The sequence below is a fragment of the Pseudomonas beijingensis genome (assembly GCF_030687295.1).
GTDB lineage: Bacteria > Pseudomonadota > Gammaproteobacteria > Pseudomonadales > Pseudomonadaceae > Aquipseudomonas > Aquipseudomonas beijingensis.
The window spans coordinates 3,703,089-3,760,759 of sequence record NZ_CP117425.1 but is presented as its reverse complement, the minus strand read 5'-3'; the positions used below and the strand labels follow the sequence as shown (position 1 = coordinate 3,760,759).

45 protein-coding genes and 5 pseudogenes (2 of these 50 cut by a window edge) are annotated in these 57,671 nt (G+C 62.4%); 18 read left to right on the top strand and 32 right to left on the bottom strand.

Going from position 1 to position 57,671, the window contains the following annotated elements:
- The 5 genes from PSH84_RS17020 to PSH84_RS17000 form a co-directional block, all read right to left on the bottom strand.
- Window positions 1–1,150 carry the 5' portion of a mannitol dehydrogenase family protein gene (locus PSH84_RS17020; protein ID WP_305481418.1) on the bottom strand. 308 nt of this gene lie to the left of the window's left edge, so only the first 1,150 of its 1,458 coding nucleotides appear in the window; it begins with the start codon at window positions 1,148–1,150; the stop codon falls past the left edge of the window.
- A gap of 17 nt (window positions 1,151–1,167) precedes the next feature.
- Window positions 1,168–2,460 (bottom strand): MFS transporter, encoded by a 1,293-nt coding sequence (locus tag PSH84_RS17015; RefSeq protein WP_305481417.1) that lies wholly within the window; start codon window positions 2,458–2,460, stop codon window positions 1,168–1,170.
- Between the two features lie 78 nt (window positions 2,461–2,538).
- Window positions 2,539–3,570, bottom strand: coding sequence for a Zn-dependent oxidoreductase (locus PSH84_RS17010; protein ID WP_305481416.1), 1,032 nt, complete (start codon window positions 3,568–3,570; stop codon window positions 2,539–2,541).
- Window positions 3,571–3,624: 54 nt separating this feature from the next.
- Window positions 3,625–4,836, bottom strand: a complete 1,212-nt coding sequence (gene manD, locus PSH84_RS17005; RefSeq protein WP_060742694.1) for a D-mannonate dehydratase ManD — start codon at window positions 4,834–4,836, stop codon at window positions 3,625–3,627.
- Window positions 4,837–4,840: 4 nt separating this feature from the next.
- Window positions 4,841–5,842 (bottom strand): sugar kinase, encoded by a 1,002-nt coding sequence (locus tag PSH84_RS17000; protein ID WP_305481415.1) that lies wholly within the window; start codon window positions 5,840–5,842, stop codon window positions 4,841–4,843.
- 153 nt (window positions 5,843–5,995) lie between these two features.
- Between PSH84_RS17000 and kdgR the strand changes: the two genes are divergently transcribed.
- The gene (kdgR, locus tag PSH84_RS16995; protein WP_122566360.1) at window positions 5,996–6,781 is read left to right on the top strand and encodes a DNA-binding transcriptional regulator KdgR; all 786 of its coding nucleotides are present in this window, start codon (window positions 5,996–5,998) and stop codon (window positions 6,779–6,781) included.
- A gap of 496 nt (window positions 6,782–7,277) precedes the next feature.
- On the opposite strand, the gene PSH84_RS16990 is transcribed toward kdgR, so the two are convergent.
- Window positions 7,278–8,834, bottom strand: a complete 1,557-nt coding sequence (locus PSH84_RS16990) for a carbohydrate porin (RefSeq protein ID WP_305481414.1) — start codon at window positions 8,832–8,834, stop codon at window positions 7,278–7,280.
- 169 nt (window positions 8,835–9,003) lie between these two features.
- Between PSH84_RS16990 and PSH84_RS16985 the strand changes: the two genes are divergently transcribed.
- From PSH84_RS16985 to PSH84_RS16960, 6 genes and pseudogenes are all read left to right on the top strand, one after another.
- A complete protein-coding gene (locus tag PSH84_RS16985; RefSeq protein ID WP_122566357.1) occupies window positions 9,004–10,278 on the top strand; it encodes an ABC transporter substrate-binding protein in 1,275 nt (424 codons plus the stop codon).
- A gap of 21 nt (window positions 10,279–10,299) precedes the next feature.
- Complete coding sequence (locus tag PSH84_RS16980) at window positions 10,300–11,262, top strand: carbohydrate ABC transporter permease (protein WP_305470657.1); 963 nt, start codon at window positions 10,300–10,302, stop codon at window positions 11,260–11,262.
- A pseudogene (locus tag PSH84_RS16975) lies at window positions 11,259–12,104 on the top strand (carbohydrate ABC transporter permease). The gene PSH84_RS16980 and the pseudogene PSH84_RS16975 overlap by 4 nt, the downstream one beginning before the upstream one ends.
- Before the next feature lie 31 nt (window positions 12,105–12,135).
- Window positions 12,136–13,275, top strand: coding sequence for an ABC transporter ATP-binding protein (locus tag PSH84_RS16970; RefSeq protein WP_122566354.1), 1,140 nt, complete (start codon window positions 12,136–12,138; stop codon window positions 13,273–13,275).
- Between the two features lie 29 nt (window positions 13,276–13,304).
- Window positions 13,305–14,774, top strand: coding sequence for a glycoside hydrolase family 32 protein (locus PSH84_RS16965; RefSeq protein WP_439800536.1), 1,470 nt, complete (start codon window positions 13,305–13,307; stop codon window positions 14,772–14,774).
- A gap of 75 nt (window positions 14,775–14,849) precedes the next feature.
- Window positions 14,850–15,842 (top strand): LacI family DNA-binding transcriptional regulator, encoded by a 993-nt coding sequence (locus PSH84_RS16960; RefSeq protein WP_122566352.1) that lies wholly within the window; start codon window positions 14,850–14,852, stop codon window positions 15,840–15,842.
- Window positions 15,843–15,858: 16 nt separating this feature from the next.
- On the opposite strand, the gene PSH84_RS16955 is transcribed toward PSH84_RS16960, so the two are convergent.
- Window positions 15,859–16,446 carry a TetR/AcrR family transcriptional regulator gene (locus tag PSH84_RS16955; RefSeq protein ID WP_305481412.1) on the bottom strand — a complete coding sequence of 196 codons (588 nt, stop codon included), beginning with the start codon at window positions 16,444–16,446 and terminating at the stop codon, window positions 15,859–15,861.
- A 166-nt stretch (window positions 16,447–16,612) separates the two neighbouring features.
- Here PSH84_RS16955 and PSH84_RS16950 point away from each other — a divergent pair, with 166 nt between their 5' ends.
- Window positions 16,613–17,401, top strand: coding sequence for an SDR family NAD(P)-dependent oxidoreductase (locus PSH84_RS16950; RefSeq protein ID WP_122566350.1), 789 nt, complete (start codon window positions 16,613–16,615; stop codon window positions 17,399–17,401).
- A 97-nt stretch (window positions 17,402–17,498) separates the two neighbouring features.
- The gene (locus PSH84_RS16945) at window positions 17,499–18,515 is read left to right on the top strand and encodes an NADP-dependent oxidoreductase (RefSeq protein WP_305481411.1); all 1,017 of its coding nucleotides are present in this window, start codon (window positions 17,499–17,501) and stop codon (window positions 18,513–18,515) included.
- 9 nt (window positions 18,516–18,524) lie between these two features.
- Here the strand turns inward: PSH84_RS16945 and PSH84_RS16940 are convergent, their stop codons facing one another.
- From PSH84_RS16940 to PSH84_RS16870, 15 genes and pseudogenes are all read right to left on the bottom strand, one after another.
- Window positions 18,525–20,135 carry a gamma-glutamyltransferase family protein gene (locus PSH84_RS16940; RefSeq protein WP_305481410.1) on the bottom strand — a complete coding sequence of 537 codons (1,611 nt, stop codon included), beginning with the start codon at window positions 20,133–20,135 and terminating at the stop codon, window positions 18,525–18,527.
- 42 nt (window positions 20,136–20,177) lie between these two features.
- Window positions 20,178–20,957 (bottom strand): amino acid ABC transporter ATP-binding protein, encoded by a 780-nt coding sequence (locus tag PSH84_RS16935; RefSeq protein ID WP_122566347.1) that lies wholly within the window; start codon window positions 20,955–20,957, stop codon window positions 20,178–20,180.
- 2 nt (window positions 20,958–20,959) lie between these two features.
- Window positions 20,960–21,736 carry an amino acid ABC transporter permease gene (locus PSH84_RS16930; RefSeq protein ID WP_014337982.1) on the bottom strand — a complete coding sequence of 259 codons (777 nt, stop codon included), beginning with the start codon at window positions 21,734–21,736 and terminating at the stop codon, window positions 20,960–20,962.
- Window positions 21,737–21,748: 12 nt separating this feature from the next.
- A complete protein-coding gene (locus PSH84_RS16925; RefSeq protein WP_122566346.1) occupies window positions 21,749–22,555 on the bottom strand; it encodes an ABC transporter substrate-binding protein in 807 nt (268 codons plus the stop codon).
- An 80-nt stretch (window positions 22,556–22,635) separates the two neighbouring features.
- Window positions 22,636–23,304 carry a GntR family transcriptional regulator gene (locus PSH84_RS16920; RefSeq protein ID WP_122566345.1) on the bottom strand — a complete coding sequence of 223 codons (669 nt, stop codon included), beginning with the start codon at window positions 23,302–23,304 and terminating at the stop codon, window positions 22,636–22,638.
- Between the two features lie 227 nt (window positions 23,305–23,531).
- Window positions 23,532–24,473 carry a helix-turn-helix domain-containing protein gene (locus PSH84_RS16915; protein WP_122566516.1) on the bottom strand — a complete coding sequence of 314 codons (942 nt, stop codon included), beginning with the start codon at window positions 24,471–24,473 and terminating at the stop codon, window positions 23,532–23,534.
- 204 nt (window positions 24,474–24,677) lie between these two features.
- Window positions 24,678–25,460 carry a 2-keto-4-pentenoate hydratase gene (locus PSH84_RS16910; protein WP_305481409.1) on the bottom strand — a complete coding sequence of 261 codons (783 nt, stop codon included), beginning with the start codon at window positions 25,458–25,460 and terminating at the stop codon, window positions 24,678–24,680.
- Window positions 25,457–27,064: a bifunctional 3-(3-hydroxy-phenyl)propionate/3-hydroxycinnamic acid hydroxylase gene (locus PSH84_RS16905; RefSeq protein WP_305470648.1), complete on the bottom strand. Its 1,608-nt coding sequence runs from the start codon at window positions 27,062–27,064 to the stop codon at window positions 25,457–25,459. Before PSH84_RS16905 ends, PSH84_RS16910 begins: the two co-directional genes overlap by 4 nt.
- A 2-nt stretch (window positions 27,065–27,066) precedes the next feature.
- Window positions 27,067–27,930: an alpha/beta fold hydrolase gene (locus PSH84_RS16900; RefSeq protein ID WP_122566342.1), complete on the bottom strand. Its 864-nt coding sequence runs from the start codon at window positions 27,928–27,930 to the stop codon at window positions 27,067–27,069.
- Window positions 27,931–27,957: 27 nt separating this feature from the next.
- Window positions 27,958–28,560, bottom strand: coding sequence for an amino acid synthesis family protein (locus PSH84_RS16895; protein ID WP_122566341.1), 603 nt, complete (start codon window positions 28,558–28,560; stop codon window positions 27,958–27,960).
- Between the two features lie 14 nt (window positions 28,561–28,574).
- Window positions 28,575–29,024, bottom strand: a complete 450-nt coding sequence (locus tag PSH84_RS16890; protein ID WP_109753211.1) for a VOC family protein — start codon at window positions 29,022–29,024, stop codon at window positions 28,575–28,577.
- A gap of 11 nt (window positions 29,025–29,035) precedes the next feature.
- Window positions 29,036–30,076: a VPS10 domain-containing protein gene (locus PSH84_RS16885; protein WP_305481408.1), complete on the bottom strand. Its 1,041-nt coding sequence runs from the start codon at window positions 30,074–30,076 to the stop codon at window positions 29,036–29,038.
- 12 nt (window positions 30,077–30,088) lie between these two features.
- Entirely contained in the window at window positions 30,089–30,883 is a 795-nt protein-coding gene (locus tag PSH84_RS16880) for an SDR family NAD(P)-dependent oxidoreductase (RefSeq protein WP_122566339.1), read from the bottom strand.
- A 26-nt stretch (window positions 30,884–30,909) separates the two neighbouring features.
- A pseudogene (locus tag PSH84_RS16875) lies at window positions 30,910–32,401 on the bottom strand (aldehyde dehydrogenase family protein).
- A gap of 10 nt (window positions 32,402–32,411) precedes the next feature.
- Window positions 32,412–33,953 (bottom strand): acetolactate synthase large subunit, encoded by a 1,542-nt coding sequence (locus PSH84_RS16870; protein WP_305481407.1) that lies wholly within the window; start codon window positions 33,951–33,953, stop codon window positions 32,412–32,414.
- 273 nt (window positions 33,954–34,226) lie between these two features.
- Here PSH84_RS16870 and PSH84_RS16865 point away from each other — a divergent pair, with 273 nt between their 5' ends.
- Window positions 34,227–34,979: an IclR family transcriptional regulator gene (locus PSH84_RS16865; RefSeq protein WP_305481406.1), complete on the top strand. Its 753-nt coding sequence runs from the start codon at window positions 34,227–34,229 to the stop codon at window positions 34,977–34,979.
- 142 nt (window positions 34,980–35,121) lie between these two features.
- Here PSH84_RS16865 and PSH84_RS16860 read toward each other — a convergent pair whose 3' ends face one another.
- The 4 genes and pseudogenes from PSH84_RS16860 to PSH84_RS16845 form a co-directional block, all read right to left on the bottom strand.
- A complete protein-coding gene (locus PSH84_RS16860) occupies window positions 35,122–36,447 on the bottom strand; it encodes an alginate export family protein (RefSeq protein ID WP_305481405.1) in 1,326 nt (441 codons plus the stop codon).
- An 82-nt stretch (window positions 36,448–36,529) separates the two neighbouring features.
- Window positions 36,530–37,880: pseudogene (locus PSH84_RS16855) on the bottom strand (aminotransferase class III-fold pyridoxal phosphate-dependent enzyme).
- Window positions 37,881–37,891: 11 nt separating this feature from the next.
- Complete coding sequence (locus tag PSH84_RS16850; protein ID WP_305481404.1) at window positions 37,892–39,313, bottom strand: aldehyde dehydrogenase family protein; 1,422 nt, start codon at window positions 39,311–39,313, stop codon at window positions 37,892–37,894.
- Window positions 39,314–39,395: 82 nt separating this feature from the next.
- Window positions 39,396–40,844: an APC family permease gene (locus tag PSH84_RS16845; RefSeq protein WP_122566332.1), complete on the bottom strand. Its 1,449-nt coding sequence runs from the start codon at window positions 40,842–40,844 to the stop codon at window positions 39,396–39,398.
- A gap of 378 nt (window positions 40,845–41,222) precedes the next feature.
- Between PSH84_RS16845 and PSH84_RS29040 the strand changes: the two are divergent.
- The 4 genes and pseudogenes from PSH84_RS29040 to PSH84_RS16830 all read left to right on the top strand — a co-directional run.
- Window positions 41,223–42,368: pseudogene (locus tag PSH84_RS29040) on the top strand (cache domain-containing protein); the annotation flags it as partial.
- 150 nt (window positions 42,369–42,518) lie between these two features.
- The gene (locus tag PSH84_RS29035) at window positions 42,519–43,274 is read left to right on the top strand and encodes a methyl-accepting chemotaxis protein (protein WP_436278750.1); all 756 of its coding nucleotides are present in this window, start codon (window positions 42,519–42,521) and stop codon (window positions 43,272–43,274) included.
- 95 nt (window positions 43,275–43,369) lie between these two features.
- Window positions 43,370–44,539 (top strand): efflux RND transporter periplasmic adaptor subunit, encoded by a 1,170-nt coding sequence (locus PSH84_RS16835; protein ID WP_305481402.1) that lies wholly within the window; start codon window positions 43,370–43,372, stop codon window positions 44,537–44,539.
- Between the two features lie 3 nt (window positions 44,540–44,542).
- Window positions 44,543–47,638, top strand: a complete 3,096-nt coding sequence (locus tag PSH84_RS16830; protein WP_305481401.1) for a multidrug efflux RND transporter permease subunit — start codon at window positions 44,543–44,545, stop codon at window positions 47,636–47,638.
- Window positions 47,639–48,414: 776 nt separating this feature from the next.
- Here the strand turns inward: PSH84_RS16830 and PSH84_RS16825 are convergent.
- The 4 genes from PSH84_RS16825 to PSH84_RS16810 all read right to left on the bottom strand — a co-directional run bounded on the left by PSH84_RS16825 (window position 48,415) and on the right by PSH84_RS16810 (window position 52,674).
- Entirely contained in the window at window positions 48,415–49,263 is an 849-nt protein-coding gene (locus tag PSH84_RS16825; protein ID WP_305481400.1) for an ureidoglycolate lyase, read from the bottom strand.
- Between the two features lie 25 nt (window positions 49,264–49,288).
- Window positions 49,289–50,029 (bottom strand): SDR family oxidoreductase, encoded by a 741-nt coding sequence (locus PSH84_RS16820; RefSeq protein ID WP_305481399.1) that lies wholly within the window; start codon window positions 50,027–50,029, stop codon window positions 49,289–49,291.
- The gene (locus PSH84_RS16815) at window positions 50,026–51,408 is read right to left on the bottom strand and encodes an MFS transporter (protein ID WP_122568392.1); all 1,383 of its coding nucleotides are present in this window, start codon (window positions 51,406–51,408) and stop codon (window positions 50,026–50,028) included. Before PSH84_RS16815 ends, PSH84_RS16820 begins: the two co-directional genes overlap by 4 nt.
- 327 nt (window positions 51,409–51,735) lie before the next feature.
- Entirely contained in the window at window positions 51,736–52,674 is a 939-nt protein-coding gene (locus PSH84_RS16810) for a LysR family transcriptional regulator (RefSeq protein WP_122568391.1), read from the bottom strand.
- Between the two features lie 114 nt (window positions 52,675–52,788).
- Here PSH84_RS16810 and PSH84_RS16805 point away from each other — a divergent pair, with 114 nt between their 5' ends.
- Together PSH84_RS16805 and PSH84_RS16800 are read left to right on the top strand one after the other, a co-directional pair.
- Window positions 52,789–53,970 carry a fumarylacetoacetate hydrolase family protein gene (locus PSH84_RS16805; protein WP_305481398.1) on the top strand — a complete coding sequence of 394 codons (1,182 nt, stop codon included), beginning with the start codon at window positions 52,789–52,791 and terminating at the stop codon, window positions 53,968–53,970.
- A gap of 46 nt (window positions 53,971–54,016) precedes the next feature.
- Window positions 54,017–55,802, top strand: a pseudogene (locus PSH84_RS16800) (IlvD/Edd family dehydratase).
- Window positions 55,803–56,081: 279 nt separating this feature from the next.
- Here PSH84_RS16800 and PSH84_RS16795 read toward each other — a convergent pair.
- Together PSH84_RS16795 and PSH84_RS16790 are read right to left on the bottom strand one after the other, a co-directional pair.
- Window positions 56,082–56,318, bottom strand: coding sequence for a hypothetical protein (locus tag PSH84_RS16795; protein ID WP_163006827.1), 237 nt, complete (start codon window positions 56,316–56,318; stop codon window positions 56,082–56,084).
- Window positions 56,319–56,330: 12 nt separating this feature from the next.
- Window positions 56,331–57,011: a DUF1203 domain-containing protein gene (locus PSH84_RS16790; protein WP_305481397.1), complete on the bottom strand. Its 681-nt coding sequence runs from the start codon at window positions 57,009–57,011 to the stop codon at window positions 56,331–56,333.
- A 46-nt stretch (window positions 57,012–57,057) separates the two neighbouring features.
- Between PSH84_RS16790 and PSH84_RS16785 the strand changes: the two genes are divergently transcribed.
- Window positions 57,058–57,276 (top strand): tautomerase family protein, encoded by a 219-nt coding sequence (locus tag PSH84_RS16785; RefSeq protein ID WP_122568387.1) that lies wholly within the window; start codon window positions 57,058–57,060, stop codon window positions 57,274–57,276.
- Window positions 57,277–57,373: 97 nt separating this feature from the next.
- A protein-coding gene (locus PSH84_RS16780; RefSeq protein WP_305481396.1) for a DoxX family protein crosses the window boundary here: on the top strand, window positions 57,374–57,671 show its 5' portion. The gene runs 185 nt beyond the window's last position; the window shows 298 of its 483 coding nt (coding positions 1–298); it begins with the start codon at window positions 57,374–57,376; its stop codon lies off the right edge, out of view.

The window sequence follows — 57,671 nt, the reverse complement described above, 5'->3', positions numbered from 1 at the left end:
ATTGCTGCGCGCCGAGCAACCAGCGTTGCGGCAGCTTCTGCGAACCGTCCATGGCAATCTGGCGCAACCGATGTTGCAGGCTGTCGTTGGCAAAGCGCGCCTGCAGATCATGGGCATACGCCGACAGATCGATGCCGGCCGGCATGTCCAGGGTCGGCGTGGCCTCCTCGGCCATGTAGCGCGCGATGAGGCGTGCCAGCCTCACGTCGCTGACGGCCTCGAAGACCGACTCATGGCCGGCCAGCAACCCTACGTAGGCCAGCAACGAATGGCTGCCATTGAGCATGCGCAGTTTCATCGTTTCAAACGGACGCACGTCGTCCACCATCTGCACGCCTTCCACTTCCCAGTCCGGGCGGCCGAGGGGAAAGTGGTCCTCGATCACCCACTGGCTGAAGCTTTCACAGACCACCGCCGCACGGTCGTGGCAGTCGAGTTGCTGCGCCAGCCGGCGGAAGGATTCGTCGTCCATGGCCGGCACGATGCGGTCGACCATGCAGCTGGGAAACGCCACCTGTTGCTCGACCCACTGCGCCAGCGCCTCATCCTGCAACGCCGCCAACGCGCTCACCGCCTGGCGGGTGCGCTGGCCGTTGTCGGGCATGTTGTCACAGCACAATACAGTGAAGGCCGGGACGCCCTCGGCACGGCGCCGGCGCAGGGCTTCCAGGACAATACCGGGGGCTGAGCGCGGCGTGTGTGGATGGGCGATGTCATGGGCAATCGTCGGATCTTCCCGGCGCAACTGCCCGGAGGAAGGGCTCAGGCAGTAACCCTTTTCGGTCACGGTGAGGGTGACGATCCGCGTTTGCGGCGCAGCCATGCGCTGCAGCAACTGTTCCAGTTCCTCGCCGCCCTCGCCCACATACAAAGCCTGGCGCAACACCCCGATCTCGCGCAGCGTCACTTGTTCGCGGTCACGGTACTCGGCCACATGGTAGCGGCCGTCCTGCTCGCGCATTTGCTCGACCAAGGTGCGATTGGAGCGCAGGTTGGCACTGCACACGCCCCACTCGCTGTCGCCATGGCGATTGAGATGGCGTTGCAGGTAGACCGCCTGGTGCGCTCGGTGAAACGCGCCCAGGCCCAGGTGCACGATACCGATCTGCGCTGCAGTGCCGGTGCAAGGTACACGTTTCACAACAGGCATCGACTCACTCCTTCTGTTCAGGAACGGCCCAGGGCCGAAGCGGGCTGCGGGCTTTGTGCCGCCGCGTTGCCGGTGTCCGCCACCGACAGCGGTTTAACGTAGCGCGCGACACACACGGCGCCGATCACGGTCAACAGCCCTGCCAGCAGGAAGGCATTGGTGAACGAACCGGTGAACTGCACCAGGAAGCCCGTCAGGGTCGGGCCGACGATGCCCGAGGTGTTCGCCAGAAAGTGCATGAAACCACTGACGCCGCCCACCCGCGCCGCCGGGACGGTGTCCTGGATGATCGCCCAGTAGATGGCGCCGGTGAGGTACAGGAAGAACACCGCCAAGGCGACGAGAATCACCGCTGGATACAGGGTCTTGACCATCCCCGCGCAAGCGATGCAGACGGCACAGGCCAGCAGGCAGGTCACCAGCACCACTTTGCGGGAGAACATCATCTTTCCGGTTTTCTTGAACACAAAGTCGGAGATGAAGCCGCCCAGGGCCAGACCGAGGAAACCCAATACCCAGGGAATGACCGTGGCGATGCTCATGTCCTTGACGTTCAAGCCGTGGGCCATGGTCAGGTAGCTGGGGAACCAGGTCAGGAAGAAGAACAAGGTGTAGTTATAGGAAAAGAACGCCAGGGAGGTGAACAGCACCGTCGGCTGTTTGAGGTAGAACCGCAGTGGAAATACCGGTTGTGCAGCCAGCTCGCTCTGCCCCTCGGCCCGGAGAATATCCTCGGCACCCTCGCCTTCAGGCTTCTCCTTGACGAACTTGTACCAGACCGCCGCCCAGATCAGGCCGACCAACATGATGATAATGAACGACACCTTCCAGCCGTAGGTGACGGCGATGAAGCCCACCACCGGACCGGAAATCGCCCCGCCCAGCGGCGTGCCGGACATCGACGCGCCGATCGCCCGCGCCCTGCGCTTGGGGGCGTACCAGTTGTTCACCATCTTGCTGGTGGTGACGCTCAGCGGCCCTTCGCCCATGCCGAACAGGATCCGGATGAGCACCAGCGAAGCGAAGCCCACCGTCAGCACGGTCAGACCGCTGAACAGCGACCACAAGACCATGGCCAGCAGCAATGTGGTCTTGGCGCCGTAACGGTCGGCGGCCCAACCACCGATGAAGTTGAAGGCGGCATAACCGACGAAAAAACTGCTGAAGATCATGCCCATCTCACCCGTACTCAGACCGTAGTCCTTCTGGATGAAAGGCGCCGCCACAGACAATGCCGACCGGTCGAGGTAATTGATGACCCCGGCCAGGAACAGCATGATGATGATTAAGCTACGTCCTTGACCAAACATGGTGGAGCCTCCCGCTTGTTGTGTTTATTCGGTGAGGGTGCCCATGACAGGCACGGTGAAACCGGTGATACCGACGGCTCAGGGATGGGCGTTCGTCAGCTCCACCAGCACTTTTCGGGTTTGCTCGGGGTGTTTTTCAATGAGGTCGATGGCGCCGGGCATTTCGTCGAAGGTGACGCGATGACTGATCAGGTCCTGGACCTGCAACTGGCCGCTGGCAATCAGTTCGATCACCCGGGGGAACTTGCGGTTGTTGAGCCGCGAACCCACCAGGGTCAGTTCCTTCTTGATCATTTCCAACTGCACCAGATCACTGGGCGTGGCAGTGAAGCCCAGCAATCCGATGCGCCCGGCCGGCGAGGCCAGGCGCACCATCTGCGGCATCAGCGCCGGGATGCAGGCGGCATCGACAATCAATGGCACGCCTTCGCCTTGAGTCAGCTCACGCATCACCGCTTCGACATCGACTTGCTGGCCGTTGAGGGTCCGACTGGCGCCCAGGGCCCGCGCCGTCTCCAGGCGGCTGTCGATGACATCGGTGACGGTGATGTCAGTCATTCCCAACGCCTTGGCCATCTGCACCAGGGTCAGGCCGATCACCCCGGCGCCGTAGATCAGCACGCTGTCGCCCGGTTGCGGCTGCATGCGATCGAGCACGTTCAGGGCAATGGAATAAGGCTCGACCAGGGCGCCGTGGCTGAGGGACATCGAATCGGGCAAGCGGTGCGCATTCTCGGCCGGTACGCAAACCTGCTCGCTGAAACCACCGTCGCGATGCACGCCGATCACTTGCAGCCGCGTGCAGACGTTGGGCCGGCCAATGCGGCAGGGATAACAAGTGCCGCAACTGATCACCGGATCGACGCACACCCGGTCGCCCACCTGCAGGTGCTCGACACCTTCACCGACTTGCCGAATCACCCCGGAAAACTCATGGCCGGTGACCCGGGGGAAACGCACGAATGCGTTCTGCCCGTGAATGATGTGCATATCCGAGCCACAGATGCCGGCGTACGCCACATCGACCTGGACCTCGCCGGGGGCGACTTCGGGCCGGTCGACCTGGGCCAGGCCGAATTCAAAGGGTGCTCTTACCTGAAACGCTTTCATCGGGTCACTCCTGACGGGACGTTCGCCCCGTTTCCTCAAATAGTTGGAACCGCTTCACCAATGCCACAGCGTGCCGTCTTCAAGACGGTTGACCGGCAGGCTGGCGCGTTTGTAGGGGTATTGGCGGGCAAGGTCTTCATCGATGTCGACGCCATGCCCCGGTGTTTCGCCCGGGGTGAAGTGGCCGTCCTCGAAGCGATAGGCATGGGGAAAGACTTCATCGATGCGGTCTTCGTGGGGCATGTGTTCCTGGATGCCGAAGTTGGGCACCCACGTATCGAAATGCAGGGCCGCGCCCATGCACACCGGTGACAGGTCGGTGGCGCCGTGAAAACCGGTGCGCACCTGGAACAGCGCGGCGAAATCGGCAATGCGTCGCACATGGGTGATGCCGCCGGCATGCACCAGCGTCGTGCGGATGTAGTCGATCAACTGCTCCTGGATCAACTCGCGGCAGTCATGGATGGAATTGAACACCTCGCCCACCGCCAGGGGCGTGGTGGTGTGTTGGCGGATCAGGCGAAAACTCTGCTGGTTTTCCGCTGGCGTGCAGTCTTCCAGCCAGAACAGGTTGTACGGTTCCACGGCCTTGCCCAGGCGCCCAGCTTCGATGGGCGTCAGGCGATGGTGTACATCGTGGAGGATATGCAGGTCATCACCAAAGCGCTCGCGCACGGCGGCGAACAGCTTGGGCACGTAGTTGAGGTACTTGGCGGTGTCCCAGACGTGTTCAGCGGGCAGGTCGCTGTCGGCCGGTTCATAACGCTCACCGCTGCGCTTGGCGACGCCATAGGTGGTGGCAATGCCGGGCACGCCACATTGCACACGCACGGCTTTGTAGCCCAGCTCGACGTGACGGGCGACTTCGTCCAGGCAGCCTTCGATGTCCTTGCCGGTGGCATGCCCGTAGACCATCACCCGCTCGCGACTCTTGCCGCCGAGCAACTGGTACAACGGCATGTTCGCGGCCTTGGCCTTGATGTCCCACAGCGCCACGTCAACGGCAGCGATGGCGGTCATGGTCACCGGTCCTCGACGCCAGTATGCACCGCGATACAGGTACTGCCAGATGTCCTCGATGCGGTGGGCGTCGCGGCCAATCAGCGCGGGCAGGACGTGTTCTTCCAGGTAAGCGACCACCGCCAGTTCGCGGCCATTCAAGGTGGCATCGCCGATGCCGTAGAGGCCTTCATCGGTGACGATTTTCAAGGTGACCAGGTTGCGGCCCGGGCAGGTGACGATGACGCGCGCTTCAACGATTTTCATAAAGTCAGACCTGTGCAACAGAAGGAAGTGAGGACGTGCCCATGTTCGGCATGGCCGCCTGGGGAATCAGCGCGCCCCGGTATTGGACGACCTGGGCCGCCAGGCGATGGCCCCAGCGGGCGGCCTGCTCCGGATCGCCGCCGCGCAGGCGACAGGCCAGGTAGGCGGCGCTGAACGAATCACCGGCAGCGGTGGTGTCGACGACATGGGAAACGGTTTGCGCGGGCACCTCGAAACGCCCTGTCGGGCACTGGATCAAGCAGCTGGCGGCGCCACGTTTGAGGGCAACTTCGCGCACGCCCACCTGGGCGTAAGTACTGAACAAGGCGTCAGGGTCGTGATAGCCGAACAGGGTCGCGTCATCTTCCCAGGTGACCAGGGCCACGTCGGTCAGGCGCAACAGGTCGCAGTAGGCCTGCCGGGCCGTTTCGGGATCAGGCCAAAGATGAGGGCGGTAATTGTTGTCGAAGACGATGCGCGTGCCTGCCCGACGAGCCCTATGCAGGGCTTGGATCAAGCGTTGGCGCCCTTCTGGTGTGAGGATCGCCAGGCTGATGCCGCTCAGGTAGACGTAGTCGTAATCGGCCAGCGCATCGAGCATGGCGTCGACTTCGGGGCCTTCGAACATGCGCCGCGCCGCCGCTTCCCCGCGCCAGTAGAGGAAACGTCGCTCGCCGTGTGGATCGGTCTGGATGAAATACAGCCCCGGCAGCGCGTCTTCGATCACGCGGACATGGGCATCACCAATCCCCTCGTCCAGCCAGGACCGGCGCATGGCGACGCTGAACGCATCGCTGCCCACGGCCGTCATGTAGTCCACGGTCACCGCGCTGCGGGGATTCAATCGGGCCAGGTAGACCGCGGTGTTGAGCGTATCGCCACCGAATGTCTGCGTGATCGCAGCACCCGGCTCACCGCGCATCTCGATCATGCATTCCCCCACCAACGCCACTTTCAACGGACGGGCGAAGCGGGTCTGCGGGCCATGGTCAAGCGTCAAATCCATAATCAACGCGCCTTTCTTGTTTTTAAAACGGCGTTTCATTTTTATCTCAAGGCCCGAGTCTAGTCAGATTCCCGGCCTCGTCAAGTAAAAATGAAACAGCGTTTTGTTCTGCTTGCGTATATCCTTGGGTTTTACTTTCACGTTGGAGCCTTCATGGACAACAGCGTCATTCCCAACAACGATCTGGTGTCGGCGGTGGGCCGGACCATGGCCGTGCTCGAGGCACTGGCCGAGCATCCGGAAGAAAGCGGGGTGTCGGAAATCGCCACCAAACTGGACATGTCCAAGGCCACGGTTTATCGCTTCCTGCAGTCGCTCAAGGCCCGTGGGTATGTGGTGCAAGACGCCGAGGACCGTTATCGCCTCAGCGTCCGGCTGTTCGAACTGGGCGCCCAGGCCCTGCCCCACCTGGACATCGTCCGGGAAGCGGAGCCGGGCATGCGGCGGATCAACGAGCTGACGGGCGAGACTGTCCACCTGGGGATTCTCGACGAAGGCAGCATCGTCTACGTGCACAAGATCGACTCCAAATACAACCTGCGCATGTACTCGCGGATCGGCCGGCGGGCGCCGCTGTACTGCACCGGCATCGGCAAGGTGCTGATGGCCTGGCTTGAAGAAGACGAGTTACTGACCCACCTGGAGCAGGAGAGCTTCGAGCGCCGCACGGCCAATACCCTGACCAGCGTCGAGGCGTATCTGCAGGAACTGGAGATTGTTCGCCAGCAGGGTTATGCCGAGGACCATGAAGAGTTCGAAGACAACATGCGTTGCCTCGCGGCACCGATCCGCGACCGTTTCGGCCATGTGATCGGCGGGATGAGCGTTTCATTCCCGTGCTTTCGCTTCCGGGAAGAGCTGAAGCAGGACTACGTCAAGCAACTGATGCAAGCTACTCAACAGATTTCAAGCCAGTTGGGCTGGCATGCGCGGGGGTAAGCACAAAGTCCCATGTGGGAGCGAGCTTGCTCGCGATGGCGGCGGCACATCCAACATCATTGCAAACTGATCCACCGCTTTCGCGAGCAAGCCCGCTCCCACAGTTGGATCGGGGTACGGCAGGAGAGACAGGTCGGCTGTCAGGCCGCCTCGCTTTTGCTTTTGATCTGGAGGCCCCGTTAACCACGATGGCCGAACGCAGGCATTGTGGAGTGGGCATCCCGGCATGGATGCCGGGATAGCCGCGCTGGGCCATGGATGGCCCTTCGCGGCGGGCCCACGGAGCAATGCCTTCGTTCGGGCATGCCGAGCCTAGGCGAGGCACCGAGTGGTGGGGCAAGCCTTTTTTGCTTACTTTTTTTGGCGTCTGAAAAAAAGTGAGCCGCCGTAAGGGCGGAACCCTAAGTAGCGGTTACCGCAGCAACGGATATGTACCCAGTCAACAAAATCCATGTCGACTGACACCCCGCCATCTTCAGGTTTCAACGAGCTGGCGTCAGAACCAGGTTTCCATCTGAATGCCGTACTGCCAAGTGCCGCCGGCGTTGAAGTCGGTCTTGCCGAAGGAGTCCGTGCTGCTGTACCTGTCCAGGTCCGACGACCAGTTCATGACACTGGCGAACAGACGCAGCTCAGGGCGGGTGAGCAGATCGCCCAAGTCGGGCTTGAAGGTCGGGGCGACCGTGAACTTCCAGAAGTTACCGTCGACCGCATTGCGTTGCAGGTAACCCTTGGGATCGAGCTGCATGGTTTGCCAGCTCATCTCGTAGGCCATCTCGAAATTGCTGTTGATTTCGTTGGCCAACCGCACGTTCAGGGTCATCCAACGGTAGTCGTCGCCCTTGACGTAGCGATCCTTGCTTTGCTCGGCCAGCAAGCTCGGGCCGATGCGCCAGTTGGGCGCCAGAGGCGTTTCACCGTACAACGCCACACGCAACGCACGGGCATCGTCGATCAATTCGCCATCGGCGCCGACGTTCTTGACCTCAGCCCCCAACCCCTGGCCATAGAGCAGCGCTGTCTTGAAGAAGCCTTCGCGGCCGAAAAAGGTCTTTTGGTGATTGGCGACCATGCTGTGCAAGCCGGAATCGGCCGGCGCCAGTCCCGCTTCATTGACGCGAGTGCCGAAGTCGTTTTTCTTCGAGCCGATGGCGTTGAACATCCACTGCCACTGCCCACCGTCGAAAAACTGGTTGGACGTCAGGATGTAGCTTTCCACATCGGCATTGACGCCGCCCTCGCTGAAATCCCCGTAGTTGCGACCGATCAACGAATAGTTCGAGCGCCAGTCCTTGGTCATCTGCACGTCGTAGATGCCACCCCCGGTGCCGGCCAGATAGACCACGTCAGAGTCCAACCAGTGGATGTCGAAATTGTCCCTGTCGAAGCGCTTGCCAGCCCACAGGGTGGAATTTTCGAACATCGCGTTGCCCTTGAATGCCGCCAGGTGATCGAGCTCGGTGAACACCTGGCGCACGTTCAGGTTGCTTTCCTCGGCGGTCCAATCGTTGGAGCTCTCCACGCCATCGGCGATGGACACCGTGAATTTGGAGCGGGTGCCGTTCTGCGCGTACAGCTCTTTCGACAGGTCGATGCGCATGTAGGTGTCGTCCTCGTTACCGAGTCGCCCGACAGCGCCACCGACGGAACCGGCCGGGGTGGTGTACGGACCGCCGCGCCCACCGCCCAGCCCATCGTTGATCAGCACGCCGGAGCGGGCGTAGCCCTTGAAGCTGAAGCCGTCGGTAAGGTGCGCACCACTGCCCTGCTTTTCCGTGCTTTGCTGGAGGGCTTCGAGTTTTGCCAGACGAGCATCGAGTGTGGGTGTCGCAACGGCGGACACTGTCGGTTGCGGGGCGGGCGTGGCGAGTTTGAGTTGCTGCAGTTCCCTGGCGAGTGCCTGGGTTTGTTGTTCGGCGGCGGCTGCACGTTTTTCCGCTGCGCTGGCACGGGCCTCGAACGCTGCCATGCGCTCTTCCAGCGTCGCGGCCTGAGAAGTGGTCGCCGAGACGCCGAGCACGCTTGCGAGTAGCCAGCTTGATGCTTTCTGCATGTGAATTTCCCTGTTTTGTTTTTATTGTTCTGCTGCCGCGACCGGCCTTTTTCGCCCTGGTTCTGAATTGTCAAACCAGAGGAAAAAAAGGATGCCTCATCGCAAATACACTGCTACATTTGGCGATGTTAACGTTAACTTTTCTAAAAACAAAAATAAAGAGGGCTTTATGAAACAGCTCAAATCGCTCCTTCCAGCGGCGCTGCTCGGCCTTTGCGTCGGGTTTCCAGCCCTGTCGACGGCCGCCAACCTGACGATTTCCTGCGGAGCCGTGGGTGCCGAATTGCAACTGTGCAAAGAGGCCGTCGAGGCGTGGTCGAAGCAGACCGGCAATAGCGTCGAAGTGGTTTCCACGCCGAACTCCGCGACCGAACGGTTATCGTTCTACCAACAGATCCTCAGTGCCCAATCCAGCGACATCGACATCATCCAGATCGACATGGTGTGGCCGGGCATGCTGGCCAAGCATTTGATGGACCTGCGCGAGGTACTTCCTGCCGATGCCACCCAGGGTTACTTCCAGGCCCAGGTGGATAACGCCACGGTGAACGGACGCCTGGTGACCATGCCGTGGTTCACCGACTCGGGCCTGTTGTACTACCGCAAGGACTTGCTCGAGAAATACAACAAGCCCGTGCCCCAGACCTGGGAAGAAATGACCACCACCGCCAAGGCTGTCCAGCAAGCCGAGCGCGATGCCGGGAACGCCAATGCCTGGGGTTATGTATTCCAGGGCCGCGCCTATGAAGGCCTGACGTGCAATGCCTTGGAGTGGATCAGCAGCCAACCGCAAGGTGGGCTGGTCAACGCGCAAGGCGATATCGTCGTCAACAGCCAGGCCTCAAGGGCGGCGTTGACCCTGGCCAAAAGCTGGGTCGGAGACATCGCCCCCCGTGGCGTGCTCAATTACACCGAGGAAGAAGGACGTGGCGTCTTCCAGTCCGGCAACGCGCTGTTCATGCGTAACTGGCCATATGTCTGGGCCCTGGTGCAGAGCCAGGACAGCGCCGTCAAAGACAAGGTCGGCGTCGCGCCCCTGCCCCGCGGCGGCGCGACCGGCACCCACGCGTCCACCCTCGGCGGCTGGGGCCTGGCCGTGTCGCGCTACAGCGCCAACCCCAAGCTCGCCGCGGAACTGGTGAGCTACCTGAGCAGCGCCCAACAGCAGAAACACCGCGCCCTGGTTGGCGCCTACAACCCGGTGATCGAGTCGCTCTACCAGGATCCCGAACTGCTCGCAGCCATGCCTTACTACAGCCAACTGCACAGCATTCTCAACGATGGGGTCATGCGCCCCGCCTCGATCACCGCCGATCGCTATCCACGGGTCTCCAATGCCTTCTTCGATCAAGTGCACGGCGTGCTGGCGGGCGAGCGGCCAGTGGATCAGGCGCTGGCCGAGCTGGAAAGCGAACTCACGCGGATCAAACGCCGGAACTGGTAAGCCACACGGAAGGAAATCACCATGTCTGTCTCCACCACACTCGTCCCCGACGACGAGTACCTGCTCACCCGGGAAACGCCGGTACAGCGCCGTCGCGTTCGCGCCGCCTGGCTGTTCCTGACCCCGATGCTGCTGTGCCTGGCGCTGGTGGCGGCCTGGCCGCTGTTGCGCACCTTCTGGTTCAGCCTGACCGACGCCAGCCTGGCCGACACCGGCGATGCGACCTTTGTCGGTTTGAGCAATTATCTGTTTCACAGCAGTGCCGGTTGGTCAGGCCTGCTCGTCGATCCACAGTGGTGGAATGCGGTGCGCAACACCTTGCATTTCACCGTGGTGTCGGTGGGGCTGGAAATCGTCCTGGGGCTGCTGGTGGCGTTGCTGCTCAACGTCCAGTTCAGCGGACGCGCCCTGGTGCGAGCGTTGATCCTGATTCCCTGGGCGATCCCGACCATCGTCTCGGCGAAAATCTGGTCATGGATGCTCAACGACCAGTTCGGCATCATCAATCACCTGATGCTCGGCCTCGGCCTGATCGACGCGCCCCTGGCCTGGACCGCCGACGCGGACCTGTCGATGTGGGCGGTGATCATCGTCGACGTCTGGAAGACCGTGCCTTTCGTCACCCTGCTGATGCTGGCGGCCTTGCAGATGCTGCCCAGCGATTGCTACGAAGCCGCCAGGGTCGATGGCATTCACCCGGTGAAAGTGTTCTGGCGGGTCACCCTGCCGCTGCTGATGCCGGCCTTGTTGGTGGCGGCGATCTTCCGGATCCTCGATTCCCTGCGGGTGTTCGACGTCATCTACGTGCTGACCTCGAACTCGTCGAGCACCATGAGCATGTCGGTCTATGCCCGCCAGCACCTGGTGGAATTCCAGGACGTCGGTTACGGCAGCGCCGCCTCGACCTTGCTGTTCCTGGTCGTTGCGGTGATCGCCATGGTTTATCTGTACCTCGGACGTCGTCAGCTGGAGGTCCGCTCATGAGCCCGCGCCTGCTGAAAAAAGCCCTGTTGCGCCTCGGGTTCTGGTGCCTGATCGGGATCTTGCTGGTGTATGCAGTCTTCCCGTTCTACTACGCCATCGTGACGTCGCTCAAACCGTCCAGCGCCTTGTTCCAGGTGAGCTACTGGATCGATAAACCGGACTTCTCCAACTATGCCGCCGTGCTCAACCAAGCCTCGTTCCTGCGGGCCATCGGCAACTCGCTGGTGGTGGCGCTGTGCGTGGTCACGCTGGCGCTGTTCCTCAGCCTGACCGCCGCGTATGCCTTGGGCCGGGTGAAGTTCCGCGGACGCGGCCCGGGTGTTGATGATGGTCCTCGGTGTCTCGATGTTTCCCCAAGTCGCGGTGCTGTCGGGATTGTTCGAGGTGATCCGTGCCCTGGGCCTGTACAACACCTCCTGGGCGTTGATCCTGAGCTACACGATTTTCACCCTGCCCTTCACCGTCTGGGTGCTGACCACCTTCATGGGGCAGTTGCCTCATGAGCTGGAAGAGGCCGCCATCATGGACGGTGCGTCACCCTGGGTCACGCTGACCCGCGTGCTGTTGCCGCTGCTCTCTGGCCGGCACTGGTCACCACTGGCCTTCTGGCCTTCATCGCCGCGTGGAACGAGTTCCTCTTCGCCCTGACCTTCACCCTGACCGACTCGCAACGCACGGTCCCGGTTGCCATCGCGCTGATTTCCGGTGGCAGCCCCCATGAGTTGCCTTGGGGCCTGTTGATGGCGGCGTCGGTGCTGGTCACGGTGCCATTGGTGATTCTGGTGCTGATCTTCCAGCGCCGCATCGTTTCCGGCCTCACTGCCGGTGCGTTAAAGGGTTGAGGCCCAACACAGACAAGAAAGGAACAGCATCGTGATCAAGTTGAAGCTGGACAACGTGAACAAACAATTGGGCGGCGCACGCATTCTTCGTGACGTCAGCCTGGAAATCTCGGCCGGCGAATTCGTGGTCTTCGTCGGCCCTTCGGGCTGCGGAAAGTCGACCCTGCTGCGGCTGATTGCCGGGCTGGATTCGATCTGTGGCGGCGACCTGCTGATCGACGGACGTCGGGTCAACGACTTGGAGCCGCGCGAGCGTGGTGTCGGCATGGTGTTCCAGTCCTATGCGCTGTACCCGCACATGAGCGTCTACGACAACATCAGCTTTGGCCTCAAGCTGGCCAAGACCGAAAAAACCAGCCTGCGCGAACGGGTGCTGAAAACCGCGCAGATCCTGCAATTGGACAAACTGCTGCAACGCAAGCCACGGGAACTGTCGGGCGGCCAGCGCCAGCGCGTGGCCATGGGCCGGGCCATGGCGCGGGAGCCGGACATCCTGTTGTTCGACGAGCCACTGTCCAACCTCGACGCCTCCTTGCGCGTGCAGATGCGCAACGAAATCGCCCGGCTGCACGGGCGACTGGGCTCGACCATGATCTACGTGACCCACGATCAGGTCGAAGCGATGACCCTGGCCGACAAGATTGTCGTGCTCAATGGCGGTCGCATCGAGCAGGTCGGCTCGCCGCGGGAACTCTATGAGCGTCCGGCCAGCCGTTTTGTCGCCGGTTTCCTGGGCTCACCGAGGATGAATTTCATCGCTGCATTCCTGCATACGCCAGGCGAAACCAGCCAGGTTGAGAGCCTGGTGTTGGGCATGACATCCCTACCCTTCGACAGCTCGGGTCTGGCAGAGAATGCGCAACTGAGCCTGGGGATTCGTCCGGAACATGTCGCCCTCAAGCCGGCACAGGGAACGGCCGGCCTCGTGGTGAGCGGGGTCGAATACCTCGGGAGTGAGACCTATGTGCACCTCGATACCGGCCAGGACGACCCCATGGTCTGTCGTTGCGAGGTCAACGCCGGATGGCGGGTGGGCGATCGGGTCGAACTGCAACTGGATATCGACAACCTGCACCTGTTCGACGCGCACGGCACGGCGTTGAAGCGCCACGCCATCGACAGCCTGCCCGATGACATCGCCCCGCGCCCGGCACATGCGGGCGCCCTATGACTGTGTCTTTGAATACCCTGAGCAATCCCATGCCCGCCACTCTTGAACGTGCGCAGCAGGCCCTGAGTGATGGCCTGTCTCGTCTGATCCACGATTATCGACCCGACTATCATCTAGCCCCGCCCACGGGATGGATGAACGACCCTAACGGAGTCGTGTTTTTTCGGGGCGAGTACCACGTGTTCTACCAACACCACCCCTTCGACGCCAAATGGGGCCCGATGTACTGGGGCCACGCCAAGAGCGCCGACCTGGTGCATTGGCAGCACCTGCCCATTGCCCTCGCGCCGGGCGACGACTTCGACCGCGACGGCTGTTTTTCCGGTAGCGCGGTGGTGTGTGGCGACACCCTGGCGCTGATCTACACCGGCCACACCTGGTTGGGAGAGGTGGGTGACGAACGCTTCATCCGCCAGGTCCAGTGCCTGGCCACCAGTGTCGACGGCGTCCGGTTCGCCAAGCAGGGCGCGGTCATCGAGGACGCACCGCAAGCTGCGATCATGCACTTTCGCGACCCCAAGGTCTGGCAGGAGGATGGTTATTGGTACCTGATTGCCGGGGCACGCCTGGGCGACACGCCGCTGCTGCCGCTGTACCGCTCCACCGACCTGCGCGCCTGGGAGTTCCTCGACTACGTGTCCAGCGGCACTGACGGCGATGGCTACATGTGGGAATGCCCGGACCTGTTTCGCCTCGATGGACGCGACGTACTGCTGTACTCCCCCCAGGGCATGCAATCGGCGGGTTACGAACGACTCAACAAGTACCAGACCGGTTATCGCATTGGCCACCTCGACAGCGAATGGCACTTCACCGGCGGGCCGTTCATCGAACTGGATAACGGTCACGATTTCTATGCCGCGCAGACCTTGGTGGCCGCTGACGGTCGGCGCCTGGTGTGGGCCTGGCTGGACATGTGGGAAAGCCCGATGCCGAGCCAGGCCCATCACTGGTGCGGCATGCTCGGCTTGCCCCGCGAGCTGGAACTGCAGGGTGATCGCCTTGGCGTGTTTCCGGCGCGGGAACTGGTTGCGCTGCGCCAGGCGCCCTTGCCGAGCGTCGCGCCATGGGCCGAGTCCGGCAGTCGCTGGGTGCCGCAAGTGACGGGCGACCGGCTGGAAATCCATGTGCAACTGGACCTGCTCGGTTGCACCGATGGTCAGTTGGGCATCGCCTTGCGTTGCAGTGCCGATGAGCAGGAACAAACCCTGCTGTACTACGACGCGTCACTACAGCGCCTGGTGCTTGATCGCAGCCACTCGGGTGCGCAAGTGAGCGGCCAGCGCAGCGTGTCGATCGAGCAGGCGCAAACGCAATTGCACCTGCGGGTGTTTCTCGATCGGTCATCCATCGAGGTATTTGAAGAAAGCGGCCGCTTCAGCCTCAGCAGTCGCCTCTATCCGCGGCCCGATAGCCTCGGGGTGAAGCTGCTGGCGAGCGGGACTGGCGGGCGCGTCGCCATTGCCAACGCCTGGCCCCTGGGCTCGGGTTGGCTGTGAGTCACGTCATTCGAGTCGCGAGAAGCCCGGGCGCTGTGTCATGATTCTGCGTCAACCTGACTGGCCGCACTTCGCATGACTTCCGTGAAAGACGTTGCACAGCTGGCCGGCGTATCCCTGATGACGGTTTCGCGCGCGCTCAACACGCCGGAAAAACTGAGCCCCGAAACCCTTCAGCGGGTACGTCGCGCCATTGATGAACTGCAATTCGTACCGAGCCTGTCGGCGCGCCGAATGCGCGGCGACAACCTGCAGGCGCGCACCATCGGTGTGTTCGCACTGGACACCGCCACCACGCCATTCGCCGTTGAGTTGCTGCTGTCCATCGAACAGACTGCGCAGCAGGCTGGCTGGAACGTCTTCATCCTCAACCTGCTGAGCAACCCGCCCACCGACCAGAACATCGACCTGATGCTGTCGCACCGCCCCGACGGCTTGATCTTCAGTGCCATGGGGTTGCGCCAGGTGAGCATTCCCGAGCGTCTCAAGAGCAAGCCGCTGGTACTCGCCAATTGCCTGGCCGATGACCGCCAACTGGTCAGTTATGTACCGGATGATGAGGCCGGGCAGTATCGCGCCGTGCATCATGCCTTGAGCCAAGGCTATCGGCGCCCGCTGTGTATCAACTTACCCAGGAAGAGTGTTGCCTGGCGCCTGCGCCAACAAGGCCTGCAACGCGCCTGCCAGGCATTCGGGCTGGCGCCTGAAGCACTTTTGCAATACGACCTTTCCGATCACGACGCCTACGGTGAAACCGCCGCCATTCTCGACCGGCATATCGTCGACGGCCGTCCGCAATTTGACATCCTGGTCTGCGGCAACGACCGCATTGCCTTTTGTGCCTATCAACTGCTGTTGGGCCGTGGCTTGAAAATCCCTGATGATGTCGCGGTGCTGGGCTATGACAACATGATCGGCATCGCCGAACTGTTCATGCCGCCGCTGACCACGGTCCAACTGCCGTACTACGAGATCGGTCGCCAGGCGGCCCGACATCTGATCGAGAGCCTTGAAGTGTCGGGCGCCCAGCCGGTGGATTGCCCGTTGGTGGTCAGGGCATCGCTATAAGGCCAACCGTTATCCGTCAAGGCTGCTGCGCGGGCGATGGCGGCAGTGAGGTGATGATCCGGGCGCGGCAAATCTCGAGGATTTCATCGGCCAGCGCGGAATCGTCCGGGCAGGCCCGCGACAACATGATCGCGCCGACGGCATGGGCCAACATGTCGAGCATCTTCGCCCTGACCTCTTCCTGCGCCACATCTTGCCCGGTCTCGTACCGGCTTTCGAGCGCCGCCAGCATATTTTCGATGCCGCTGGCAAACGTCACCTTCAGCTCGGGCGATTGACGGGCGGCGTCCCCGCACAGTGCCGCCAGGGTGCAACCGCCGCCCGGGGCGTCACGGTGATTCCTGGACACGTAAAGATTGACGAACGCAGGCACGTCGATGTCCGCGCTGTCGGTCAGCGATTGCGCAAGGCTGCTCGCCGCCGCTTCGGCCATCAGGCCAGCCTTGGACCCAAAATGTTTGTAGAAGCCGCCATGGGTGAACCCAGCGGCCGCCATCAGGTCCGCAACACCCACACCGTCAAAGCCGCGCTCGCGAAACAAGACAGAGGCCGTCTCGACGATGTGCTCCCGATTTGCCTGGGCCTGGGCCTTGGTTACCCGCATTTCTTCACTCCTTGGTGCTGCTCAAAATCATGCTCACATCATACATAGATGTCGAGCATAATCAAATTCGTTGACAGTTTAGATTTCGATCATCATCCTAATAACAAGCCACGAGCAATCCAGTGCGCATGACTGACCCATCCATCCTTGAAGAAGAGAATCACCCATGGACACTCGCACAACCGTTCTCATCACTGGCGCTTCCACCGGCATCGGCGCGGTCTATGCCCAGCGCTTTGCTCAACGCGGACACAACCTCGTCCTGGTGGCCCGCGACGGCGCGCGCCTGCAAGCCCTGGCCGCCAAGCTGCGCAGCGAACACAGCGTTACCGTCGACATTCTCCAGGCCGACCTGACCCAGATCAGCGATCTGACAACCGTCGAAGCCCGACTGCGGGACGACGCCAGCATCGGCATCCTGGTCAACAACGCCGGCGCCGCCCAGTCCGGCAGCTTCATCGAGCAGTCCACCGACAGCGTCGCGCACCTTGTCTCGCTCAATACCACCGCGCTGGTCCGGCTGGCGAGCGCCATCGCTCCGCGCCTGGTCAAAGCGGGTGACGGCGCGATCATCAACATCGGTTCCGTGGTCGGCCTGGCACCGGAATTCGGCATGTCGGTCTATGGCGCGACCAAGGCGTTCGTGTTGTTTCTCTCCCAGGGCCTCAGCCTGGAACTGTCGCCTAAGGGCGTCTACGTACAAGCCGTCCTGCCGGCCGCCACCCGTACCGAGATCTGGGAGCGCGCGGGCATCGATATCAACACCCTGAGCGAAGTCATGGAAGTCGGTGACCTGGTCGACGCCGCGCTGGTCGGTTTTGATCGCCGCGAGCCGGTGACCATCCCGCCGTTGCAGGAAGAGGCACGCTGGGATGCCTTGCAGGCCGCACGCCAAGGCCTGCTTGGGCAAATCAAGCAGTCCCATGTTGCCGAGCGCTATCAAGACCTGGCGTGATCGATGTTTAGCGGGCGCCGGCGCGAAGGACAGCGCCGGATGTCGGATGTCTGGATGCCTGGCCAGCCTGCTGCTCCCCTTATGAGAACAAAGCACCATGAAGGCATTTTTAATCGACCGCTACGGCAAGCACAGTGGACGGATCGGCGACGTAGCCGCCCCTGAAGTGGCTGACCACGACGTCCTGGTTCGCGTGCACGCCGCCAGCGTCAACGTCCTGGACGCAAAGATCCGCAAAGGCGAATTCAAGCTGATCCTGCCCTACTCGTTTCCTTTGGTATTGGGGCATGACGTGGCCGGGGTCGTGATGCGAGTGGGATCCCGTGTCCAGCATTTCAAACCGGGGGATGAAGTCTATGCCCGCGCCCCGGATGGACACATCGGCACTTTCGCCGAACAGATTGCAGTGAACGAAAACGCCCTGGCCCTGAAACCCGCAAACACCAGCATGGAAGAGGCCGCCGCCCTGCCCTTGGTTGCCCTGACAGCCTGGCAGGTACTGGTTGAAACCGCCCAGTTGAAGAAAGGCCAAAAGGTGTTCATCCAGGCCGGTTCAGGTGGCGTGGGCACCCTTGCCATCCAGCTTGCCAAGCACCTCGGCGCCTTCGTTGCGACCACCACCAGCACCGCCAATGTGCCCTGGGTCAAAGCGCTGGGAGCGGACGTTGTCATCGATTACAAGCAGCAGGATTTCTCAAGCGTTCTGCAGGACTATGACGTCGTGTTGAACAGCCTGGGTGCCGATGAACTGGAGAAGTCGCTGAAGATCCTCAAACCCGGTGGCCAGCTCATTTCCATCTCGGGGCCACCCACCGCGCAGTTCGCCCAGGCCCAGGGGTTTTCCTGGTCGCTGCGGCTGATAACAGGCCTGCTAAGTAGCGGCATACGCCGCAAGGCCCGCCGAAAAGGTGTGAGCTACACCTTCGTGTTCATGCGCGCCAGTGGTCCACAACTGCGTGAGATCGCCACGCTCGTCGAGTCCGGCAGCCTCAAGCCGGTGGTCGACCGATCCTTCCCCGTTGACGCGACGGCCGATGCCTTGGGCTACGTCGAACAAGGACGGGCCAAAGGCAAGGTCGTCATCAAGGTTCACTCAGGAATGGCCGATGAGTGAAGCCGGTCATCACCACACAGCAATATGGGAATCCGCCCGGGGTTCGGTCCCACCGCACAGCACACCGCTGACCGGGTCGCGCAGGATGATCTGGCCGCGACCATAGTCGGTCAGGTCGCTGGCGACCTGGACCTCATGCCCCCGTCGCGCCAGGGCATTGGCCAGGTCCCGTGAAGCGCCGTGCTCAATCCCGACCTTCATGTCCCCCAACCATTGCCAACGCGGTGCGTCGAGGGCCGCTTGCGGGTTCAGGCCGAAATCCACCAGGTTCATGACCATCTGCACATGCCCCTGGGGCTGCATGTAGCCGCCCATCACGCCGAAGGGGCCAAGGGCCTCGCCATTGCGGGTCAGGAACCCGGGAATGATGGTGTGAAAGGTTTTCTTGCCCGGGGCCAGGCAGTTGGCATGGGTTGGATCGAGACTGAACTCCTGTCCGCGATTCTGCAGGGCGATACCGCTGTCGGGCAGCACCACGCCGGAGCCGAACCCGTGGTAGTTGCTCTGGATGAACGAGACCATGTTGCCCTCGCCATCCGCGGTCGCCAGGTAAACCGTGCCGCTGGCGTGGGGGTCGCCGGGTTTGGGCGGTTGGGCCTGTTCGCTGATCTGCCCGCGCCGGCGGGCGCTGTAGTCATCGCTGAGCAGGTCCGCCACCGCCACGCGCATGTGCAGGGGGTCGGTGATGTAGTGCAGGCCGTCGCTGTAGGCCAACTTCATCGCCTCCAGTTGGCGATGCCAGGTCTGTTGGCTGTCACGCTGATCGAAATCGAAACCTTCCAGGATCTTCAGGGCCATCAAGGCCACCAGACCCTGCCCGCTCGGCGGGATTTCCCAGACATCCACGCCTCGGTAATTGACGTGGATGGGGTCGACCCACTGGGCGCGATAGTCCCTGAGGTCCGAAGCCCGCAGGTAACCGCCGCTGGCCCGGGAATGGGCGTCCAGGCGCTCGGCCAATGCACCGCGATAAAGGCTTTCGCAGCCAGTGTCGGCCAGTTCCTGAAGCGTGCGTGCCTGGGCCGGGTTGCGGAAAATCTCCCCGGCCCGCGGCGCCCGGCCTTCGATCAGAAAGGTATCGAACCAGGCCTCCAGGACGGCATCGCGAGGGGGCGTGAACTCGTTCACCGCGATCTGCCATTGATGGGCAACCACCGGCGACAGCGCAAAGCCGTCCCGGGCCAGGCTGATGGCCGGTTGCAGCAGCTCGGCAAAGGGCAGCTTGCCAAAGCGTCGGGATAACTCGGCCCAAGCCGACGGGCAGCCCGGGACGGTCACCGGTGTCCAGCCATAGATCGGCATCTGCTCATGACCGGCGGCCTTGACCGCCTCGATGCTCAGGGCGGCCGGTGCGTGACCGTTGCCGTTGAGGCCGTGTAACTGGCCCTTGCACCAGACCAGGGCGAAGGCGTCACCGCCAATGCCGCAGCCCGTGGGCTCCACCACCGTCAGCGCCGCTGCCGTGGCGATGGCGGCGTCGATGGCATTGCCACCTTTTTGCATGATCTCGATGCCCGCCTGGGCCGCCAGGGGCTGGGACGCGGCGACCATGCCCCGACGGGCGAAGACGCTCTGGCGTTGCGATGGATAAGGGTATTCGTGGGCAGAAAATGTCAGCATGGCAAAAACTCTTCAATACAGGAATTCGGTGGCCGGGAACCGTCACAACACGCGGCTGAGAAAAGCCCGGGTGCGCGGGTGAATGGGGTGACAGAAGATCTGCTCCGGTGGCCCTTGCTCGATAAGCTCGCCTTGATCCAGGACCACCACACGGTCGGCCACTTCCCGGGCGAAGCCCATTTCATGGGTCACCACGACCATGGTCATCCCCTCCTCGGCCAACTCCTTCATCACTTCCAAAACCTCGCCAACGGTTTCCGGATCGAGGGCGCTGGTGGGTTCGTCGAACAGCATGGCCTGGGGTTTCATGGCCAGGGCCCGGGCAATCGCCACCCGCTGTTGCTGGCCGCCGGAGAGCATCGAGGGGTAGTGATCGGCCTTGTCCGCCAGGCCGACCCGCTCCAGCAATCCACGGGCCTGTTCCAACGCGGCGGCGCGAGTCACACCGAGCACTTGGATCGGCGCCTCGATGATGTTCTCCAGGGCGGTCATGTGGGGGAACAGGTTGAAGCGCTGGAACACCATGCCGATGTCCCGCCGCTGCCGGGCGATGTTGCGCTCCGACTCACGCACCAGGCTGCCATCGGCCCGTTCGCGATAGCCCATGGGCTGGCCATTGACACGGATGCGCCCGCCCTGGATATCCTCCAATAGATTGATGCAACGGATGAAGGTGGTCTTGCCGGAGCCCGACGCACCGATCAGCACCACCACTTCGCCGCGCCGCACTTGCAGGGAGATGCCCTTGAGGATCTGCAGCTCACCGAAGGACTTATGAACGTCCAGCGCCTCGATGATCAGCTCTTCGCTTTTATGCGCCATGGTTAACGTGCCCTCAGCAGGTTCAGGGTGCTGCGACCGAACATCCGCGTCGACGCCGGCGGTGGTGACGAGGGCCGGTCCGATTGGCCGAAACGGGCCTCCAGCCAGCGCTGGAAAAAGCCCCACAGCGTGGTCAGCAACAGGAAGTAGATCGCCACCACCAGGTACAACTCGAACACCCGGAACGTCGCCGACGTGACCATCTGGGTACTGAGCAACAGTTCCTGGACGCCGATCACGCTGACCAGCGTGGTGTTCTTGAGCATCACGTTGAACTCGTTGCCCAGCGGCGGAACGATGACCCGGAACGCCTGGGGCAGGACAATACGGCGCATCAGTTTGGCGAAGGTCATGCCCAGGGAGCGTCCGGCCTCGTATTGGCCCTTGTCCACCGCGCCGATGCCGGCGCGGATGATCTCGGCCATGTAGGCACCCTCATTGAGGCCCAGGGCAATGATCGCCGCCTGGATGTTACCGGGGATCACCAGGCCGAACAGGTCGATGTCTTCGAAGCGGAAAATCCCGCCGGCGGCCAGCGCGGTGTAGAGAAAGACGATCTGCACCAGCAACGGCGTGCCGCGCATCAGCCACACGTAAAAGCGAACGGGCAAATGCAGCAATGGGTTTTTCGACAATCGCAACAGCGCGGCGGCCAGCCCCAGGGCACAGCCCAGCAGCATCGCCAACACACTGATCAGGCAGGTCAGCCAGAGCCCGGTGAGGTATACCCCACTGGGCTGCAGCAGGTACTGCCAGAACACATCCCAATTGAAATTCATCGATGGTTCACCTCAATCAAGTGTGTCACTGGCGACATGCCATTTGCCCAACAGCTGGCTGTAGCTGCCATCGCTGCGCATATCGTCGATCACCTGCTGCACGGCGGCGGTCAGTTGCGGATCGTCCTTGCGAATGCCCAGGCCGGTGAGAATCCGGCTGAAGGCCGGCACCCCTTCCTCGAACAGGTCGGGGGCCATGGTGGCGTAGTAACCGGCGGTTTCCACGGTGGTGCCGTAGGCGTCGACCTGGCTGATGCGCAGGGCCTGGAACGCATCGGTGTCGGTGTTGTAGACCACCAGCTTCATCGGCGGCTTGCCGGCCTTGGCCAGGGTTGCGTTCTCGGCGTCGAGCAGGGTCTTGATAGTGGAACCGTTGAGCACCGCGACTTTGTGCCCGGAGAGCGCCTGCAGCGTCTTGAGTCCCTTCGGATTGCCCTTGGGCACCACCACCGCCTGGCTGGAATACATGTAGTTGACGATGTCGATCACCTCGCGGCGCTCGGGTTTGTCAAACAGTTGGTCGACGATCATGTCGCACTGTCGGGCCAGCAACGCGGGGAGCAACCCGGAAAAGGGAATGACCCGCCACTCCACCTTCTTGTCGCCCAGGCGCTTGGCGATTTCCAGCCCCAGGTCCACGGTCAATCCCTTGGGTTTCTGTGCTTCATCAAAGGCCACCAGCGGCGGCGAATCCATGCCTGAGCAGTAGACGAGTTTGTCGACCTTGAGCAAACGCTCCGGAACAACGGGCGCGGCAACCGCCCACTGCGCACAGAAACCCAAGGATAAAGCGGCAACCAACAGGCGAGGCTTATGCATGACCAGACACTCCAGTTCAGTAATTAACGGGCAGTACTCAAAGTCAAAACACCGGCAGGATTTAGTGACTCCTGCTCTGGTTATTTTTTCGATTGCAGGAACTCGATCAACTCAGGAACGGTGCCTTCGATGTGCGCACGCACCACCGCCTCGGCCTTCTCGGCATCGCCCGCACGCAGGGCATCGAGGATCAGCATGTGCTCCTGACGCGCACTCAGGGGCTTTTCAACGTGCTGCAGCCATAGGCGCATGGGCGCTTCGATCAGGGAGTAAAGCGCGCTGATCTGCTTGAGCAAGCGCGGGCGACCGCTGAGGCTGCACAGGTATTCATGGAAGGCGCGATGGCGGCTGACCCACTCGGCGCTCTCCTCACGGTAATCGTCCATCTCGTCCAGCAAGCGCTCCAAGGCAGCCAGCTGGCGCTCACCAATTCTTGCTGCCGCGACACGGACCGCCAGGCCTTCCAGGGCGCTGCGCATTTCGAAGACTTCGTGCAGCTCCTCGATGTCCAGGCCGCTGACCACCGCCCCGCGATTGGGCCGCAAGGTCACCAGGCCCTGGGCATCCAGACGGCGAAAGGCCTCGCGCACCGGCATCCGGCTCATGCCGATCTCGTTGGCAATATCCTCGGCAATCAGTCGGTCGCCCTTGCGTAACCGACCGCCACAAATGGCATCGAGCAGGAAGTTGTAGGCCTCCTCCTCGGCGGTCATGGGCGGACGTTCAGCGTACGTCGGAGCAAATTGCATGGCAGCACCTTCTGCATTTTTGTATCCAATTATCCATGGATTCAAAAAAGCAGAATGCGTGCCAACCTCATGCGCAATCGTGCAAGCGATTGATTTGAAGGAATTTGCCGAGGAAAACGACTGCCAGCCTTAAGACCTGCGTCGCGCAGGTGTGCTACCAAACAGCTCAGCGGCTGCCTTTTATAGGTGCAACAGGGCGCTTCGGTAACACCGCAAACGGCGGCTCATCATGCCGGTGCCCGGGGCGTATCCGAGGGTGACTCGCCAAACAATGCCCGGTAATGGACCGCAAAATGACTCAGGTGGAAAAACCCCATGGCCATGGCGATCTCACTGACGTTCAGCGCGGCCGCACGGGTCGTGATCAGCCGGCGGCGCACGGCATTGAGCCGCAGGTTGCGCAAGTACTCCACCGGACGCATGCCGGTGACCGCCTGGAAACTGTTCTGCAGGGTCCTGCGACTGACCCGCAATTGCTCGCACAAGTCGAGGATGCTCAAGGGCACATCGGCGCTGGCCACCACCAGTTCCTGGCAACGCTTGACCAGGTAGGCACTGACGGCGAAGTTGCCGCGCCGGCCACGCACCTCGTCCGAGGCGTGGCTGAACAGGTCGAGAAAGGCGTTGAGCAGAACGTCTTCGAGGATTTTTTCCGAGGCGGGATTGACCGCGTCGGCCTGTTCCAAAAGGTGACGAAACAGGGGATGGATCCGTTGTTGCACCCGCCGCAGCACCACCTCATCCACACTGACTTGGGACGCGCTTTTCAAGCGCTTGAGCTGTTCGCTCGACAGCTCGTAGGCCGCCAGCCTGGCGAACCGCGCCGTGTCGACATTGGCCGCGAAGAAGTGCGTACCTTCCGGGGCGTGCAGGACGAAATCTTCGCCATCGCGCAACAGCACGACGCTGTGGGCGCCCACCTGATGCCCCTGGACCACCGGCGCACCGCCCAACGACATGGCAATGCACAAGCGCCCTTTTGGCGCGCAACCGCGCTGCACCACCCGTTTGTCGAGCACCTCCTGGAAGATCTGGAAGCGCTCGGCGCACACCTGGCGCAGCTCGCTGGACAGGCATCCACGCCCGAGCTGGTCATAGACTTGTTGCCAGCCCAGGATCGAACCGGCGTGTTGCTGAGGATCATTGAAGGTACGGACTTCGGCGAACATGATCATTGTTCCTCGGTGGCCCTGCGCTTATTGCCTGATACGGTCATGCAAGCAAGTCGATAGCCCCGTGGCGATGGAGCTTGCGCCCGCTGGGCTGCGCAGCAGACCCATTTTGGTGAGCGCTTCGCACTGGAGCGCCAGCCCGGTCAAGCGGGAGCAAGCTCCCTCGCCACGAGTGCATCATTTCACTTGAGTAAACAGTTCTTACTGCCGACCGTCTTCACCCGCCTGGAAAACCAAAGCCAGTTCCATGCCAAGCATGTACAACCGATACTCGGCGGCCTTGATCTCCAGAGGCGCCAACAAAGAGCCGGACAGCACCACCTGGCCCGCTTCAACGCACTGCCCATCAGCCAACAAGCGCCGGACCAGCCAGCACAGGTTGGCCTGGGGCGTGTCCTCGCGTGCTTGGGCATTGCCCTCGCCACAGGGCACCCTGTCGCATTCCAGGCGATAGTGCACGTGGGTCAATTGCTCGGGATGGAACCTGACACGCGACCCCAGGCAATACAGCCCCGCCGCGGCATTGTCGGCAAGAAACGCGCCGACGCCGAAACGCCAGCCCTGCCAACGGCAATCGGCGATCTCGAACGCCGGCGCGACCTCGGAGATGGCGGCGAGGATGTCCTCGTCGCTGTAGAAACCGGGCACCAGCGTACGCCCCAGGACAAACGCCAGCTCGATTTCCAACTTCGGCTGGATCAGCCGTGCAAGCGGCACCGCACTGCCGGGCTCCACGGCCATGGCATCGGTCAACGCGCCCAATACCGGCTCATCAATACCGAAACGGTCCTGGGCGGCGCGGCCGGCGAAGGCCACTTTCCATCCGGTCAACCGCTCACCACCGGCCTGGCGCCGGCGCAGCGCCTCACGCTGCAAGGTATAACCCATCGGCAGATCGACGGCCTCCGGCTCCAACGAAGGCAAACCGTGTACGGCCTGCGCGGCATCGTGAAGCCGGACCAGCAGATCATCTTCGCGCCTCATGAAAGTTGCTCCGCCAGTTTGCGCAATACGCCTTCGAGCCGCTCGGGTGTGGTGATCGCGGCAACGAACCGATCCGGTCGCACCACCACGACGCAGTCACGCACCTTGGCAAACCATTCGCCCAGGCGGTTATCGACATCCTCAACGCAAATGGCCCCGCTGACAGACAAGGGTTGGTTGCGCCCCACGCCACTGCGCGAGCGATTGATCTGGATGAACCGCGTCTCCCAGCGCGCCCACCAGGCGGCGGTTTCTTCACTGAGCTGTTCGCTCGGGTTGACCCGATACCCCAGCACCGCATAGGAATGCCCCAGCACCTCGTCAAGGCGTCGACGCTGGCCCTGGGCATCTTCGATGGACGGTTGGATGAACAACTGCCCGACCAGATCATCCTCATGCAGCTCGGCGCGCTCGTGGTACACCAGGCCTTTGGTGATGGTCGCCTTGGGCTTGAACTTGAATTCCAGCAAGTGCGAACGCAGGTTGTCGACGCTGTTGACGGCCTGGAACAGCCAGTCCCGCACACCGGCCATCAACGGGTTGGTCAGCCCCAGGACGGCGCCCATGTTGTCGGCCAGCGCGATGAGATCGGTCGCATGCCCGCGACGCTCCTGGTCGTAACTGGCCAGAATCGCCGGCGACGCCCTGCCCTGGAGAATCGCGGCGAGCTTCCAGCTGACGTTGGCGACATCACGCAGGCCTGAGTTGAGCCCCTGCCCGGCCCAAGGCGGGGAAATATGCGCCGCATCCCCCACCAGTGCCACCCGGCCCTGGACAAAGCGCGCCGCGACTCGGGAGTTATGGGTGTAGGCGCGGATCCGGATGATTTCCAGTTGATCGACCGCATCGCCGATATGCCCACGGATCAAGTCCCGGATCGTTGCTTCTTCGCACATCCGGGTCTCGTCTTCGCCCTCCAGGAGCATGAACTCCCAACGCCGTTGTTGATACGGCAGGTAGATGCAGACGAAAGGTCGCTGAGGGTCGGCATGCAAGGCGGTATACGGTGCGTCGAGGGTGTCGTTGGCCGTATCGATCACCACCCACTTGCGCGGATGGGTCAGCCCCAGCAGTTCAATACCGAGTTTCTTGCGCACGCTGGAACGTCCGCCATCGGCGCCGATCACGTACTGCGCCTGCAACTGATACAGCTCGCCCTGGGCATCGCGCACCTGCAAGGTCACGCCCTCGGCATCCTGCTCCAGATCGAGCATTTCATGGCCCTGGCGCAACGCGACACTGGCGTGCTTGCCCATCTGCTCGCGCAATGTCGTTTCAAGCAACTGTTGCATGAAGATGTTGCGCATCGGCCAACCATAGTTCGCCGTGCTCGGCTTGACCTCGGCAAAACAGACGCCTCGCGCATTGTAGTAACGCAGGGGCACGTTGCAGATCATGTCGCGCACGGCCAGTTCAGCGATGCCGATGCCCTGCAACACTCGCAGCGCCTCGTCATCCATGCCCACCGCACGGGGATACGGCAGGACGCCGTCGGCCAATTCAAGGACGATGCAGTCGATACCGTACAGCCCCATGTAATGAGCGGCCGTGATCCCGTTCGGGCCACCGCCCACGATGACAACCTGGGTTTTCTCCTGCTTCATCGCTATTCACCGCTTTGTTGTTGTGGTTGTAGGCATTGGTCATATAAATAGTCCATGACGACGAGGTTGAACATTTCGCTCTGGTCATCATGGACATAATGGCTGGCGTCGGCGATTTCCTCTGTCCGCACCCACGCATTGGCCTGCTTGATCGACTCAAGGGTCGCCAACGGCAGGAAATCGGAACGGGCGCCACGAATGAACAGCGTCGGGCAATCCAGCGCCCGGACCGCCGGCCACAAGTCTGTCGGGGTAATACTCAGGCGCGCCTGGGCAATACCTTGCTGGTCGTGACGCCATTCGATGCCAGCCAGGGTTTCCTTCATGGAGTGCATCAATCTGGAAGCCAGCCCCTCCAGAGACAAGCCAGGTCGCGCTTGCCGCCAGAACTGGGCGGCGCTCTCCCAGTCAGGAAACAACAGCGGCGTCTGGCTCATCTCGCGTCGAATGCGCTCGGCGCCATCACCGCTGACCGAAGAGCCAGGGCCGATGTCCTCGATCACCAACGCTTGCAGGCGTCCCGGATTGAGCCGGGCATACTCCAGTGCATTGGTGCCACCAAGGGAGTGCCCCACCAGGACGAAACGCTGCAATCCCAAATGCGCCACCAAATCTTCAAGGTCATTGACGTAGACCTCGGTCCGGTAACTGGAGGCATCCGCCCAGTCACTGTATCCACGACCGCGCTGGTCAAGGGCATAGCAGCAGTACCGCTCGCCCAGCGCATTGGCCAAACCATCCCAGGTCTGGGCATAGGATCGCAGCCCGTGCAGCAGCACCACCGCAATGCCCGACGGGTTGCCCCACGACAAATAGTGCAGGCGCATCCCCGAACGATTGGTGAAGAACTGGCTGTTTGCAGACATTCGTTGGCTTCCCACGATCAGCGCACCTCAATACAGGCCGTCATTGCCCTTGACGTCGGCAGCCTGGAGACCACCCAGGCGGGCATGCAAACGCCCACGCGTGGCGAAGGCCCAGATAATGACCAACTCGTCGGCCGAGGGGCCATCGCCGAACGACAGGGAAATGCTGTCGTAGTGCGAACGGACATACAACGCGTCCTTGTGGGCCAGCGGCACATCGATGGTCACGCCAGGCCCGCCACGCTTGCCGGTGGAAGGCACCCAGGACTTGCCCCCGCCCAACGCGACACGGATCGGATCCGCCGCCGGATTGGTCAGCAGCGCATTGCCATGCTCGTACTCGCCCTGGCTGCCCACCAGGCACGCCTTGCCGTAGCTGACAATCTCACGCTCGCCGGCCAACGCCTGGATGCGCCGACCAAACTCCTGGCCCAACAAGGGTGACGGCTCTATCAGCTCGGCCAGGCTTTCGCTGAAACGGCCGGCGTAAGGGTTGGCGATCACCGCGCCAATGGCGTATTTGAACAGCGGCTCGCCATCGGCTAACTGGCCGGTTTCGTTGGCCAGGGTTTCCTCGACGAAGCTGTACCATTTGCGGATGTGATAACTGGCGAAATTCGCGGTTTTCATAAGAAAAGTCTCATTCAAAGTGGGTCGAGATCGAAATGCCGGCTGGGAGCCCCAGCGGCCTTGAAGCGGGCCTTGCCGCGCGCGTCGTCGTGTTCGGACTCGAGAAAAAATTCCATGCGATTGCCATCGGGGTCGTTGAAATACACGCCGTTGCCGATCTCGTGGTCGGTGATCTTTACCACCTCAACGCCCTTTTTCAGCAACATGCCGTAGAGCTTGCGCAGGGTGGTCATGTCGCCCGCGATCTCCAGCCCGTAGTGCTGCAACCCCAGGCCGCCCTGGTGGGCTCCGGGTTCCGCGCGGAGCAACGCGATGTCGTGATGCTTGGCACCAAACGCCATCATGATCCAGCTTTCACCCCGGGCGCTTTCATGCATGCCCAGCACATCGGCGTACCAACGTGCCGACACTTCAGGGTCGCTCACGAACAACGACAGGTGCGTACGAACGACTTCGACTTTCATCGCGCGATCCCTCAGTTCTTCTTGATGATGGATTGATGCCCGGACTTGATTTGCGCCACGGCGGGCGTCCAGAGCACATCAGCGATTTCACTGAATTCACGCCACTGCTTCTGCCAGCCGTCACCACCGTTCTCGGACGTGAACAGATGCCCGTACTTGGTACCGGCGACGATCTGGCGAGGGTCGGCAGGGTTCAAGGCAATCGCCCAGACACAGGAATTGGGTTGTTGCGGCAGCGGCAGCACTTCCCAACTGAGGGCGGCATCCCGGGAGACCAGCACCTTGCTGGTGGTGCCGGGGGTGCCGTCGGAGATGCTCAGGTAGAGCGTATTTTCACTGCCCAACGCGGCATTCATGGCGCGCACGTAGTACAGGCCGAAGGTTTCCCGGGCAACGATGCCGGTCCAGGTCTGCCCCTCGTCGAGGCTGCGGTACACGGCGTTGACGCACACCACGACGATGACCTTCTGTCCATGGTTGGGCAGGACCACGATGTTATGCACGTCCGAGTTGTAGTCCCACAACAGGCGGTCATCAACGCGGGTCCAGCTATCGCCACCGTCACGACTGTGGAACAGCCCGCCCTCCTCCAGGCCGAACCAGAGCTGGTTGCGGTCCGTCGGGTCGTAGGCGAACGCCAGCAAGCGTGGACGACTGACGCCGTCGCAGAACTCCGGGATCTCCACGGGGGCGCGATCCCAGCTCTGGCCACCGTCAAGGGTGCGCCACAGTACCGCGCGCGAAGGCGCACCGGTGCCGACGAAAATGCGCTGCGCATCCTGCGGATCCACGGCCACCTTCCACACGGTTTGCCCGTTGAACGGCGAATCCACCCGCTGCCAATGGCCGCCAGTGTCATGGCTGATGCACAGGCCGACGTCGGTGCCGGCATAGATCACCTCAGGCGTACCCGGGTGGAAACTCAGGGATCGGGTGATCGCATCGAACTCCAGATCCTGGCCCAGGCCCAGGCGATGCCAGGTACGGCCATCGTCGGCGCTGCGGATCACCGCTTGCCCTACGGTGGCGACCAAAAGGGTTCCGTTACTCATCACTGCTGCTCCTCAAATGAAGATGCCGCGGGTCAAGCCGCCATCGATGCCAATGGATTCCCCGGTCACGGCGCCCGCCTTGGGCGATGCGAGGAAACCGATCAGCCAGCCCATTTCGATGGGCGCCAGGGTGCGTCGGATCGGCGTCGCATCGATGTAGGCCTGCTCCACCTGCTCGGGCGTCTTGCCCTGCTTGACCCCTTCGCGCTCGTACAGCTCCTGGATGTGCGGGGTGTCGACCACGCCGGGGTGGATCAGGTTGACCGTGATGCCGGAGGGGCCGAGTTGGTCGGAGAGGGTCTTGGTCATGTGGGCGATGGCCAGGTTGCGCATGCCCGAAAGGACTTTGCTGCCACGCCCGGTCAGGCCACCGATGTTGATGATGCGACCGAAGCCACCGGCCTTCATGTGCGGGGTCACCGCCTTGGCGCAGCGGAAATAGCCGATCACCTTGGTGTTGAGGTCCGAGAGCAATTCGTCGTCGCCGGCATGCTCGATGTCGTTGCGCACCACGCCGGACGGCGCCGCGGCGCCGTTGACCAGGATGTCGATGCGGCCAAAGTGCTTGTGGGCCGCCTCGACCATGTCGGACACCGCCGACATCTGGTTGGTGTCACAGAACAACGGCAGCACTTCGTTGCCGGTCTCTGCGGTGATTTCCTCGGCGGCTTGCTGGAGAAACTCCATGCGCCGCGCGCAGATCACCACCTTGCAACCTTCCTGGGACAAAAAGCGCGCGACTTCCTTGCCGATGCCCATACCACCGCCGGTGACGATCGCCACGCGGCCTTGCAATTCCAGATCCATAGCAGTTCCTCTTGTGATTATTCGGCTCAGGCCAGATCGACGAAGACACTTTTGGTTTCGGTGTAGGCATCGATCACGTTCTTACTCATTTCCCGACCCCAGCCGGATTGCTTGTAGCCGCCAAAGGGCGAGGCCGGGTCGACGACGTTCCAGCAGTTGATCCACACCGAGCCGGCCTTCAACTGCGCCGCCACGCGATGGGCGGAACGCAAGTCGCGGGTCCAGAGCCCGGCCGCCAGGCCGTAAGGCGAGTCATTGGCGCGCAGCACCAGTTCATCGATTTCGGTCCAGCTCATGACGGTCAGCACCGGGCCGAAGATTTCTTCCCGGGCGACACAGGCGCGCTCGGCGCGGTCGAGAAACACGCTGGGGCGGATGAAGTGGCCGCGCTCCAGGTGGGCCGGCCGGTCACCGCCGCAGATCAGTTCGGCGCCTTCCTCCTGACCCCGTTGCAGGTAGCCACGCACCGTGCCCAGTTGCCGGGCCGAGACCAGCGGGCCCATGCTGCTGGCCGGATCCAGGCCTGGCCCCAACACATGGGCGGTCGCGTGGCGCTGGAGTTCTTCAAGCACCTGATCGAGGACGCGTGGCGTGCACGTACAAACGTGATCCGGCGGTGCAAACCTGGCCCTGGTTGTAGAAAATGCCATCGGCGGCGCCTTTGGCGGCCCGGACGATATCGGCGTCCGGCAGGATGATGTTGGGGGACTTGCCACCCAGTTCCAGCGACACCTTCTTCATGTTGCCGGTGGCCGCTTGGGCGATCAGGCGGCCCACCTGGGTCGAGCCGGTGAAGGCGATCTTGTCCACGTCCGAGTGCTGGGCCAGCGGCGCGCCAGTCTGCGCACCCAGGCCAGTCAGCAGGTTGACCACCCCGGCCGGGAAACCGGCGGCCTCGATCAGTTGCACCAGGCGAATGGCAACCAGGGGCGTCTGCTCGGCGGGCTTGAGCACCGCGACACAACCGGTCGCCAGCACCGGGCCGAGCTTCCACACGCACATGGTCAACGGGAAGTTCCACGGCACGATCAAGGCGCAGACGCCCACCGGCTCGCGCAAGGTGTAGTTGAGCATCGGCGCGCCGCTGGAGGGCGACACCGGATGCGTGCTGCCTTCGATCTTGGTCGGCCAACCGGCGAAGTAACGAATGATGTTGGCCGCGCTGGCCGCTTCCCCGCGGGCCGCGGCGATCGGCTTGCCGTTTTCCAGAGTGATCAGTTGCGCCAGTTCTTCGCGATGCTGGTCGAGCAGTTCCGCCAGGCGAAACAGCAACAACCCGCGCTGGGCCGGCGACTGTTGTGCCCAGGTCCCCGTGAAGGCCGCACGGGCAGCAGCGACGGCGGCATCCACGTCGCGTTCGCCGCCTTCGGCGACTTCAGCCAGGATGGATTCGCTGGCCGGGTTTTCCACGGCAAACCGGTGACCATCGGCGGCGTCCTGCCAGGTGCCACCGATAAACAGGCGCCCGGGTTGCGACAGGAACTTCTCGACCGCAGGTAACAATTGAATCTGATTCATATCCGCTCCTTCACAGCGCCATTTCAATCAGGCAAGGACCGCCGTCGGCCTTGGCATTGGCCAGGGCGCGGTGCAGCTCACCATTGGTGTGCACGGTGCTGGCCGGCAAGCCGTAGCCCTTGGCCAGGGCCTTCCAATCGATGCGTGGGCGATCCAGCACCGTCAGGCTCAGGGCCTCGGGGCCCAGCTCGGTCATGCCGAAGCGACGCAGTTCGTTTTGCAGGATGGCGTAGCGATGGTTGGCCGCGATCAGGATCACCACCGGCAGTTGCTCGCGGGCGATGCTCCACAAGGTCTGGATGGTGTACTGGGCACTGCCGTCCGACTGCAGGCAAAACACCTTGTTGCCAGGCTCGGCCATGGCAGCACCAAAACCCACCGGGATACCCTGGCCGATGGCCCCACCGGTGTTGGTCAACACCCGATGCCGTGCGGCATGGGCCGAGGCGGTGAAGAACGGATAGCCGCACGTCCCGCCTTCCACCGAAACGATGCAGTCGTCCGGCAGCGACGCGGCCAGCACCTGGCCCACCGACTGCGGCGTCAACGTGGCTTCGCTGGGCGGCAGTTCGATACCAGTTGGCGTGGGCACGTAAGCCGGCGCTTCAAGGGCATCGGCCAGCGCAGTGAGCGCCCCGGCAACATCGTCCCCCACCTCAGCCAGGCACAGCAGACGGTCACGCTCTGCCAGCCGGGAGGCAATGCCTTCGTAGCCGAAGTAGCTGATGGGCTCCGGGACGCCGGCGCAGACCACCGCGTCGTATTGGTCAAGGATCTCGATGGCCACTTCGGGGAAGTACGGCAGGCGATCCAGGTCTGGCAGGCCACCGCCGCGATAACTCATGCGTGGAAAGGTTTCGGCGAACAGGCGCACGCCCGGCAGTTGCGCCAGGCGCCCCGCCGCTTCCAGGCCGGCGACGGACAAGCCATGGTCGCCAACGATAAACACCAGGCGCCGACCCTCGCGCAATGCCTGGGCGACCGCCTCGATGCGGTCACCGGCAAAACGCCGGACCGGAGCCTGCAAGGCCGTGAAGGCTTTCTCGTGCTGCACGGTGTTGGCTTGCAAGTCCATTGGCAGGATCAGGCTGGCGATCTGGCCGTTGGCTTGCCAGGCGGCACGCACCGCCTCCTGGAAATCTTCACCGACGCCCGATGCCGTGCGCGAAGTACGTACCCACTTGGAAACGCTGCCGGCCAACGCCTGGATGTCACTGGCCAGGGGTGGATCGTAATTGACGTGCCAGGACGCGTGATCGCCGATCACGTTGACGATCGGGGTGTTGGCGCGACGCGCGTTGTGCAGGTTGGCAATGCCATTGGCAAAACCTGGGCCGAGGTGCGTCAGGGTCATCGCCGGCTTGCCGGCAACCCGGCCGTAGCCGTCCGCCGCGCCGGTGCACACGCCTTCGAACAAGGACAACACTGGCTTGAGGGCTGGCGCGCTGGCCATGGCTGCCACCAGGGGAATTTCAGTCGTTCCGGGATTGGCGAAGCAGTATTCGATACCGCTTGCCACCGCCGCCTTCACTATCAGTTGCGCACCATTCATTTCCAGCCCTCTTCATCGAGCGTTTGCAGTGGCTGAGATTTATCACACAGCACAACCGACAAAACAAGCTATTTTTCTGCATTAAAATCATATTTTGAGATTAATGCATATTTTAAAAGAGTAAACGACTGAAAATACGCTTGTATTTCTCAAGCATTGGGTTACCGTGGCAACGCGCTCCTGAGCGAGCCCGCGGGCTTTTCATCGCCGCCGTGGCTACCTATAGTGCTCACCCAACGACCCCCTACGCGCCATTCCCCCTTTAGGAGCGAAATGAGCAGTCTGAGCAAAATGTTGAGTGTGCTGGACCTTTTCGGCCCGGCATCGCTGAAGATCGACCCCGATACCATCGCCGAGCACATGGGCCTGTCACGGGCGACCGTGTACCGCTACGTCAAGGATTTGTGCGACGCCGGCCTGCTGGTCCGGGTGGATGCCGGCAGCTACGGCCTGGGGCCACGCATCATTGAGCTGGACTGGATGATGCGGCAGTACGACCCGATCCTCGTGGCCGGCCGCGAGTTGATGCACGAGCTGTCCGACGCCACTGGCCTGGCGGTGTTCGCCAGCGTTTTCTACGACGGTCGCATCATCAACACCTACATTGCCGAACCCAGTGACACCTACCAGTTTTCATTCGGCCGTGGCCAACCGCTGCCGTTTTTTCGCGGTGCGCAATCCAAGGTGTTGATCGCCTTTCAGAAGGGCCGGCGCCTGCAACGCCTGTTCGAAGAACACCTGGCCAACGACCCCGACAGCGGCCATGACTGGACAAGTTTTTCCAAGGCCGCGAAAAAGATACGCAAGGACGGCTATTGCATGACCCACGACGAACTCAACCTGGGCCTCACCGGTATCGCGGCGCCGATCGTCAACCCGGAGCTCGACGAAGTGGTGGGCAGTCTCTCGGCCGTCGGCAGCACCGACAGCTTCAAGCTGCTGCGCCAGGAAACCGTGGTTGAAATGGTGATGGACACCACCCGGCGGATTGCCGAGCGGATGCAACATCCGCCCGCCGTCGGCTAGAAACCGGAGGTGCGGCCATACCGGTGCCCTGTGGGAGCGAGCTTGCTCGCGATAGCGGTGGATCAGTTGAGATGGGTGTTGATTGGGCCGCCATCATCGCGAGCAAGCTCGCTCTCACAGGGCTTACTGAACACCCCTCTGCTTAGAACGGCACGGCCACCGTCACCTGGCTGTACACGTTGGTGCCATTGCCCGCCACTTGATTGCCCCCCGTCGTTGCATCCCGATCCGGTTTGTAGAGACCGATCAGCGGAGTGATGATCAAGTGCTCGTTCACGGCCCACTCGGCATACAGGTCCAGCTCACGGGCATCCAGGTTCAGGGCGTTGTCTTTACGCACGGTGTTGTAATCGAAGTACAACGCACCGAGGGTCAGGTTCTCCAACGGCGTGGCGGTCAGGCCGACATGATGAATGCCCGTGTTGCTGTTGAAGGGTCCGGCATAGTTACCCGCGACTTCGCCCTGGAACCAGGTGCCATAACCCGTGCTCTGCCCGGTGAACAGCGAATCCCACTTCTGCGAATAGCGGGTGTAGCGGTACGTCAGCTTGGGTGCCCAGGCCAGATCGGCAAAGGTGTAGCCGGCCTCGGCGTACCAGGCGCTCTGCGGGCCGGCGTCCTTGTCCTGCCAGGCGTATTCAAATGCCAGGCTGGCGTTCTCGATGCCCGCGTCGCCTTCCCCACGAATGCTGTAGACGTCCATGCCCTCGCGTTGCTTCTGCAAATCGCTGGCCCAGCGATCATTCACATCAAGGCCATGGATCCAGGTCAAGCCCAATGTCCCAGCCTTGGCGGTGTAGTCCAGCGTGCCGGCGGTCAGTTCGGTTTCGGCCTGGGCGCGGTTGTCGGACTTGAGCCAGACCACACTGCCATGCAGCCCGTCCTGCCCACCCAAGCGCAACACCGCGGTCTGATCGAACGCGTGCCGGGCGGCCAGGTAATAGGCGCCGCCACGATTCAAACGACCATCGGCAGGCCCTTTGCCCAGGTTCGGCCCGTCATCGTTGATCAAGAAACCCCGGCCCAGCTTGACCACCTGGCGACCGCCGGAAATATCGACACCGTCCTGCCCCAGCACGGGGAACAGGTCGGCGGAGCGCCAGCCCAGGTAAGCGTCTTCGATCTTGGTGGTGCGTTCGGACCCAAGGGAATTACCGGCCGAATCGCCATCGCCCCAAGTGGCGGAACTGACCAGGCTGAACGCCCCGTAGGCGGTGCCATGGCCGGCCAGGCCCTGGTCGCCGCTGACGCCATACTTGATAAAGCCTTCGCGCCAGGTTGAACCGCCGGGCCTGCCGTCGTAGTTCTTGCGGCTGTTGAAGTGGCCGAACACCGCCAGCATGTCGGCGTTGAGGTGCGTGTCGTCATCGGCATACAACTCATAGGCCTGGACCTGACTCGCGGCGCAAAGCGCCAGCGTACAGGCCAGACCACTGCCGAAAAATTCCATACAGGATAGGTTCCGCATGGCTGGAGCTCCTTGTGGTGCGCCTTTGAAGGCTGTCTTTATATTCAGGATCCGGCGCAGCACGCTGCGCCGGCTGGTCGGGCTAGCGGCAGTCGGCGAGCGCGCTGTCCAACACACCGACCATCAGGGCGGCCTCGTCGCAGGTGAGGGTCAGCGGTGGCGACATCACGATTTTGTTACCGATCGGGCGCAGCAATACGCCGGCGCGCCGCGCTTGCTCGGCGATACGCGAGGCCAGGCCGTTGGCCGGGTCCAGCGGCTCGCGGGGTGACCTTGTCCGCCACCAGGTCCACGGCGATCATCAAGCCCTTGCCCCGCACTTCGCCCACCACCGCATAGCGCTCGGTCAGCGGCTGCAGCTGCTCCAGCAATTGGGCACCGACTTTCCCGGCATTGCCCGGCAAGTCCTCGGCCTCGACGATGTCCAGCACCGCCAGGGCCGCCGCACAGGCGGTCGGGTGTCCGCTGTAGGTGTAGCCGTGCATGATCACGTTGCTGAAGCCCGGGCCGTTCTCGATGACATCGACGATGCGCTGGTTGAAGACCGTGGCGCCCATGGGGATGTAGCCGGCGGTGATGCCCTTGGCCAGGCACAGCACGTCGGGGGCGACGCCCCAGCCCCGACTACCGAGCATGCAGCCGGTGCGGCCGAACCCGGTGACCACTTCATCGGCGATCAACAGGATGCCGTGGCGGTCGCAGACTTCCCGCAGCTTCGTCCAGTAATGTGCCGGCGGCACGATCACGCCACCGGCACCTTGCACCGGCTCGGCGATCAGCGCGGCAATGGTCTGCGGACCGAGCAGCGCAATCTGGTCTTCCAATTGACGAATGCAGTGAGCGGTCAGTTCGTCTGGATCGCGGCAGTCCCAGGGATTGCGGTACAGCCACGGTGTATCGAGCAGATGACAGCCGGCCAATAGCGGCCCGTGGTTGTAGTGATAGACCCCATTGCCACCCACGGAAGTGCCGCCCACGTGCACGCCATGGTAGCCATTGCGCAACGATAGAAAGCGCGTGCGCCCGGGTTCGCCGCTGGCGATCCAGTATTGGCGGGCCATTTTCAGGGCTGTCTCCACCGCATCGGAACCGCCGGAACTGAACAGCACCCGCGCCATGTTCTCCTGGGCGAACATCGACGTCAGCCGCTCGGCCAGGTCGAACACCCGCGGATGGGCGATGCCGTCGAAGGTCTGGTAATAGGCCAGTTCGTCCAGTTGCGCGGCGATGGCCGCCTTCACCGAAGGCCGGTTATGACCCACGTTCACGTTCCACAGGCCGCCGACACCATCGAGCATGCGATGACCTTCGATATCGGTGATGTAGTTACCGTCGCCACGGGCGATGATCAACGTCTTGGAGCGATTGGCGGGCGCCGAAGAACTCATCGGGTGCCAGAATTTCTTCTGGGCTGTCTTGTAGTGCTCGTACATGGTTGCCGTCCTCACTTTGTTTCACGCTTGCGTACGTACAGCAGCTGCTGGCCGGTAAACTCCAGCAACCCTTCAAGGCCGAACTCGACGCCGAACCCGGACATCTTGCTGCCGCCAAACGGCGTATTCGGCTGGATCTGCGCATGGCAGTTGACCCAGGCCATGCCACATTCCAAGCGACTGGCCAGTGCCTGTGCCTGCTCGCTGTCGCCGCCCCAGACCGATCCACCCAGGCCCATGTCACCGGCATTGGCGCGGCGCAGGACGTCCTCGACATCCTCATAGGCGATCAGGGGCAACACCGGGCCGAACTGTTCCTCGTCCACCAGGCGCTGCCCGTCGGTCACATCGGCCACCAGCGTCGGCGGATAGAAAAAGCCCGGGCGGTCCAGACGGGCACCGCCGCACAACACCCGCGCTCCATGGGCACGGGCATCGGCCACCAGGTCCTCAACCAGCTTCAACTGCTCGAGGTTCTGCACCGGGCCAAACGTGACCCCAGGCGTCAGGCCGTCACCCACCACCTGACGCTGGGCGATCTTGGCCAGGGCCTCGGCAAAGGCCTCGTACTGGGATTGGTGGATGTACAAGCGCTTGAGGGCGGCGCAGGTCTGCCCCATGTTCAGGAACGCCGCCTGGAAAATGTCTTCGACCACCGCCTCGACCGACGTGCCGGGCAGCACGATGGCGGCATCGTTACCGCCCAGTTCCAGGGTCAGGCGCTTGAGGTTGCCAGCGGCGCCGCGCATCACGCTTTGGCCGGTGGCGGTCGAGCCGGTGAAGACGATTTTCTGGATGCCGGCATGGGCAGTGATCGCGCTACCGAAACCTTGTTCGCCGGTCACGCTATTGATCACGCCCCGCGGGACATGGCGCGCGATGATCTCCACCAGGCGCAGGGTGCTCAAGGGGGTCAGGCTGGACGGCTTGCTGATCACGCAGTTGCCGGCCCGCAACGCCGGCATGATGTGCCAGACGGCGATCATGAATGGCCAGTTCCAGGGCGTGATCGACGCGACGACGCCCAACGGCTTGCGGTGCAGTTCAATGCGCTGGCTCGGGGTCTCCTCCACCAACTCCACGGGAATCTGTTGTTCGGCGGCGTAACGCGTCCAGGCCACCGCGCCCATCACTTCGGAGAACGCCAGTTCCAGCGGTTTGCCCTGCTCCAGGACAATCAGCCGGGCCAACGACTCGGCGTCCTGTTCGATGTCCGCCGCGATGCTCAGCAGGCGCTGGCGGCGATCTTCATGGGTGCTGTGGCGCCACTCGACAAAGGCCGATTGCGCCGCTTCGACGGCAAGGTCCAGTTGCGCCAGGGAACCGGCCGCGCAGCGGGCGAACACCGTAGCGGTCGCCGGATTGACCACATTGAAGTGACCGTTTTCGCCGTCGACCCGGGCCCCATTGATGAGCATTTGATAATCGTGCATAGCTTCTTCCTTTCGCGCGCTGCCGGACCGTCCCGAACGACAGCGCAGTTTTTTTGTGTGGTTTGACGTGGCCCTTGACGCCCTAGAGCTTGTGGCTACCCAACGCCATGAACCGCTCAGGCGACGCCTTGCGCAATCGGGCGGCGAGGAACACACCGACGATCAGCGCGGCGGGAATGACGGCGCAAAGGCCGTAGGACAACAGCTGGCTGGCGCCGGTCAGCACGTCGAAATGAATCACTGCAAGGACCAGGACCGCCAGCAGTGCCAGGCACGAAAAGCCCGGAAGAATCCGACCGCGCCAGAGCCCCAGCTTCAACTCCGGGTGCGAGCGGAAATAGACGAATACCGCCGCCGAGGTCAGGGCCATGAGCAGGATCACGCACAACGTCGCCAGGTTGGAGAACCAGGCGAACAATTGCAGGATCGGGTCGGCATCCAACGCGGCAAAGATCAACACCACCACCGCCGCGATCAGGCTTTGCAGGACCGAGCCCATGTGCGGGCTCTGGTGCACGCGATGGGTGGTGCCCAACCGGCTGTGCAACAAACCGTCACGTCCGATGGCATAGAAGTAACGCGCCGCGGCGTTGTGGAACGCCAGCAGCCCGGCGTAGATGCTGACCATGAACAGCACGCGGATGATCTGGGTCAGCTGCGGGCCGACAAAGTGATCGGACATACCGTAGATGAACGTGGTGGGATCCTGGAGCGCCTGCAAGGTCGGCACGATCTTGTCCGCCCCTACACCAATCACCATCGCCCAGACCGACAGGGCATAGAAACCACCGATCAACAGCACCGAACTGTAGGTGGCGATGGGAATCGTACGGTGCGGGTTCCTGGCCTCCTCACCATAGATGGTGGTGGCCTCGAAGCCGATGAACGCTGCGAAGCAGAACAGCAAGCCGATGGACGGCGTGCCGCTGAATACATGGCTGCGATCGAACGAATCGAGATTGATGCCACTGTCGCCACCGGTCTTGAGGATGGCGAAATCCAGCGTCAGGATCGCCAGGTATTCGGCAATGACCACCACCGACAGCACCCGGGCCGACAGGTCGATCTTGCGATAACCAAGAATCGCGATGCTCGCCATCGCCAGGAGCGAATACGTCCACCACGGCAAATCCAGGCCAAAGACGCTGGCCATCGTGCCGCTGACCACACCGCCGAACATGCCGTACAGGCCGACCTGGAGAATGTTGTAGGCAAACATCGCCAACACCCCCGCCGCACCACCGGCCAGGCCACCCAAACCGCGAGCGGTAAATGCATAGAAACCACCGGCGTTGGTCATGTGTCGGGACATGGCGGTGTAGCCCGCCGAGAACGCCAATAACACCAGCAAGGCCAGGATCAGCAACGCCGGTGTGCCGGCGCCGTTGCCCAGCATGATGCCAATGGGGAAGCCGCCGGCGATGACGCTCAAAGGGCTCGCCGCCGAAATCACAAAGAAGATGATGAAGCCGACACCCAGGGCGCCACGCTTCAACTCCGTCGAGCTGCTGATCGGGAAAGATACGCTCATTGTTCTTGACCTTATTGTATGAGGCAGTTGTTGCTGGATCGGAGACGGCCCGCTTCACCGACTTCCAAAAGCTTATTGTTCTGCTTGCACGCTGGATTCGATGCTAGGCCCTGGCCGAAACCCTTCGCTATCCCAAAACGGCAGCATCCGAGGCGGTGCCCCAAAACAGGTCAGCCCTTGTGGCGAGGGGATTTATCCCCTCACCACAGGGACGTCGTCGCCCTACTAAGTGAACCGCATTGGCCCCATGCCAGCGCACAACGGCTGCCGATTCGGGATAACGGGAAAATGCCTCCTGCCGCAAGATAACCTCGCCCACCGCTCAGACAGCGCTGGGCCCAAAACAATAAAAGCCCCTAAGCGCAGGAAACTCTCAGCATGTTCTTCGCTCGTCTCTCTATCCAATGGCGGATCACGCTCCTGAGTGGGCTGTGCCTGCTGGCCGTCGTCGGGGCACTGACCGGAGCCTCCCTGTATCAGAACGAGCAAGGCGCCACCCTGCTCAAGCAGCAAAGCAGTCAACTGCTCGGGCGCTCGGCCCTGGAAGGTCTGCAGGCACAGGGCCTGGCACACGGTCAGCGGGTGGAACGGTTTTTCAGCGAAACGGCGATCTATGGGGAAGGCTTTGCCCAACAGGTCCTGCAACTGCGTACCCAGGCGTGGAACGGGCGACTGACGCCAGGGCAACTGCGCCGGGACCTGATCGCCGCGACCCGCCAGGCCCTTCAGAACCGCGAAAAAGTCCTCGGTTTCTACGTGGTGCTGCTTCCCGACGCACTGGTCGGTGAAGATGCCGGTTTCGCTGGACAACGCGATCTGGCCGGCAATGAAAAAGGTCGCTTCGCCCTGTACTGGTCGCAAAGCCAACCCGGGCATCTGGTACAAGAGGTGCTCAGCGAAGCCCAGATCAGCGCCAACACCGCCCCACCGGGCAGCGAGCCAGCCAACGCCTGGTACGTCTGCCCGCAGACCCAGGGGCGCACCTGCGTGACAGAGCCCTACGCGATCGAAGTCGAAGGCCAGAAGACGTTGATGAGCAGCATCTCCATACCGTTGCTGGACCAGGGCAAAGTCATCGGCGTGGTGGGCATGGACATCAGCCTCGATACCCTCCAGCAACTCGCCGCCAGCCTTGCCAACGACCTGTATCCCGGCCACAGCGAGATCAACATTCTTTCCCCGTCAGGACAAATTGCCGGCCATAGCGGCGAGGTTGACGGCACCTCCATCGACGTTCGCCAAGCCGTGCAAACCGCTCCCGCCAATACCCCCTGGCAATTGCAGATACGCGTGCCACAAGCGCTTGTGCAAGCGCCAGCCCTGCACATGCAGGCGCAGTTGGACGACAAGCATCGCCAGGCCAATTGGTTCAACCTCAGCCTGGGCTTGCTGGCTGCCGGCCTGGGACTGTTACTCATCTGGCTCACCGCTTACGGCGTGACCCGGCCGCTGCGGCGGGTGGCGCAGATGCTCGATGCGATTGTCGACGGCGACGGCGATCTCACCCAGCGCCTGCCCAACGACCGCTACGATGAGTTGGGCCATCTGGCGAGGGGGTTCAACCGTTTCCTCGACAAACTGCAACCCATCATCCGCGATATCCAGCAAGCCTCCCTGGACACCCGCGACACCGCCGATACGTCGGCGCAAGTGGCCCGGGAAGTCAGCGCGGGCATGCACACGCAGTACCGGGAAGTCGAGCTGGCAGCAACCGCCCTGCATGAAATGAGCACCAGCGCCCAGGAAGTGGCTCGCCATTCCAACCAGGCGGCCGATGCCGCCACCGTCGCTGAGAACGCAAGCCGATCGGGACGGGAATTGTTCGCCAACGCGGTCACCAGCATCGACAGCCTAGACCGGCGCCTGGAAACCACCCTCGAGCAAGTGCAGGCGCTGGCCGGCAACAGCCAGCACATCGGCCAGGTGCTGGACGTGATCTGTGCCATTGCCCAACAGACCAACCTGCTGGCCTTGAATGCCGCCATCGAAGCAGCCAGGGCGGGTGAACAAGGGCGCGGCTTCGCCGTGGTGGCCGACGAAGTTCGCCATTTGGCCAGCAACACCCAGAACTCGGTCGAGCAGATACGCACGGTGATCGAAGCACTACAACAGTTGAGCCAGGAGGTCGTGCACAGCACCCAACTGAGCCGCGAACAGGCCAGGGACAGCGTCGCTCAAGTCGAAAAGACCCATGTGGCGCTGCAACACATCACCGACGCCGTGGAAGTGATCGAACACATGAACCAGCAGATCGCCAGCGCCGCTCTGGAGCAAAGCGCTGTCGTGGAAGACATCAGTCATCGCGTCAGCGACATTCGCGGGATCAGCGAGACCTTGACCAGCCGGATGGAAGAAGCCTCGCAGGCCAGCCACTCGCTGCATGCCATGGCCAACCATCAGCAAAAGTTGGTGGGTCACTTTCGGACTTAAGGGGGATTACACAATTTCACAGAGCGCCTACAAAGCTTCACCCCTGGCACTGGCTTCGATCCCTACCATGGGCGGCTCAATAGTGGGGAAGCACCATGTCCAAGATTCCTTTTGTCACACTGAGCCTGTTGGTCGGCGCGCTGCTGCTCAGTGGCTGTGATAGCGCCTCGACTCCGCAAGCCTCCGCCCCGCTGGCAAGCGTGCGTGTCGAAACCGTCCAGGCCCGGCCACTGTCGATCAGCAACGAGCTGAGCGGCCGGATCGCCGCGCCACGGGTCGCCGAAGTCCGGGCACGGGTGGCCGGCGTGGTCTTGCAGCGGGTGTTTCATGAGGGTCGCGACGTCAAACAGGGTGAGGTGCTGTTTCGCATCGATCCGGCACCGTTCAAGGCCGACCTGGACAGTGCCGAGGCGGCGTTGCGCAAGGCCGAGGCCAATGCGTTCCAGGCCCGTTTGCAGGCACAACGTTACGCCCAGTTGATCGACGACAAGGCGATCAGTGGCCAGGATTACGACAACGCCCGGGCCAGCGTGCGCCAGACGGCCGCGGACGTCGCCGCCAACAAGGCCGCGGTGGAACGGGCGAAACTGAACCTGGGGTACGCCACGGTGACCGCACCGATTTCCGGACGCATCGGGCGCGCCCTGGTGACGGAAGGCGCCTTGGTGGGGCAGAACGAAAGCACGCCGTTGGCGCTGATCCAGCAACTGGACCCGATCCACGCCGACCTCACGCAATCGACCCGCGAACTCAACGACCTGCGCCGCGCCTTTCGCGCGGGGCTTTTGCAAGCGGTCGGCCAGGACCAGGCCAAGGCCACCTTGATCCAGGACGACGGCAGCCCTTATCCGTTGCCCGGCAAGTTGCTGTTCACCGACCTCAGCGTTGATCCGAGCACCGGCCAGATCACCCTGCGCAGCGAGTTCCCCAACCCGGACCTGGACCTGCTGCCGGGCAGTTTCATCCGCGTGCGCCTCGAACAAGCAGTCAACAGCCAGGGCATCACCGTGCCGCAACGGGCCATCCTGCGCGACAGCGCCGGAGTTGCCCAGGTCTTGCTGCTGGACGCCGAGCAGAAGGTCAGCCAGCAACCGGTGCAACTGGGCGCTGCGCAAAACGATCGCTGGGTCGTCACCCACGGTTTGAAACCCGGCGACCGCATCGTCATCGAGGGTCTGCAACACGCCCGTCCCGGCGAGCAGGTCCGAGTCGACGATTCCCCTCTTCCCCTCGCCCAGGTTCCCGGGCCACAGACAGGACACTAAGCCATGCCGCAATTTTTCATCGACCGTCCGGTATTCGCCTGGGTCGTCGCGCTGTTCATTCTGTTGTCTGGTGTCTTGGCCATTCCACAGCTGCCGGTGGCGCAATACCCGGTCGTGGCCCCGCCACAGATCGAGATCTATACCGTGTACCCGGGCGCCTCGGCGCAAACCGTGGACGAAAGCGTGGTCAGCCTGATCGAGGAAGAACTCAACGGCGCCGACAACCTGCTGTATTTCGAATCCCAAAGCAGCCTGGGCAGCGCCACCATCACCGCGACCTTCCAACCCGGGACCAACCCGGAACTGGCCCAGGTCGACGTGCAGAACCGCCTCAAAGCGGTGGAGTCGCGCCTGCCGCAAGCGGTCACGCAGCAGGGCTTGCAGGTGGACAAAGTCTCCGCCGGCTTCCTGCTGCTGATCACCCTCACCTCCAGCGACGGCAAGCTCGACGACGTGGCCCTCAGCGATTACCTGGCGCGCAACGTGATGAACGAGATCAAGCGCCTGGACGGTGTCGGCAAGGCCCAGCTGTACGGGGCCGAGCGAGCCATGCGGATCTGGATCGACCCGCAGAAACTCGTCGGCTTCAACCTGACCCCGGCCGACGTCAATGCCGCCATCGTGGCGCAGAACGCCCAGGTATCGGCCGGCAGCCTGGGGGATTTGCCGAGCCGCAGCACCCAGGAAATCACCGCGACCATCGTCGTCAAAGGCCAGCTCAACACGCCTCAAGAATTTGCCGACATTGTGCTCAAGGCCAACCCCGATGGCTCGACGGTGCGCATCGCCGACGTGGCCCGGGTGGAAATCGGCAGCCAGGAATACCAGTTTTCCACGCGCCTGAACGGCAAGCCGTCCACCGCGGTGGCGGTGCAACTGTCGCCGGGCGCCAATGCCTTGAACACCGCGACCCTGGTGCGCAACAAGATGGACGAGCTGTCGCGCTACTTCCCGGCTGGCGTGGAATACAAGATTCCCTACGACACCTCCCCCTTCGTCAAAGTCTCGATCACCAAAGTGATCTATACCCTCGGCGAAGCGATGCTGCTGGTATTCGCGGTGATGTTCCTGTTCCTGCAGAACATCCGCTACACCCTGATCCCGACCCTGGTGGTGCCGGTGGCGTTGATGGGCACCTTCGCGACGATGCTCGCGCTGGGGTTCTCGATCAACGTGCTGACCATGTTCGGCATGGTGCTGGCCATCGGCATCCTGGTGGACGATGCCATCGTGGTGGTGGAGAACGTCGAGCGGATCATGGCCCAGGAAGGCTTGTCGCCCAAAGAGGCCACGCGCAAGGCCATGGGGCAGATCACCGGTGCCATCATCGGCATCACCCTGGTGCTGGTGGCGGTGTTCCTTCCGATGGCGTTCATGCAGGGCTCGGTGGGGGTGATTTATCAGCAGTTCTCGCTGTCCATGGCGACGTCGATCCTGTTCTCGGCCTTTCTCGCCCTGACCTTGACCCCGGCGCTTTGCGCGACCTTGCTCAAGCCGGTCGCCCCGGGTGACCACCACGCCAAAAGCGGTTTCTTCGGCTGGTTCAACCGTGGCTTCGACCGATTCGGCGACCGCTATCAGGGTTGGGTGGCCTATGCGCTGAAACGCAGCGGCCGTTATCTGCTGATCTACGGCGTGCTGCTGGTGGGCATGGGCCTGCTGTTCAGTCGCCTGCCCTCCTCGTTCCTGCCGGTGGAAGACCAGGGCTACACCATCACCGACATCCAGTTGCCACCGGGCGCGAGTAAAAACCGGACGGTGCAGGTGGTGGAGCAGATCGAAGCCCACAACGCCGGCGAGCCGGGGGTCGGCGACAGCACGATCATTCTCGGTTTCAGCTTCTCCGGCAGTGGGCAGAACGCGGCCCTGGCCTTCACCACCCTCAAGGACTGGTCGCAGCGCGGTGCCGAGGATTCGGCGGCGTCGATCGCCGACCGTGCCAATCTGGCGCTGGGTCAAATCAAGGACGCCATGGCGTTCTCGGTGCTGCCACCACCCGTGGATGGCCTGGGCACTTCCAGCGGTTTCGAGTTCCGTTTGCAGGACCGGGGTGGCCTCGGCCATGCCACCTTGATGCAGGCCCGCAGCGAATTGCTCGCCGCCGCCGAAAAAAGCCCGATGCTGATGAATGTGCGCGAAAGCGCCCTGGCCGAAGCGCCGCAGGTGCAATTGGAGGTCGACCGCAAGCAAGCCAATGCCCTGGGCATTTCCTTTGCCGATGTTGGCAGCGTGTTGTCCACGGCGGTGGGTTCGGCCTACATCAACGACTTCCCCAACCAGGGACGCATGCAGCGGGTGGTGGTCCAGGCTGAGGGCGACCAGCGCAGCCAGGTCGAGGATCTGCTGAAGATCCACGTGCGCAACAGCAGTGGGAAAATGGTCCCGTTGTCGGCATTCGTCCAGGCCCGCTGGACCCAGGGGCCGGCGCAACTGACTCGCTATAACGGTTATCCGGCGGTGAGCATTTCCGGCGAACCGGCACCGGGCTACAGCACCGGGCAAGCCATGGCCGAAATCGAACGGCTGGTGGCCCAGGGGCCGACGGGCCTGGGCCAGGAATGGACCGGGTTGTCCTTGCAGGAACGCTTGTCCGGCAGCCAGGCGCCGATCCTGTTAGGTCTGTCGCTGCTGGTGGTGTTCCTGTGCCTGGCGGCGCTGTACGAGAGCTGGTCGATTCCGACCTCGGTGTTGCTGGTAGTGCCGCTGGGGGTGCTGGGTGCGGTATTGGCCGTGTCGTTGCGCGGCATGCCCAATGATGTGTTCTTCAAGATCGGGCTGATCACCATCATCGGTCTGTCGGCGAAGAACGCGATCCTGATCATTGAGTTCGCCAAGAGCCTGTACGACGAAGGCCACGATCTGATCGACGCAACGCTTGAGGCCGCACGCCTGCGCCTGCGACCGATCATCATGACTTCGCTGGCGTTCATCCTTGGCGTGGTGCCGCTGGCGATTGCCACCGGGGCCAGCTCGGCGAGCCAGCAGGCCATCGGCACCGGGGTGATCGGCGGGATGATCAGCGCCACGCTGGCGGTGGTGTTCGTGCCGGTGTTTTTTGTGGTGGTGATGAAGCGTGTCAGGCGTGTTGATGCCAAGTGAGGCTAGGCCTTATAGCCGGCCTGGTTCTCCCGGTCCTACTCCGTTTCCATTGTGGGAGCGAGCTTGCTCGCGATGGCGGCCTCGCGGCTGGCCTGGATGTTGGTGATTGAGTACATATCCATTGCTGCGGTAACGGCTGCTTAGGGTTCCGCTTTTACAGCGGGTCACTTTTGAAGAGCCCGGAAGCCGGCCCAGTCAAAAGTAACCAAAACGCTTCTGCCCCACCACTCGGCACCTCGCCTAGGCTCGGTGTGCCCGAACGAAGGCATTGCTCCGTGGGCCCGCCGCGAAGGGCCATCCATGGCCCAGCGCGGCTATCCCGGCATCCATGCCGGGATGCCCACTCCACAATGCCTGCGTTCGGCCAGCGTGGTTAACGGGGCGCCGAGATCAACGTCCACCACGAGGCGGCCTGATAGCCGACCTGGTTCTTGGTGAGACCACGTTCCCCCTGTGGGAGCGGGCTTGCTCGCGAAGGCGGCCTTACAGCCGACCTGTTTCTCCGGCCATGCCCTGATCCATTGTGGGAGCGAGCCTGCTCGCGAAGGCAGCCTTACAGCCGACCTGTTTCTTGGTGAGACCGCGTTCCCCCTGTGGGAGCGGGCTTGCTCGCGAAGGCGGCCTTACAGCCGACCTGTTTCTCCGGCCATGCCCTGATCCATTGTGGGAGCGAGCCTGCTCGCGAAGGCAGCCTTACAGCCGACCTGTTTCTTGGTGAGACCGCGCTCCCCCTGTGGGAGCGAGCTTGCTCGCGAAGGCGGCAGCAAGCCCAACCATCAGTCCGCCTGCACCGTGACCTGGCGCTGTTCGCCCAACCCCTCGATCCCCAGGCGAATGGTCTGGCCCGGCCGCAGGAACACCGGGTTGGGCTTGATGCCCAGGCCAACACCCGGTGGTGTGCCGGTCGAGATGACGTCGCCGGGTTGCAGGCTCATGCACCGGCTCAGGTAGGCAATCAGCTGCGGCACGCTGAAGATCAGCGTCCGGGTATTGCCGTTCTGATAGCGGTGTCCGTCGACCTCCAGCCACAGGTCCAGCGTATGGGGGTCGGCGATTTCGTCCTGGGTCACCAGCCAGGGCCCGAGAGGACCGAAGGTGTCGAAACCCTTCCCCTTGTCCCAGGTGCCACCGCGCTCCAGCTGCCACTCGCGCTCGGACACATCGTTAATGACGCAGTAGCCAGCGACATGCTCCATGGCATTGGCTTCGTCGATGTAGCGCCCGCCTTTACCGATGACCACGCCCAGTTCGACTTCCCAATCGGTCTTGAGCGACCCACGGGGGATCTGGATGTCGTCGTTCGGCCCGCAAATGGCACTGGTCCATTTGTTGAAGATGATCGGCTCTTTCGGCACCTCCATGTTCGACTCGGCGGCATGGTCGGCATAGTTCAGGCCGATACAGATGAATTTGCCGACCTGGCCGACACAAGCACCGATGCGCGGCTGGCCGACCACGAGCGGCAAGCTGCGCGGGTCCAGGGCGGCGAGCGCTGCCAAGCTCTCCGCGCCCAGGACCTGTCCGGCGATGTCCGGCACATGGCCCGAGAGGTCGCGGATTTGATTGTCATCATCCAGCAGCCCGGGTTTTTCCGAACCTTTTTCGCCGTAACGCAACAGTTTCATGAAGTGCTCCTGCTCAATTGAAAATTCAGAGGCTCATGCCGCCATCAATCACGTGCACCGCCCCGGTGGTGTAGGCGGACGCATCGCTGCCCAGGTACACCGCCAATTGCGCGATTTCCTCGGTGCTGCCGATACGCCCCATCGGCTGGCGGTCGAGAAATTGCCGGTAGACCTGCGCCTCATCGACGCCCTGTTGCGCGGCCTGGTCGGCGATGCGCTGGCGCAGCGAAGGCGAATCCACGGTGCCCGGGCATATCGCGTTGCAACGGATGCCCTGGCTGACGAAGTCGATGGCGACGGATTTGGTCAACCCCACCACCGCCGCCTTGCTAGTCGCATAGGCGAAGCGATTGGGCACGCCCTTGATACTGGAGGCCACCGACGACATGTTGATGATCGAGCCACCGCCACGGGCCAGCATGCCCGGCAGGAATACGCGGATCATCCGGTACATGGCCGTAACATTGAGGTCCATCGAACGCGCCCAGGCCGCTTCATCGCATTCCAGAATATTGCCGCTGTGCACGTAGCCTGCGCAGTTGAACAGCACATCGAGCCCGCCGATACGTTCGCAAGCGGCGCTGATGGCAGCGGTCGACGTGACGTCCAGGGGCATGGCGGTGATTCCTTCGATCCCCGCCAGTGCATGGATATCGATGTCAGTGGCGAACACCTCGGCCCCGGCCCGGGCGAAGGCAAGGGCGCTGGCCAAGCCAATGCCCTGCCCCGCAGCCGTCACCAGCACGCGCTTGTTTTGTAGACTCATGCGGTCTCCAGTTGCGCTGCCGTGATGGCCTGCTTAGGGGTCCTGCCGAGCATCGAGGCAGGGATGGCCAAGATCAACCCGCCGCTGACCAAAAGACACAAGGCGAGCACATAAGTGCCGTTGTTGATGTTGCCCGTGAGGGTTTCGGCCACAGCGGTGATCATCGAGCCGGTAAAGCCGGACAGGTTGCCGATGGCGTTGATCATGCCAATGCCGGCTGCGGCGGCGACGCCCGACAGCACGGTACCCGGCAGGGTCCAGAAAATCGGCATCAGACTGAGGATCCCCGAAGCGGAGACGCTGAGGAAGAGCACGGACAACACCAGGTTGTCAGCGAAAAAGGCACTGAGGATCAGGCCGACGCCACCAATAAACGCCGGAATCGCCGCATGCAAGCGCCGCTCACCGGTGCGGTTGGAGTGCCGGGCATTAAGCAGCATCGCCACCACCGCCACCGAGTAAGGGATGGCGGTGAGCAGACCGATGTGCAAGCTGTTGGTGATGCCGGTGCTCTTGATGATCGACGGCATCCAGAACGCCAGGCCATAGAAGCCGGTGTTGAAGGTCAGCAGGATCAACACCAGCAACCACACCCGAGGGTTGAAGAACACTTCGCTCAAGCGCGTGGCCTTGCCCTGGTTGTCGGTTTGCAGATTGGCCTTGAGCAGGGCTTTTTCCGCGACGGTCAGCCATTTGGCTTTGTCGATGTTGTCGGCCAGACAGACGATCACCACGAACGCCATGATGATCGACGGAATGCCTTCGATGAGCAGCATCCATTGCCAGCCAGACAAACCATGCACCCCTTGCATGCTGTTCATCAGCCAACCGGAGAGTATGCCGCCCAAGGTCAGGCTCACCGGCAGCGCCAGCAGGAACCCGGACATCACCCGGCTCTGGCGGTGGGTCGGAAACCAGTAGTTGAGGTAGAGGATCACTCCAGGGAAAAAGCCCGCTTCGCAGATGCCCAAGAGGAAGCGCAGCACATAGAACATCGTGCTCGATTCGAGGTGGAAGAAAGCCGCCAGCGGTACGGTGTAGGCCACGGCCATGGAGATCACCGCCCAACTGAGCATGATCCGGGCGATCCAGAACCTTGCGCCAAAGCGATGCAGCAACAGGTTGCTGGGCACTTCGAAGAGGAAATAGCCCCAGAAAAACATACTGGCGCCCAAGGCATACACGGTGTTGCTGAATTGCAGCTCGTTGAGCATGTCGAGCTTGGCGAACCCGATGTTCACCCGATCGAGGTATGCCGCCATGTAGCACAACAGCAACACGGGCAGGATCCGCCAGATGACCTTGCGGTAGGTCCGGTCTTCAAAATCGAGCTCGCCGGCTTGCGCCTGAGCGGGCAACTGCTCGGAGATGGTTTGCATGAGGTAACCCCTGATTGTTTTTATTGGGTCACGTCGAATGAACGAATCATCCGGCGATTGAACGAGGACTCTACTGTCGGGAATCGATTCTTTCCCAATGGCATTTTTGGATTAGTCGATAACGTATTGTTATCGAGACTTGGGTTTGGCAAGGGGGCTACTGCGTAGCCCAGCGGGAGCAAGCTCCCTCGCCACAGGGTTCGGTGCAGGCTGATCCTCCGCCATCGCGAGCAAGCTCGCTCCCACAGATGTTTCGTGTTGGCTGAGAGATTCGCGACACTCCCGCCCCCTGTGGGAGCGAGCTTGCTCGCGATGGCGGCGGCACATTCAACGGCTCAGACGGGCGTTGTCCTTGAGGATATCGGCAAACTCCAGCGCCGCGCCCACCAATGGCTCATCCTTTCGCGTGAGGATGCCGTAGTCCTGCGGCACCAGGTGCAGCGGAGTATCGAGGGTCTTGAGTTGACCGCTTTCGAGCAGCGGATCGACCATGGCATTGGGCAGCATGCCGATCATGGGCCCTCGTTGCAGGACCTGGAGGAAGGTCTGCATGGAAATGGTGTCGATGGTGTTGCGCGGCATCCCCACCCCGGCTTCGGCAAAGGCCAGTTCCATGCGTGCGCGGATCGGCGTACCGATCGGGTAGAGAATCCACGGCAGGTCCACCAGTTGCTGCAAGGATGTCGGCCCGGCATTCGCCAGCGGATGGCGGTCATTGACCACGATGCAGAACGGTTCCGGGGCCAGGGGTTGGAAGTCGTAGCGCTGGTGCTGGCTTTGCTCGGTAAACCGGGCCACCGCCAGATCGAGCTTTTTCTCTTCAAGCATCTTCATCAAATGGTTGCTGGTCTGCTCCACCACCTCGATGGACAGCAAGGGCCAGCGTTGCTTGATCTGCAGGATCGCCTCGGGCAAGGCCACCGCCGTTGCGGCAAAGATACCGCCGACCTTGAGGTAGCCATGGCCGCCTTCGCGCAGGCTGCTGATTTGCTCGACGAACGAACGTGCGTCGTTCAAGGCGATCTGCGCGTAACGCAACACATGTTCGCCCAGTGCGGTGGGCGGCATGCTCCGGGGTCGGCGTTCGAACAGGGCGAAGCCGAGCAGGCTTTCGATTTCCTTGAGCATCTTGCTCACGGCCGGCTGGCTGAGGTTCATCTGCTCGGCCGCCAAATGCATGTTGCAGGTGCGCCCCAAGGTATCGATCAGCAGCAGATGGCGGAATTTGAGCCAGCCGCAGAAGCTGGAGAAAGACAGATCGGACATGGGCAATCCTCGACGATGCAATAACCGGACGTTATCAGATACTGAATATATCTCATTGGAGTTCATCAACTGCGCGCCCTAGCTTGAAAGCTTTACGAACCAGGAAGACTGCCCATGTCGCTGATGCTTACTCCCGAGAACACCCTGCCCGTCGATGGCGTCGTCGGCACCCTGATTGGTCGTGCCTGGGTGCCTGGCCGTATCGCCGGACCTTCCCCCGTGGTGCTGCGCAGTGACGGGGTGTTCGACCTGTCAGAACGTTTTGCGACATTGAGTGACTTGCTGGAAACAGAGTCCCCCCTGGCCGCCGTCAGGCAGACACCCGGCACTTTCATCGCCAGCGTCGAAGCGCTGCTGGCCAACACCGGCGTTCATGCCGCCCCGACCAAGCCGTATCTGTTGCCGCCACTGGACTTGCAAGTGATCAAGGCCGCCGGTGTGACCTTCGCCGCCAGCATGATTGAGCGGGTGATCGAGGAACAGGCCGGCGGCGACGCGGCAAGAGCCGAGGCCGTACGCGCCACCGTACACGGCGTGATCGGCGACAACCTGCGCGCCATCGTGCCGGGTTCCGAGCAAGCCATGCGCCTGAAAGCCTTGCTCATCGAACAAGGCATGTGGTCGCAGTACCTGGAAGTCGGCATCGGCCCGGATGCGGAGATCTTCACCAAGGCGCCGGTCCTGGCCGCCGTGGGCAGCGGCAGCCGCATCGGCATTCATCCGATATCGCAATGGAACAACCCGGAACCGGAAGTGGTGCTGGCGGTGAACAGCCGTGGCCAGATCCACGGCGCCACCCTGGGCAACGACGTCAACCTGCGAGACATCGAAGGTCGCAGCGCGCTGTTGCTGAGCAAAGCCAAGGACAACAACGCGTCCTGCGCCATCGGGCCGTTCATTCGCCTGTTTGACGAACACTTCAGCCTGGATGACGTCCGCGCCTGCGTGGTCGACCTCCAGGTACAAGGCGAAGATGGCTACCGTCTGCACGGTTCGAGTTCCATGAGCCAGATCAGCCGTGACCCGCAGGACCTGGTAGGCCAGACGCTCAACGCCAACCACCAATATCCGGATGGTTTTGTGCTGTTTCTCGGTACCCTGTTCGCCCCCACCGAAGACCGCGACCATCCCGGCAGCGGTTTCACCCACAAGCGCGGGGACCGGGTCAGCATCAGCAGCCCGTTGCTCGGCAGCCTGCATAACCAGGTGACACACAGCTGCGACGCGGCCCCCTGGACCTTTGGCGTCAGTGCCTTGTTGCGCAACCTCTCCGCCCGCGGACTGCTGGGGCGCTGAACCACGACCGTGACCGATTCATCCCATTACAAGAGAGACCTGAATCATGAGTGACACGCCAAAACGCCGCCTGCGCAGTGAGCAATGGTTCAATGACCCGGCCCATGCGGACATGACCGCCCTGTATGTCGAACGCTACATGAACTACGGCATGACCCGCGAAGAGCTGCAGTCGGGACGACCGATCATCGGCATCGCCCAAACCGGCAGCGACCTGACTCCCTGCAACCGTCATCACCTGGAACTGGCCCAACGGGTCAAGGCCGGCATCCGTGACGCCGGTGGCATCCCCATGGAATTCCCGGTGCACCCGATCGCCGAACAGTCGCGGCGCCCCACCGCTGCCCTGGACCGCAACCTGGCCTACCTGGGGCTGGTGGAAATCCTCCACGGCTACCCGTTGGACGGGGTGGTGCTCACCACCGGTTGCGACAAGACCACGCCCGCCTGCCTGATGGCGGCGGCGACCACCGATCTGCCCGCCATTGTCCTCTCCGGCGGGCCGATGCTTGACGGCCATCACAAGGGCGAACTGATCGGCTCGGGCACCGTGCTCTGGCACGCGCGCAACCTGATGGCCGCCGGCGAGATCGACTACGAAGGCTTCATGGAAATGACCACCGCGGCATCGCCATCGGTGGGTCACTGCAACACCATGGGCACCGCCTTGTCGATGAACGCCCTGGCCGAGGCCCTGGGCATGTCGCTGCCGGGTTGCGCGAGCATTCCGGCGCCCTATCGCGAGCGCGGGCAAATGGCCTATGCCACCGGCAAGCGCATCTGCGAGCTGGTGCTGCAAGACATACGTCCGTCACAGATCATGACCCGCCAGGCCTTCGAGAACGCCATCGCCGTCGCCTCGGCCCTGGGTGCTTCGAGTAACTGCCCGCCGCACCTGATCGCCATCGCTCGGCACATGGGCGTCGAGCTGAGCCTGGATGACTGGCAACGGATTGGCGAAGACGTGCCGCTGCTGGTCAATTGCATGCCGGCGGGCAAGTACCTGGGCGAAGGGTTCCATCGGGCCGGCGGTGTGCCCTCGGTCATGCATGAACTGCAAAAAGCCGGACGCCTGCACGAAGACTGCGCCACGGTCAGCGGCAAGACCATCGGCGAAATCGTCAGCAACAGCCTGACCAGCAACGCCGATGTGATCCATCCCTTCGACACCCCGCTCAAGCACCGCGCCGGTTTCATCGTGCTCAGTGGCAACTTCTTTGACAGCGCGATCATGAAGATGTCGGTGGTGGGCGAGGCGTTTCGCAAGACCTACCTCTCCGAGCCCGGCGCCGAGAACAGTTTCGAAGCCCGGGCCATCGTGTTCGAAGGACCGGAGGATTACCACGCCCGCATCGACGACCCGGCGCTGGACATCGACGAACGCTGCATCCTGGTCATCCGCGGCGTTGGCACGGTGGGCTACCCCGGCAGCGCCGAGGTGGTGAACATGGCCCCGCCGGGCCGCACTGATCAAACAAGGCATCGACTCCCTGCCCTGCCTGGGCGACGGCCGCCAGAGCGGCACCTCGGCGAGCCCATCGATCCTCAACATGTCCCCGGAAGCGGCCGTGGGCGGCGGCCTGGCGTTGCTGCAAACCAACGACCGGCTGAAAGTGGACCTGAACACACGCACCGTGAACCTGCTGATCGACGACGAAGAGATGGCCCGGCGCCGACTCGAATGGGCGCCGAACATCCCGCCTTCGCAAACGCCCTGGCAGGAACTGTACCGGCAACTGGTGGGGCAACTGTCCACCGGGGGGTGCCTGGAGCCGGCGACGTTGCATCTGCGGGTGATTGCTCGTAGTGGTGAGCCGCGTCATTCGCACTGACAAGGTTGCGAGGGAGTCAATCGAATCCAAGACTGTTGAGAATGGAAAAAGAGGCCGAAGCCTAATGCCGACCAGTTAAGTGGACGCCACGAGGAAACACACAAACCGTGGCGAGGGAGCTTGCTACCGCTGGGCTACGCAGCAGCCCCAAAACAGGGCCGCTTCGCGACCCAGCGGGAGCAAGCTCCCTTGCCACAGGATGATTGCCCGGCTTTATTTCAACTAACTGACGTCAGTCAAGGCTGGGCCGTGTAATTACCCCGCCCACCGTATGCACATTCAATGTTTATCCAGTAGATGTTGGTAGTCATCCGCCAGCTTGGCGACGATGGGCAGCGTTTTTCGCAGGCTTGCGACCTGGCTCCGTGCCGACTGAATGTCGGCTTGTTGCTGAGCAATCTCAGCGTCAACAGTGAGAGGCAGGACCATCGGCAAAATCGTCTGCAGCAGCCTGACCAACATCACCGATGTGCTCCAGCCATTTGACACTCCGCTTAAGCCAAGCTCTGCAAACATCGGCTCCCCTTTCTACGCCCGATCTATCCGCCCCGAGTAACACCCTTGCTTCGCATTATGAACGTGGATGTAACTGACCTCAGGATTGGCAAACAGCCGGGTGATCACAGGTTCTATTGCCTGTCCGTCCACCACATCGGCATCGAGCAGCATCCCCTCTTCGGAAAAAGCACGCAGGGACAGTAGTCGAATGCGCATGACCTCAGGCACCTGGTTGACGGCATCGTAAGCCTGGCTCGCGCCCTCCCGGATGAAAACCGCATGAGAGGCACGGTACGGCGAGTTGGCCGGCTGGCTGACATGGTTCAGTAACAGCATGCGTTGCCCCAGCTCCGCGTCTTTCATTTCTATGCGGTCAGGAAAGCCTGGCTGACGATCAACGACATAACGCCTCACCCCCCGCGATGCAAGTGCTTCATCGGACAATCCAAACAGTGCGCGGAATGGATCGGGGGCAAGGCCTGTGATGCGAAAGTTCATGATGGGCACCTCTTGATGTGAGTGCCTAGAAGAGAGCACCTGGGCAGTACCCGCTATCCGGTTCTTGCGGCGAAAATCAATGACGCCGCGAATCCCGTAGGGAGACTGGCACGTGAAAGTGATCCGCAGTACCGATTGTTCTCGGTTATTGAATTCAGATGGCAACTCAACAGGGTTTATCTCCCGGGCCCAAACAAGAAAAATGCGCGCCATGGGTTCTTCGCCCGCCCAATCTGTTTCACACCCACGGAGCAAACCGATGCCATTCGCCAACTACAAATTCCCCGAAGGAATCCTGGACCACGCTCGCAAGGAGGAGATCATCCATCGCACCACGCAAATGTTCGTCGAGTACTTTGGCGAGCAGGTGCGGCCGTTCACCATGGTCCTTGTCGAAGAGGTCGCCGACGGTGGTTGGGGCCGCGCCGATGAGACATTGACGTTGGCGAAGATGGGATTGCCGGCGAAAGGACAATAGCGCCTGCGAATCATCAGCGACGCATCGACCCCGCATCGGCGGGGTCGTTATCGACGTCACGCATCAGTGCTTCAAGCCACCCTGCCAGGGATTCCCAATGACAACTCAAGACGTATCCTCGCCGCGCTCCCTGTTGGCGACCGTGACTGCACGGGTCGCCGGTTTCGAACCGTATCTGTACGCCTTGCTGCGAATCATCTTCGCCGTCGTCCTGTTTACCCACGGCTTGCCAAAGGTTCTGCGCACCGCCCATGGCTCGATGGCCGATCCAATGGCCGCGTCTATCAACCTCATCCAGAACGTGATGGGACTGCCTTTCGCTGGGCAGCTGGCCTTTCTGGTCATGCTCCTGGAAACGGCTGGGGCGTTGATGCTAGCGACAGGGCTCGGCACGC

Bases quoted from the DNA above. Each gene is read 5' to 3' on its own strand.
- PSH84_RS17015 (WP_305481417.1), bottom strand. From the start codon at position 2,460: ATGTTTGGTCAAGGACGTAGCTTAATCATCATCATGCTGTTCCTGGCC.
- PSH84_RS17010 (WP_305481416.1), bottom strand. From the start codon at position 3,570: ATGAAAGCGTTTCAGGTAAGAGCACCCTTTGAATTCGGCCTGGCCCAG.
- manD (WP_060742694.1), bottom strand. From the start codon at position 4,836: ATGAAAATCGTTGAAGCGCGCGTCATCGTCACCTGCCCGGGCCGCAAC.
- PSH84_RS17000 (WP_305481415.1), bottom strand. From the start codon at position 5,842: ATGGATTTGACGCTTGACCATGGCCCGCAGACCCGCTTCGCCCGTCCG.
- kdgR (WP_122566360.1), top strand. From the start codon at position 5,996: ATGGACAACAGCGTCATTCCCAACAACGATCTGGTGTCGGCGGTGGGC.
- PSH84_RS16990 (WP_305481414.1), bottom strand. From the start codon at position 8,834: ATGCAGAAAGCATCAAGCTGGCTACTCGCAAGCGTGCTCGGCGTCTCG.
- PSH84_RS16985 (WP_122566357.1), top strand. From the start codon at position 9,004: ATGAAACAGCTCAAATCGCTCCTTCCAGCGGCGCTGCTCGGCCTTTGC.
- PSH84_RS16980 (WP_305470657.1), top strand. From the start codon at position 10,300: ATGTCTGTCTCCACCACACTCGTCCCCGACGACGAGTACCTGCTCACC.
- PSH84_RS16965 (WP_439800536.1), top strand. From the start codon at position 13,305: ATGCCCGCCACTCTTGAACGTGCGCAGCAGGCCCTGAGTGATGGCCTG.
- PSH84_RS16960 (WP_122566352.1), top strand. From the start codon at position 14,850: ATGACTTCCGTGAAAGACGTTGCACAGCTGGCCGGCGTATCCCTGATG.
- PSH84_RS16955 (WP_305481412.1), bottom strand. From the start codon at position 16,446: ATGCGGGTAACCAAGGCCCAGGCCCAGGCAAATCGGGAGCACATCGTC.
- PSH84_RS16950 (WP_122566350.1), top strand. From the start codon at position 16,613: ATGGACACTCGCACAACCGTTCTCATCACTGGCGCTTCCACCGGCATC.
- PSH84_RS16945 (WP_305481411.1), top strand. From the start codon at position 17,499: ATGAAGGCATTTTTAATCGACCGCTACGGCAAGCACAGTGGACGGATC.
- PSH84_RS16940 (WP_305481410.1), bottom strand. From the start codon at position 20,135: ATGCTGACATTTTCTGCCCACGAATACCCTTATCCATCGCAACGCCAG.
- PSH84_RS16935 (WP_122566347.1), bottom strand. From the start codon at position 20,957: ATGGCGCATAAAAGCGAAGAGCTGATCATCGAGGCGCTGGACGTTCAT.
- PSH84_RS16930 (WP_014337982.1), bottom strand. From the start codon at position 21,736: ATGAATTTCAATTGGGATGTGTTCTGGCAGTACCTGCTGCAGCCCAGT.
- PSH84_RS16925 (WP_122566346.1), bottom strand. From the start codon at position 22,555: ATGCATAAGCCTCGCCTGTTGGTTGCCGCTTTATCCTTGGGTTTCTGT.
- PSH84_RS16920 (WP_122566345.1), bottom strand. From the start codon at position 23,304: ATGCAATTTGCTCCGACGTACGCTGAACGTCCGCCCATGACCGCCGAG.
- PSH84_RS16915 (WP_122566516.1), bottom strand. From the start codon at position 24,473: ATGTTCGCCGAAGTCCGTACCTTCAATGATCCTCAGCAACACGCCGGT.
- PSH84_RS16910 (WP_305481409.1), bottom strand. From the start codon at position 25,460: ATGAGGCGCGAAGATGATCTGCTGGTCCGGCTTCACGATGCCGCGCAG.
- PSH84_RS16905 (WP_305470648.1), bottom strand. From the start codon at position 27,064: ATGAAGCAGGAGAAAACCCAGGTTGTCATCGTGGGCGGTGGCCCGAAC.
- PSH84_RS16900 (WP_122566342.1), bottom strand. From the start codon at position 27,930: ATGTCTGCAAACAGCCAGTTCTTCACCAATCGTTCGGGGATGCGCCTG.
- PSH84_RS16895 (WP_122566341.1), bottom strand. From the start codon at position 28,560: ATGAAAACCGCGAATTTCGCCAGTTATCACATCCGCAAATGGTACAGC.
- PSH84_RS16890 (WP_109753211.1), bottom strand. From the start codon at position 29,024: ATGAAAGTCGAAGTCGTTCGTACGCACCTGTCGTTGTTCGTGAGCGAC.
- PSH84_RS16885 (WP_305481408.1), bottom strand. From the start codon at position 30,076: ATGAGTAACGGAACCCTTTTGGTCGCCACCGTAGGGCAAGCGGTGATC.
- PSH84_RS16880 (WP_122566339.1), bottom strand. From the start codon at position 30,883: ATGGATCTGGAATTGCAAGGCCGCGTGGCGATCGTCACCGGCGGTGGT.
- PSH84_RS16870 (WP_305481407.1), bottom strand. From the start codon at position 33,953: ATGAATGGTGCGCAACTGATAGTGAAGGCGGCGGTGGCAAGCGGTATC.
- PSH84_RS16865 (WP_305481406.1), top strand. From the start codon at position 34,227: ATGAGCAGTCTGAGCAAAATGTTGAGTGTGCTGGACCTTTTCGGCCCG.
- PSH84_RS16860 (WP_305481405.1), bottom strand. From the start codon at position 36,447: ATGCGGAACCTATCCTGTATGGAATTTTTCGGCAGTGGTCTGGCCTGT.
- PSH84_RS16850 (WP_305481404.1), bottom strand. From the start codon at position 39,313: ATGCACGATTATCAAATGCTCATCAATGGGGCCCGGGTCGACGGCGAA.
- PSH84_RS16845 (WP_122566332.1), bottom strand. From the start codon at position 40,844: ATGAGCGTATCTTTCCCGATCAGCAGCTCGACGGAGTTGAAGCGTGGC.
- PSH84_RS29035 (WP_436278750.1), top strand. From the start codon at position 42,519: ATGCACACGCAGTACCGGGAAGTCGAGCTGGCAGCAACCGCCCTGCAT.
- PSH84_RS16835 (WP_305481402.1), top strand. From the start codon at position 43,370: ATGTCCAAGATTCCTTTTGTCACACTGAGCCTGTTGGTCGGCGCGCTG.
- PSH84_RS16830 (WP_305481401.1), top strand. From the start codon at position 44,543: ATGCCGCAATTTTTCATCGACCGTCCGGTATTCGCCTGGGTCGTCGCG.
- PSH84_RS16825 (WP_305481400.1), bottom strand. From the start codon at position 49,263: ATGAAACTGTTGCGTTACGGCGAAAAAGGTTCGGAAAAACCCGGGCTG.
- PSH84_RS16820 (WP_305481399.1), bottom strand. From the start codon at position 50,029: ATGAGTCTACAAAACAAGCGCGTGCTGGTGACGGCTGCGGGGCAGGGC.
- PSH84_RS16815 (WP_122568392.1), bottom strand. From the start codon at position 51,408: ATGCAAACCATCTCCGAGCAGTTGCCCGCTCAGGCGCAAGCCGGCGAG.
- PSH84_RS16810 (WP_122568391.1), bottom strand. From the start codon at position 52,674: ATGTCCGATCTGTCTTTCTCCAGCTTCTGCGGCTGGCTCAAATTCCGC.
- PSH84_RS16805 (WP_305481398.1), top strand. From the start codon at position 52,789: ATGTCGCTGATGCTTACTCCCGAGAACACCCTGCCCGTCGATGGCGTC.
- PSH84_RS16795 (WP_163006827.1), bottom strand. From the start codon at position 56,318: ATGTTTGCAGAGCTTGGCTTAAGCGGAGTGTCAAATGGCTGGAGCACA.
- PSH84_RS16790 (WP_305481397.1), bottom strand. From the start codon at position 57,011: ATGGCGCGCATTTTTCTTGTTTGGGCCCGGGAGATAAACCCTGTTGAG.
- PSH84_RS16785 (WP_122568387.1), top strand. From the start codon at position 57,058: ATGCCATTCGCCAACTACAAATTCCCCGAAGGAATCCTGGACCACGCT.